Raw genomic sequence first — 57,671 nt, 5'->3', positions numbered from 1 at the left:
GACACCTGCTAGCTCATCATCTCCGCGGATGCGTCGCACACCATCAACTGTATTACCAACGAATACTGCGTCTTGTAGTATTGAAGAGACCGCTTTAAAGGTGGAGTTTGTAGCGGAGGATGTGAGAGAAATTGATCTATCTGCGCAATCAAATGTAGTTGTGCCTATATCTCGTCAACTTAATCTTTTACAATTAAGTGAAAATACATGTAGATGGCCAGTTGGAGATCCTTTGTCATCGGATTTTCATTTTTGTGGGGCCGATTCTGGCGAAAATGGTCCTTATTGTGCTTTTCATGCAAAGATAGCATTTCAGCCAATTTCTGAAAGACGGCGGATAAGAGTATAGTATTTGCACTATTAAGTTTCATCTTTAAGAGATAATCTACTAAGAGAAAGATTTTAGAAGATGAGACTTTTAATGAATGAAGAAATTTTTTCGTCAAGGAATATTCGCATTTTGTTTTTTGCGTTCGTGAATGAAATTCTGCCTCTTATAAAGACAGCATCATTTGTTTATTTACGCGCTTGTTTTAAAGAGATGTCTTTCTTTTCTCAGACAGTTTTATTATGCATTCCCTCTTGTCACGACATGTAAGTAAGCATTTTTGAGAATTGCTCATTGGGGGATTGAAAGAAGAAAATTGAATTGAGTTCTCGTTCAATATGGAAAAAAGACAGATTATCTTTATGAATCAATATATTGCTGTCTGATAACTTTTCTGTCATTATAGCCTTTTCGATTTGTGGTAGGATTTTTTTCTGATAAATTTGCCATGTTAAAGGGCCAACATGTTTGGCAATAACAATGCTTTCTTTATTTAAAAGAAAGGTTTCTGGTGGTCCATAGACTCCCCAGTTAATGGCCGTGTGTCCTGAAACATCAAATCCAATAACTTTAAAAGGATTGCCAAAATTTCTCAGAAAACGTTGGGCGTTCTCTTTATTGTCCTTATAATTAATGCCAATAAGATCAAAACGTTGATCTTGTGCAATTTTCATAAGAAGTGAGTGCTCTTTGCGACAGGATGAACACCAAGATCCCCAAAAATTGACCAATGTTACACGGCCTTTAAATTGCTCTGTATTGAGAAGATGTTTTTCGTTTTCAAGGAGGGGAAGACTGGTTTGGGGGGCGGGTTTTCCAGCCAGTGTATTTGAGAGGAGAGAAACACCATAGTGATGGTTGTACTTCATAAAGTGGAAGAAAAGCACAATGAGAAAAAAAATTATGAATGATCCAAAAAGACCAAATAAAATGGATAATGATATGCTTTTTCTAGGTTTTTGAGGAATGGTTTTCATGGTATTGTTTTTTCTCAAAGAGCTCTTTTTTATTCAGTTGTTGTAGGGTTTTTTTTTGGTCTATAGCCTTGTAAAGAATGTGCCCAATAAGACAAAGCAGTAGAATTGCAGAAAGCATATAGCTGAGAACAACAATTTGCTCGTGGTGAAGGCTACCAAGGAAAAAATCAATTTTCTGAGAGAGATTTCCTAAGAGTCCATTGTGAATATTATTTAGGGCGAGCATGATGAAGAGTCCTGATGTTGTCCGCGACGGGCTTTTTTGATCTGAAGTATTTTGATATGACGACGATTGATTTCGTTGCGTATAGCCATCAAATAGAACAGAATAAACATAAAGCCGAAACAAGATATCATTGTTATCAGGGGCCATAACATAGCACGCTCGATTGTTGGACCTCCTGAACGCAAAAGCGATGCGGGTTGATGGAGTGTGTTCCACCAATTAACGGAAAATTTGATAATGGGGATATTCACAAGTCCAACGAGTGTAAGAATTGCTGTAGCGCGTGTAGCTTTTTCTTGGTTATCAAAAGCGCGAGCAAGCATGACAATAGCAAGGTAGATAAAAAGCAGAATTAAAACCGATGTTAATCGTGCATCCCACACCCACCATGTTCCCCATGTTGGGCGCCCCCAAAGCGCACCTGTCACAAGGGATAGGGCTGTAAAAATTGCTCCAATAGGTGGACCACATTTGAGTGCTACATCAGCAAGATGAAACCTCCAAATCAAACTCCCCAAAGCTGCAGCACTTATTATGAGATAACAAAATGTAGAGAGCCACGCGAATGGTACATGAATATACATAATCTTGACTGTAATCCCCTGCTGATAATCATCAGGTGAATGTATAATCAGAATAAGTCCTAAGATAAGAAGACACAATGTCATACCGGTTAACCAAGGTAAGATGGCACTGCTTATTTTCATAAAACGGACTAAACTTGTAGGAAGTGCCCCTATTTTAGGTGTGTGAGATGTTTCATTCATGAGTTTTATAATAGGCAGAGTTTTGCTATGCGGCAATCACCTTTTACTATTCTGATAAAATCTTGAGTGTTATCGCTGCAACAAAAGAGCTAAAAAGACTCAAAAGAAGTGAAAAAGCGATAAGAAGAGTCAAGGAAGTGAAAAAAGAGACATTTTGGTTTGTTGGAGCTGTAGCAGCCGAAACACCAAAAATCATGATTGGAATGATCCACGGTAAGATGATAATAAAAATAAGAAGAGTGCTATGTAACAATGACGTTGCAAGGGCAGCACCTATAGCACCAATAAAGATAATGGCAGGTGTTCCGCATAAGAGGGTGAGTATTGTTGTAAAAGTTATCGTGGCATCTAAATGGAGCATGAATGCTAAAACAGGAGTAGCAAAAATAAGGGGGAGCATTGTTCCTACCCAATGGGCAAGGCATTTGGTGAATACGATCAGTGTGAAGCTTTGTCTTTGTCCAGCAAGGATGAATTGGTCAAGATTTCCATCATCGTGATCGGTTTGAAAAAGTTTGTTCAAATTGAGGAGTCCTGCGAAAAGGGCTCCAAACCATAATATACCTGGGCCTATTTGTGTGAGAACTTTAGGATCTGGTCCAATGGCGAAGGGTGTGATTATAATAATAGCGATGAAAAACAAGAGTCCTGTTAACGAAGAGGCTTGTGGTGTTAAAGCTAATTTAAGATCACGCCAGAACAGTGCTTTCATGCGTTTTTTCCTGTGGTGGTGAGAATTTTTTCAGAGCGATTTTATAGTTTTCTGAAATACCGAGAGGATTATGGGTTGCAGCAATAATCATACCGCCTTGATTGAGATGCTGCTGAAAAATATTGGTGAGCAGAGTTTGAGAATGGTGATCAACACCCAATAATGGTTCATCTAGAATCCAAATAGGACGATAAGAAAGCAAAAGGCGTGCAATAGCTACACGCCTTTTTTGTCCCGTTGACAGAACGTTAAAGGGTAAATGTTCAAGATCAGAAAGATTAATGTCAGAAAGGGCTTCATGTGGATAGCGTAAATGTTGCCCATAAAATGTTGCCCAAAATTGCAAATTATCGATGACGGATAAGAAAGGTTTCATAGCATTTTGAGGACCAAGATAATGACATGCAGTTGCTACAGGATATGTTTGTTCGTGGTCTTTAAGTATTACATGGCCTTTAGCAGCTTCAAGAAGACCAGCGATGATTCGTAGTAAGGTAGATTTTCCAATTCCGTTTGGACCTGTGATTGTCATAAGTTGGTGCGGAAATAAACAAAAAGAAAGTTCTTGGAATAGAACTTCTTCATTTCTACAAGCGGCTAAATTTTCACCCGATAACACCATGTAATTGCCTGTTTTGATTTTCTTTCTATAATCTTTATTGCATTATAGGATAAAAAACATGTTTTTTATGTAATTGTATCTAGAATAGTTCTAGAAATAATTCTATAAGCTATATGTTACATCAATATCTGGTGTAGAATGTTTTTTTGGCGCTGATTTCCGAATTTACCGATAAAATAGAAAGGTGAAGGGGGAAATGGATAGCGGAGGTGATTGCGTCTGCGCTCAGGCTACGGCATTGATTCGTAGTTTGTGTTGTTCATTCCGGGAAATTGGGTGGTTTGTAGTATGAGGGTGGACGGTCATGACTCAAATTGATAGCTTTAATTGTCGCAGAATTTTAGATGTTTGTGGACAGAAATATACTTATTACAGTTTGATTGAAGCGGAAAAGAATGGGCTCGAGGGTGTTGCTCGTTTACCGTTTTCAATGAAGGTTATTCTCGAAAATTTATTACGATTTGAAGATGGGCGTACGGTTAAGAAAGAGGATATCTTAAACGTTGCTAAGTGGTTAAATGACAAAGGCAGTGCTGGTGCAGAAATTGCTTACCGTCCTGCACGCGTTCTTATGCAGGACTTTACAGGTGTCCCCGCAGTTGTTGACCTTTCTGCAATGCGTGATGCTATGGTTAAACTCGGAGGGAATGCTGAAAAAATCAATCCTCTCATCCCTGTTGATCTTGTCATTGATCACTCAATTATCGTTGATTATTTTGGCAATCCTATGGCTTTTAAAGACAATGTTGAGTGTGAATATGAACGCAATGGTGAACGTTATCGTTTTCTGAAATGGGGACAGCAAGCGTTTCAAAATTTTCGTGTAGTTCCCCCAGGAACGGGAATTTGTCACCAAGTTAATCTGGAATATTTAGCACAATGCGTGTGGATGAAGAATGATGAGAGAGATCAGACAGTTTATCCTGATACTTGTGTGGGAACTGATTCACATACGACTATGGTGAATGGTTTAGGTGTTTTGGGTTGGGGAGTTGGTGGTATTGAAGCAGAAGCAGCCATGTTAGGTCAGCCCGTTTCTATGTTGTTACCTGAAGTTATTGGTTTTCGTTTAACAGGAAAACTTAAAGAAGGTGTGACGGCTACGGATTTAGTATTGACGGTGACACAAATTCTACGCAAGAAGGGCGTTGTTGGTAAATTTGTTGAGTTTTTTGGTCCTGGTCTGGAACATATGACACTTGCTGATCGAGCAACAATTGCGAATATGGCTCCTGAATATGGAGCAACCTGTGGTTTTTTTCCAATTGATAAGGAAACAGTACGTTATCTCAATATGACAGGGCGCGATGAAAATCGGATCGCTTTAGTAGAAGCTTATTCCAAAGCACAAGGGATGTGGCATGATGAAGCAGTAGCCAATCCCATTTTTACTGATACAATTGAATTAGATATGGAGAGTGTTGTACCTTCTATGGCTGGTCCTAAACGTCCTGAGGGGCGTATTGCCTTGGAAAGTGTGGGACAGGGTTTTGAGGGGGCATTATTCAGCGATTATAAGAAGGTTGTTGAACAAGATCAACGATATCAGGTTGAGGGTGAGGAATATGATCTTGGCCATGGAGATGTGGTAATTGCCGCAATTACCTCTTGCACGAATACATCCAATCCAAGTGTTCTTATTGCTGCGGGTCTTTTAGCACGTAACGCTGTGGCGAAAGGTCTCAAGAGCAAACCATGGGTTAAGACTTCTCTTGCTCCCGGCTCACAAGTCGTTGAAGCTTATCTTCTCAATTCAGGTCTCCAAAAAGATTTAAATGCTTTGGGTTTTAACTTAGTGGGATTTGGGTGCACGACATGTATTGGGAATTCTGGTCCTTTGTATCCAGCTATTTCTAAAACGATTAATAAGAATGGTTTAATTGCAGCTGCGGTTCTTTCAGGAAATCGTAATTTTGAAGGACGTGTATCACCTGATGTGCAAGCCAATTATTTAGCTTCACCACCGTTAGTTGTTGCGCATGCTTTAGCAGGGACAGTGCGTAAAGATTTAACGAAGGAACCTCTTGGAGAAGGTTCAGATGGTCAACCGGTTTATTTGAAAGACATTTGGCCTACTTCGCAAGAAATACAAGAATTTATAGAAAAGAATGTTACGCGTAAGATTTTTGCCGAAAAATATGCGGATGTGTTTAAGGGCGATGAAAATTGGCAAAAAGTTCAGGTTCCAACGGGAGCCACTTATGCTTGGGATGAGCAATCGACATATGTGCGTAACCCACCATATTTTTATAATATGCGGAAGACTCCTGATATCTTACCAGACATTAAAGATGCACGGATTTTAGGTTTGTTTGGTGATAAAATTACGACAGATCATATTTCTCCTGCTGGTTCCATTAAGATTGATTCTCCTGCAGGAAAATATTTGACAGATCACGGAGTGAAAGTGGCTGATTTTAATCAGTATGGGACGCGTCGTGGGAATCATGAAGTCATGATGCGTGGTACCTTTGCCAATATTCGTATTCGTAACTTCATGCTCGGAGAAAATGGTCGTGAAGGAGGCTATACAATTCATTACCCTTCAAGAGAAGAGCAAGCAATTTATGATGCAGCAATGGCGTATAAACGTGAAAGCGTTCCGCTCGTTGTTTTTGCCGGTATTGAATATGGCAATGGATCATCTCGTGATTGGGCAGCGAAGGGGACAAATCTTCTTGGTGTAAAAGCAGTGATTGCTCAATCTTTTGAGCGGATTCATCGTTCTAATCTTGTTGGGATGGGAATTGTTCCCTTTGTGTTTGAAGCAGGTACAAGCTGGCAATCTTTGGGTTTAAAGGGAGATGAAAAGGTAACGATTGAAGGGGTTCATAATTTGAAACCTCGACAAAAGACTGTGGCTACAATAACTTTTTCTGATGGAACGGTAAAAATTGTACCATTATTATGCCGCGTTGATACTGAAGATGAGTTGGATTATTTACATCATGGCGGAATTTTGCAATATGTTTTGCGTAATCTAGCAGTTTGAACCGTATTCGTTTATTGAGAAGTGTTCTTAAACATTAAGATGGATGTCAAAGAGTTTGGCTTTGTTTTTTTATGCCACTCTTTGAAAATTTGATTGACGTTGGTTTGAGGATTGCGTTATAAGCCGTGCAGTTATCAGCAGGTTATATTGCTGAGATTGGATTTTTTTGAATTGGTAGAGATGTCGTTGAGACTTTTCCTATCTTATGCGTTGAAAGAGAGAGATATTTATGGCGAATACACCTTCCGCTCGAAAAGCGGTGCGCAAAGTTGCAGCACGCACACAGGTTAATAAGGCCCGCCGTTCACGCGTTCGTACTTTTATGCGTAAGTTTGATGATGCTTTGGCTGGAGGCGATAAGGCATCTGCAGAAAGAGCGTTTAAGGATTTTGAACCTGAAATTATGCGTGCAGTTTCCAAAGGGGTTTTTCATAAAAATGCTGCTGCACGAAAAGTGTCACGTTTAGCAAAGCGTTTGAAGGCTCTTAGCGTTTAAGCTTTTCCCATTTTATTAGAAATGAAACCAGCTCCATTTTGGTGCTGGTTTTTTTTGTTTTCTGAAAACCTTATCTTTTAAGGAAAAGACTCAACAGCGATTCTTCTCCTTAAAAAGAAGGGAATGTTTATAGACTTTATATGGTTATCCACAAGCTTTGTGGATTTTTACAGAGTCTTTTTTGTCAAGTATTTTTATTTTTTTTTTTTAATCTGAAAAGATTCTTTAATTATCGGTAAATTAAAAGAAAAAAAATGAATTGAATCAATTATTTTCCCCGTCTCCCGTTTATATAAGCAGGTTTATGGTGGCTTTTTAGGGGCTTTTGATTTCATTTTGACCTCTTGCATTTTACCTCTGCTGTTTTGTATGGTTCTTGTGGAGACTAAAAAAACATACAGGGGTTACATCAGTTTATTATCCTAATGTTGTGTTGAGTGTAAGATGCTGTGATTTAGGTTATTGTAGACTTTCATGTTGGATAGTTTTCTGACGTGTTTGTTAGTTTTCTTGATGGGTATGTTTGCTATTTAAGAGGAGTGGGTCATATCGTGAGGACAAGTAAATCTTAATTGGTCATCTTTTTTGGTGGAGTTGTAATAAAGCTGTCCTAGGGGAGGATAAGTAATCTTATTTGGGGTCGGGCGTTTTGCTTTCGCTAAGTTGATTTTTAGCTGTTTGGTAGGACAAATTTTTATTTTTATCAGGATGAAAGATGGTGGATAAATTGAACTCTAAAGCTAGTTCCTTTAAAAGGGTTTCGGTGAATATCCTGTCGGCAGAGAAAATAATAAAGAGTGAGATGACGGATAGTGGTGGGGGAGTTAATAGAAATACTTCTGTAGAGTATCCTCTGATTTCAGAGGAAGAAGGTGCGGCGGCTTTCGCGCGTGTGATGGCGCAATTAAAGGCGCAAGTTGGTATGGAAGCTTATACGAGTTGGTTTGGGCGTGTGAAGCTTGCTGAATATAGTCGTAATCTTGTGAAACTTTCCGTTCCTACAGCGTTTTTGCGTTCATGGATTAATAATCACTATGGTTCTCTTTTGACCAATTTATGGAAGCAAGAGAATTCGGCGATCCTTCGCGTCGAAATTATCGTACGGGGTATGAAACGTGTTTCAACAGGTGTTGTCTGTAGAACAAGTGCAGCTCCTGTTGTTCTGGAAGAGCAGGCAACAGCGTCTTTCGTTGAGGGTTATACGGAGCATTCAGTAAAGAATGCTCAAGCAGGTGTTTTAGGTTCACCACTTGATTCTCGTTATACTTTTGAGAGTTTTGTGGAGGGTTCTTCTAATCGTGTTGCTTTAGCTGCTGCACGTTCGATTGCAGAAGGGCATAAAAGTGCCCTAAGATTTAATCCTCTTTTTATTCACGCATCGGTTGGTTTAGGGAAAACGCATTTGCTTCAAGCTATTGCATCAGCAGCGTTGAAGCGTTTAACGTCTGCGCGGGTTATTTATTTGACCGCTGAATATTTTATGTGGCGTTTTGCGACGGCTATTCGTGATAATGATGCTCTTTCATTTAAAGAGCAGCTTCGTGATATTGATCTTCTTATTATTGATGATATGCAATTTTTGCAGGGAAAGTCGATTCAGCATGAATTTTGTCATTTGCTGAATATGTTGCTTGATAGTGCAAAACAAGTTGTTGTGGCTGCGGATCGTCCACCAGCAGAATTAGAATCACTTGATCTTCGGGTTCGTTCTCGTCTTCAGGGAGGGGTTGCCCTTGAAATTGAAGCACCTGATTATGAAATGCGTTTAAAAATGTTGCACCAGCGGTTACAATTGGCGCGACAAGATGATAATACGATCTCAATTCCTGATGATATTCTAGAGTATATAGCGAGAACAGTTTCAGGATCAGGACGTGATATTGAAGGAGCATTTAATCAGTTATTGTTCCGTCAGTCTTTCGAATCTGATTTATCTTTAGAACGGATTGATGAATTATTGGGCCACTTGACACGTTCCGGTGAACCTAAGCGTATTCGGATTGAAGAAATTCAACGTACAGTTGCACGGCATTATAATGTTTCTAAACAGGATTTGTTATCTAATCGTCGGACACGTACCGTTGTGAAACCACGACAAGTTGCGATGTATTTAGCAAAAATGTTAACGCCTCGCTCCTTACCAGAAATTGGACGTCGTTTTGGTGGGCGTGATCATACAACAGTTTTACATGCTGTACGTAAAATTGAAGATTTGGTTTGTGGTGATCAGACATTGGCCAAAGAGCTTGAATTGCTTAAGCGGTTGATTGGAGAGCAAGCTGCGTAACAGCCTTTCCTCTTTTGAGAGAAGGAGTGGAGAGGATTTATAAGGAATACTATTTTTTGCTTATATAGTCGTTACTTGCTATTTGAAGAGAGGTTGAATAGAATCAGGCATGTGATTCTTAAGGGGATAGATTATTTTTAATCTAGAGAGTTTCTATAGTTTTTGTAAATTGTAACGGAGATTTTATGCGTATTACAGTTGATCGCAGTCAATTTCTCAAATCTCTAGGTCGTATTCACCGTGTGGTGGAGCGTCGTAATACTGTTCCTATTCTATCGAATGTATTGATTGATGCAGACAATGGTACTGTGCAATTAAAAGCAACAGATCTTGATTTAGAGATTACAGAATCTTTTGTAGTCAATGTTGAAGAGGCTGGGGCAATAACTGTTCCAGCACATTTGCTGTATGATATCGTTCGAAAATTTTCTGACAGTAGTGAAATTATTTTATCCGTTGATGAGAATCAAGCAAGTACGATGTCCGTTGTTTCGGGTCGTGCACATTTTCAGCTTCAGTGCCTTCCAAAGATAGATTTTCCAGAATCACTTCCTGGTCAGTTTGGTTATCGTTTTTCTCTACCAGCATCAGGCTTAAAACATTTACTGGATTGTACACAATTTGCTATTTCTACTGAAGAAACTCGTTATTATCTTAATGGCATTTATTTTCATATTGTGAATGATGGTGTCTTGAAGCTACGTTTAGTTGCGACTGATGGGCATCGTTTGGCACAAGTTGATATGGAAGCGCCTTCGAGTATTGATGGTATGCCGGGTGTCATTATTCCTCGTAAAACTGTGGGAGAGTTGCAAAAGCTGCTTTCGGAAGAGATTGATGGTGAGGTGTGTATAGAGCTCTCAGAGACAAAGATTCGTTTTTCTGTAGGTTCTGTAGTTTTGACATCAAAGTTAATTGATGGAACATTTCCGGATTATCAACGTGTTATTCCTCTTGGAAATGATAAGGAATTGATTGTTAACAGGCAGGATTTTTCTTCTGCAGTTGATCGTGTTTCGACAATTTCAAGTGATCGTGGGCGTGCAGTAAAATTAACAATTGAGCACGGGCAGTTGAGGCTTGTTGTTAATAATCCTGATTCGGGAAGTGCAGAAGATCAGTTGGCAGCAACTTATACATCTGATCCTCTTGAGATAGGGTTTAATTCACGTTATCTTTTGGACATTGCTGGACAATTTTCGAGTGATGAGATGGTTTTTATGTTGGCCGATGCTGTAGCTCCAGCTCTGATTCGTGATAAGGATGATGAAGCTGCGCTTTACGTGCTGATGCCTATTCGTGTTTAGGGACGATTGTTTTGCAATGCATAGCTGGTCATGTGCACAAAGTGGCAGTGAGACAGCTAAAGCTTGTGCGTTATCGTAATTATCCTTCTTTTAATATTCATTTTTCAGGTCAACATGTAGTTTTTACTGGTCATAATGGTGCTGGTAAGACAAACCTTTTAGAAGCGTTATCTTTTCTCACTCCTGGTCGTGGTTTGCGGCGTGCAGCTTATTCTGATGTGAGCTTTGCAGACAGTGGAGGTGAAGGGTTCGTTGTCTTTGCCCGTCTTGAATGTGCTCTTTATGGCGAAGTGAATATTGGTACAGCTTTGGAAGTTGATGGCAACGGTCGAAAAGTTCATATTAATGGTGTGAATGAGACAAGTGATTGCCTAGCAGATTATTGTCATATTAGCATTTTGACTCCTTCTATGGATGGGCTTTTTACAGGTCCTTCGCTTGAGCGCCGTCGTTTTTTAGATCGTATGGTTTTGGCTATTGATCCTTTACATAGTCGCCGTATAACAGATTATGATAAAGCTATGCGCGCACGTAATCGTTTGTTTTTGGATGGAAATGAAGATTGTCTTTGGTTTGATGCTCTAGAAAAGCAAATGGCCGAGCTGGCAACAGCTATTGCTGCGGCGCGTATTGATGTTATTCGGCTTTTAAATGATATGTTTGCACAAATGCCATCTCAGATACCTTTTCCACGGGCTTTTTTGCAAATTGATGGTTTTTTAGAAATGGCTCTTAGTAAGATATCAGCGGTTGAGGTTGAAGAACAATTTTATGAAGGGCTGCGGCATAATCGTGCAAGAGATCGTGCTGCTGGGCGAACATTGGAAGGACCGCATCGCACAGATTTGCAGGTTTTTTATGCTGATAAAAATATGGCTGCAACATCTTGTTCAACAGGTGAACAAAAAGCTCTTCTGACGGGTTTAGTTTTGTCTCATGCGCGTTTAACAGGCATGATGTCAGATAAGGCTCCCATTCTTCTTCTTGATGAAATGGCTGCACATCTTGATCCGCATCGGCGTGCTGCTTTATTTGATATTCTTGATGACTTAGGTGGGCAAACATTTATGACAGGAACAGATCCCATTTTATTTGATGCCTTAAAAGGACGAGCAGAGTTTTTTGAGATTAAGGATGGAGCTTTATTGCAGTAGAGAGCCTGCTAAAATTTTTATAAAATGATAATCAAAAAGAAGAGGCTTACGATGTCCACAATTATAACAGTTTTAAATGGTCCTAATTTAAATTTTCTGGGTCAACGAGAGCCAGAAATTTACGGAACTGAGACTCTAGAAGATATTGAAAAATTTTGCAGGGAATGGGCAACAAATGCCGGTATAATAGTGCATTTTCACCAAAGTAACTGTGAAGGTCAATTGGTAGAATGGATACAGACAGCAATTGGAGTGAGTGCTGGATTGATCATCAATCCAGCAGCTTACAGTCATACATCTGTTGCACTTCTTGATGCATTAAAAATGTTTTCAGGGCCAAAAGTAGAAGTTCATTTGTCTAACATTTATCAGCGTGAAGCTTTTCGCCACCATTCTTATAGCGCTACAGGTGTGGATGCGGTTATTGCTGGTTGTGGGAGTGAGGGATATTGGTTTGCGCTTGAATATCTTGCTAAGAGGCTTAAATTTGGTGTTAAAGGATCAAAAGTTGTATAATCCTGTATAATATTGATGGGGGCATTTGAATTTACTTGATAATTCTTTTTAAATAAGTAAGCATGTTATTGAGGTTTCATCATTTTTTGATGACAACTTCTAATATGTATGTGATGGGGCAGGTGAGATGAGAAACTTTGTTAAACAAATAAAGATGCTCGTAATTTTAGGGATGGCGTTTCTTTTATCTAGTTGTAAATTTGATGTTATTCACCCAGCAGGGTATGTTGCACGGCAACAGCTTATTTTGATCGTTATTTGTGTTGCTGTTATGCTTTGCGTTGTAATCCCAGTGATGGTGAGTGTTGTGTTTTTGGCCATTAAATATCGGGCGTCGAATACTGCAGAAGAATATTTACCTGATTGGGGGCATTCAAATAAAATTGAAGCATTTATGTGGGGTGTTCCAATTATTATTGTAACGGTTTTAGGTGCGTTGACAGCCTATTACACCTATAAGCTTGAACCAGAAAATCCGCTTCCAGTGGAAGTCGTTGGTGAAGGGAAACCGTTGCAAGTAGACGTTGTTGCTCTTGATTGGAAATGGCTTTTTATTTACCCTGAATATAATATTGCATCGATCAATGAGATTTATGCACCTAAAGGGCGTCAAGTTTTATTGCAATTGACGTCAGAAAGTTCTGTAAATGCTTTTTGGGTACCCAAATTGGGTACAGTTCTTTATGCTATGCCGCAGATGAATTCCAAATTGCATTTGATCGCGGATGAGCAAGGGGTGTTTAAAGGAACCTCAGCAAATTACAGTGGTGATGGTTTTGCAAATATGCGCTTTAAATGGCATTCTGTATCTCCGCAAGATTTTGAGAATTGGGTTGCTAAAGCTCGTTCTGGTGGCCAAGTTCTTGATCGCGCATCTTATCGTCAGCTTTCTATTGCGCCGCGTATGGGTGATGTTGCTGCTAAGGAAAAGGATGCTGAAGTACGTTATTTTTCTCCCGTTGAGAGTCGGCTTTATTACCGGATTGTCAATCGATGTGTTGATGAAAATACCGTATGTAATGAAGACTTAATGAAGCGTGCTGCGGCTCAGTCGCTTTGGGGTGCCCTTTGTTCTGTTTTTGATCCTGATGTTATTTAGGGCATCAATCGAGAAAGGACCTTTTTAAAAGAAGGTTTCTTTTAACTGAAATTCATTTGATATGGGTTGAGAAATGTTTGGAAGACTTACAGATCCTACGGCTGGTGCTTTTCATGCACTTGCACATGAGCCAATCGTTTTATACACATGTATTGCGATTGTTTTGGGAGGTTTAATTGCTGTTATTGCTTTAACAGTACTTGGATGGTGGGGAGTTTTATGGCGAAATTGGATTACAACGGTTGATCATAAACGTATCGGCATTATGTACATTGTTCTCGGTATTATCATGCTTGTTCGTGGTTTTGCTGATGCAATTATGATGCGCACACATCAGGCTATGGCGCTTGGCAGTGAAACGGCAGGGTATTTGCCGCCTGAGCATTTTGATCAGATTTTTTCGGCGCATGGCACCATTATGATTTTCTTCATGGCCACACCGATCTTATTTGGTCTTTTTAATTACCTCATACCACTACAAATTGGTGCTCGTGATGTTGCCTTCCCTTTTGCAAATAATTTAGGGTTTTGGATTACAGCTGCAGGGGCAATACTGATTAACATATCGCTAGGTGTTGGTAATTTTGGTCGTGGTGGTTGGTTGATGTATCCTCCTTTTTCTGAGTTGCAAGGGAGTCCAGATACAGGGGTAGATTATTATTTATGGTCGCTTCAGCTTTCTGGTATCGCGACGACAATGGGAGCAATCAATTTCGTTGCGACCATTATTAAAATGCGTGCTCCTGGAATGACAATGATGAAAATGCCAGTTTTTTGTTGGAGCGCTTTCGTTAGTAATGTCCTTATTTTGGTGATTTATCCTGTTTTAACTGTAGCATTCGCCCTCTTGGCATGTGATCGTTATTTGGGCATGAATTTCTTTACTAATGTTGGGGGTGGAAATCCGATGGTATGGATTAACTATGTCTGGATTTTTGGTCATCCTGAAGTCTATGTTTTGGTTGTTCCTGCTTTTGGGATTGTTTCTGAGGTTGTGTCGACTTTTTCTTCAAAACGCCTTTTTGGTTATACTTCAATGGTATGGGCAATGTTGGTTATTTTAATTCTTTCGCTTGTTGTTTGGGGACACCATTTCTTTACAATGGGTGGAGGTGAAGCTGTAAATACTTTCTTTGGTATTGCAACAATGATCATTGCGGTTCCCACAGGTGTGAAAGTCTTTAATTGGCTACTGACTATGTATAAAGGGCGCATTCGTTTCGAGCCTCCAATGCTTTGGTGTATGGGAATGATCTTTACATTTGTTGGTGGTGGGTTAACCGGTGTTTTATTATCTATTGTGCCTGCTGATTGGCAGTTTCACAATTCGTTGTTTTTGGTAGCGCATTTCCATCATACAATTATTGGTGGTGTTGTTTTTGCTTATCTCGCTGGGCTTGCTTTTTGGTTTCCAAAAGTTTTTGGTTATAAACCCAATCGATTTCTAGGTATTGCATCTTTCTGGTGCTGGTTTGTTGGTTTCTACCTCGCTTTTTTCCCAGTTTATGCGCTTGGTTTAATGGGTGCGACGCGTCGTCTCCAGCATTACATGGAACCTAGTTGGCAGCCAATGTTTATCATTGCTGCATTGGGAGCTTTTATTATTTTGCTTGGTATCCTTTGTTTTGTTCTACAAGTTGTTTTAGCAATTAGGTATGGTATCAAACATAAAGGGCGCTTGCCAGTAACATTAAATGATTCTTGGGGTGATGGACGGACGCTTGAATGGTCTGTTTCTTCTCCTCCTCCTGCTTATAATTTTGCAATTATTCCAGAAGTGCAGCATGACGATGCTTATTGGCATATGAAGAAGAATGGTTATCAGCGTCCAACGAGTGGTTTTTCAAAAATTCATATGCCTTCAAATACATCGGCAGGGATTATTGCAGGATTCTTTTCGTTAGTTATTGGTTTTGCGCTTGTTTGGCATATTTGGTGGCTCGTTGCGATTGGGTTGATTGGTTTTATTGCAACGATTGTGCGTCATTCATTAACAGGTGACCACCATGGTTACTATATTCCAGCTGAAGAAGTGCAAAAAACTGAGGATGTTTTTACAGCTGTTCTTAAAAAACAAGGAGCAACAGTATGAATGCGATAACAATGAATAATGCTCACGTTGATGAACATCATCACGATAGTAGCTCGATAATGACATTTGGTTTTTGGGTCTACATTCTTTCGGATTTGATTCTGTTCTCAACACTTTTTTCAAGTTTTGCTGTTTTTTCTGCTTCTTATGGTGGAGGAAAAGCAGGCAATGAATTTATTGATTTAAAATTTGTTTTAGTTGAGACTGCTATCTTATTGCTATCATCAATTACTTATGGGTTTGCAATGGTACAAGCACATAAAAGTAATCTTAGTGGTGTGCGGTTATGGATGGCTGTTACCTTTGTCCTTGGATGTTGTTTTATCGGAATGGAAGTTTATGAGTTTCATGAGCTTCTGGGCGAGGTGTTTTATTACGATCCTAATGCTTATGCTGGTATTGATCCTGCAACAGGTTTACAGCTTTTTGGACGAGAAGTCCTATCTGCTTATTGGTCAGCATTTTTTGCTTTAGTGGGCACTCATGGTCTTCACGTAAGTGTTGGTCTTCTCTGGATGATAGTAATGTTTTTTCATCTTCGTCGTAGTGGTTTGGATCAGGATAATAAAACACGTTTGACATGCCTTTCAATTTTCTGGCATTTGCTTGATATCGTATGGGTTGGTGTTTTCACGATGGTTTATCTATTAGGAGCATTATAATGAGCAGGCATAACGAAGCACATGGTCCCAGTACGGGTTCTTATTTAATTGGTTTTATACTGGCTGTATTTTTCACGATGGGGTCTTTTATTCCTGTGATGTATGGAATGATGGACAGTTGGGCAATTAGCACAAAGGTTGCATATCTTATTGGGATGGCGATTATTCAGATTATAGTGCAAATTGTTTTTTTCTTGCACCTGAATTCTGGTCCAGATGCCAAATGGAATTTAAGCGCATTATGGTTTGCAGCTATTTGCGTTTTTGTTATTATTGGGGGTACGTGGTGGGCTATTTCTCATTTGAATTATAATATGATGGGTGGTTCAGGACGTATTATTGAGCCAGAGGTTTTAGGGAGTTCTGTAACAACTCCTGAACAATTCTCGGAGACACAAAAACCAGTAGAACAGTTACCAGCGCAGGCTCCTGTAGAGCAAGCACCAGGTGCAGAAATGCCTATGGGACAGCTGCCAACGCAAGCTCCTGTACAAAAGGCACCGGATGCAAAAATGCCTGTAGAGCAGGCACCAGGTGTGGAAATGCCTGTGGGGCAGTCAACGCAGGCTCCTGTAGAGCAAGCACCAGGTGCAGAAATGCCTATGGGACAGTTGCCAACGCAAGCTCCTGTAGAAAAGGCACCGGACGCAAAAATGCCTGTAGAGCAGGCACCAGGTGTGGAAATGCCTATGGGACAGCTACCAGCGCAAGCTCCCGTAGAAAAAGCACCGGATGCAGAAATGCCTGTAGAGCAAGCGCCAGATACACAAAATTCTGTAAAGTAGTGACTAAGAATCAAATTATCTATAAAGCCAATGCCAAGTGCATTGGCTTTTTTTGTAGGCACTAGTTGCGAAAATATTGCGGGACATAAGGTAGATATGAAGATAGGGTACCAGCCGGGTAATTGTTTAGGGGATCATTACAATTTGGATTATACTTTTATTCTAAAACAAAAAAATCCATGGCTAGTCTAGCGTAATCTTAATTTTATTTGAGACAAAGAGCTATTTATAGAATGTAGCAGAAATGATGTTTATACAATTCAGTATAGAACATGAGAAATTTTAAAAGATTTTATGTTGTGTGAGGTAAAGTTATGAAAAAAGAGTGTTTTCAAATTCAGTGAATTTATATTAAAAATGCTCTTTTGAATATATTATAGCGTATGATGAGAACTGAAAATTTGGAAAATAATCAGAAATTTTAATGAAAGCCGATTCGATAACAATTATTGGTGCTGGCTCTTTTGGCACTGCATTAGCCGTTGCTCTTGCCCGTAACGAGCATCGTGTTTTACTTTGGGGATATAATCCTCAACATATCAGAAAATTACAAAAACATCGCTGTAATCAAATATTTTTACCCGATATTCGGTTTCCAGAAAATCTATTGCTTGAAACTTCTCTTGAAACTGCAATAACAGCAAGCTCCAATATATTGATTGTTGTCCCAAGCCATGTATTTCGTGAGGTATTGTGCAATATTAAGCCTTATTTGGATCAGAATTCACGTGTTATTTGGGCAACAAAAGGCTTAGAACATGGTACGGGACGCCTCTTACAAGAAGTTGCTCGTGAGGTTTTAGGTGATAAAATTCCTTTAGCTGTCTTGTCTGGACCAACTTTTGCTAAAGAACTTGCTATTGGCATGCCGACAGCAATTACGGTAGCAGCTTCTGATGCTGAATTTAGTGAAGAGCTACAGCAACTTTTCCATTGTAGCAAAAATTTTAGAATTTATAAAAATCCAGATATGATCGGTGTTCAATTAGGTGGAGCAGTCAAAAATGTCATTGCTATCGGTGCAGGAATATCAGATGGCATGGGATTTGGAGCAAACGCTCGAATAGCTCTTATCACACGAGGCTTAACTGAAATCAGTCGTTTAGGCGTTGCAATGGGTGCAGATCTTTCCACATTCATGGGTATGACAGGTTTAGGTGATCTGATTTTGACATGTACTGATAACCAGTCGCGCAATCGCCGTTTCGGAATACTGCTTGGCCAAGGAATGGAGAGAGAAAAAGCCGAAAAACAGGTTGGTCAAGTTGTTGAAGGTTATTTAAATACGAAAGAAGTGCGTACATTAGCACAACGTATTGGGGTAGAAATGCCAATTACAGAGCAGCTTTATCAAGTCCTATTTTGTGATAAAAGCGTAGCGGACGCAGCTAATACATTATTAAGCCGGTCACTCAAAAGTGAGAGGGATGACACAGTACGCTTTAAATGATTCAAATAGATGAGAGATATGATATAGTTACCAACAAGAACCGGATAACCGATTGCGCTGATCAACTAACAAAGCAGAAATCCTTTAATGGATTGCAGGTTTATATGAGTCAGTTTTGTGCCTAATATAACTGGAGTTGTTGCCTAAGTCATATCTTCTAAAAATAAGAAATCTCTTCTCATCACCCATAGCATTTATGTCAGAAAAAGCAGGCAATATATTTTAAATACGCTACACACATGAATTAATTTTTGCACTTTTTAAAGTATTATGAAAAGTCATTCTCCTTGCGTTTCTTCACTCTGTTTTAGCTCTTCAAGTGTTGGCATAGACATAATGTTATAGCCTGAATCAACATAATGAATTTCACCAGTAACGCCTGATGATAAGTCAGAAAGTAGGTAAAGAGCAGATTTTCCGATTTCATGAATGTTTACAGTGCGGCGCAATGGCGCATTACGGCGTTGATATGAGAAGATGGCGCGCGCAGATGCAATACCATTACCTGCTAATGTCCTAACAGGTCCCGCTGAAATTGCATTGACACGGATATTTTGAGGGCCAAAATCTGCTGCTAAATAGCGTACCATAGCTTCTAAAGCAGCTTTGGCCACACCCATGATATTGTAATTAGGGACAACTTGCTGTGAAGCTCCATAAGTGAGCGTTAAAAGTGCACCTCCATTTGGCATAAGCTTACCAGCACGCTGGGCAATTTCAGTAAAGGAGTAAGCTGAAATAACCATAGTGCGTTTAAAATTTTCACGTGTTGTAACATCAACGTAACGTCCTTTGAGCTGAGTTTTATCTGAAAAACCAATAGCATGAACAATAAAATCAATCGTTTTCCATTCTTTTTCAAGATATTCAAAGACACGATCAAGATTTTCAATTTTTTCAACATCGCATTCAAGTAATAATTTGCAACCGAGTTTTTCCGCTAGTGGTTGAACTCGTTTTCCGAAAGCGTCTCCTTGATAGGTAAATGCTAATTCAGCTCCTTCTTTTGCAAGTTGACAGGCGATGCCCCAAGCAATTGAGTGATCATTTGCAACCCCCATAATAAGGCCACGTTTGCCCTCCATCAAACCTTTCATACTATTCTCCATAAAACTATGCTTTTTTTCAATCCGCTAAGAACTCTTAATTTACACATAGCGTTGGAAAACGAGCGTTGCATTGGTACCACCAAAGCCAAATGTATTTGATAATACAGTATTAAGTTGTTGATGATCACGACGTTCACGAACTATTGGCATATTGATAAAAGCTGGATCAAGTTCTTCAATATGGGCGCTTTCGCAAATAAAATTGTGATTCATCATTAACAGTGTATAGATTGCCTCTTGAACACCTGCAGCTCCTAAGGAATGACCAGTCAGGGATTTTGTGGCGGAAATTGGTGGACACTGATCGCCTTCTCCAAAGATACGACGGATTGCTTCTATTTCGGGGGGATCACCAACAGGCGTTGCTGTTGCATGGGGGTTGATATAATCAATTTTATTATTGACCGTTGCAAGTGCCATACGCATGCATCGTTCTGCTCCTTCACCAGATGGAGCAACCATGTCATGTCCATCAGATGTAGCGCCATATCCGACAATTTCTCCATAGATTTTTGCACCACGTGCTTTGGCAAGTTCTAGCTCTTCAAGAACCAAAACACCTGCTCCACCAGCAATAACAAATCCATCACGATTGACATCATAGGCACGTGAAGCTTTTTCTGGTACGTCATTATATTTGCTAGACATGGCGCCCATAGCGTCGAACAAAACAGATAATGTCCAGTCCAAATCTTCGCAACCACCAGCAAAGATACGATCCTGCTTGCCGTATTGTATCAACTCGTAAGCATTGCCGATACAATGATTAGAAGTAGCACAGGCCGAAGAGATCGAATAGTTCACACCTTTAATTTTAAAAAAAGTTGCAAGCGTTGCAGATGCTGTAGAACTCATTGCTTTAGGCACAACAAAAGGGCCAACGCGCTTTGGTCCTTTTTGGTGTGTAATGTCAGCGGCTTCAACAATTGATTGAGTTGAAGGGCCTCCCGAGCCCATAATGATACCTGTACGTTCATTTGATACTTCATGAAGCTCTAACCCCGCATCAACAATTGCTTGATCCATGGCGATGTGATTCCAAGCAGTTCCCCGTCCATGAAAACGCAAAGCACGTCGGTCCACCAATTCTTCTATATCAATATCAGGTTTTCCATAAACTCTACTACGAAAGCCTAATTCGGCATATTGGGGGGCATAGGAAATCCCAGATTTTGCTTCATACAAACTGGTTAAAACATCTCCAGGGTTATTTCCAATCGCGGAGACAATTCCCATTCCGGTTACAACAACTCGACGCATTCATACCTCCTTGTTTATGCCCCTTTTAATGCAAATAATTTCAGTCTTCTTTAAATAAAGCAACACGTAAATCACTCGCTTTATAGATGGATTCACCATCTGCTTTTACCCATCCATCTGCTATTCCTAAGACCAAATTTCCACGCCGGATACGTTTAAAATCTATTCCATATTCAAGCAGTTTGGTTTGCGGAGTTACCATGCCTGATAATTTTACTTCACCGGTTGAGATAGCCCTTCCTTTTCCTGGTTCGCCTAACCAACCGAGAAAAAAACCTGTTAATTGCCACATAGCATCTAAACCGAGACATCCTGGCATGACCGGATCACCTATAAAGTGACAGTCAAAGAACCATAGGTCTGAAGTAATGTCAAATTCGGCACGAACCATTCCTTTGTTGTATTCACCGCCAGTTTCACTAATTTGAGTGATTCGATGAATCATCAACATAGGGGGTGCAGGTAACTGCGCGTTACCCTTACCAAACATTTCGCCGCGAGCGCAGCTTAGAAGCTCTTCATAAGTGTAGCGAGACTTTTGTTCAGCCATTGTTACTCCATTTATTTGCATATATTTTTACTTCTGCGCTTTTCCCAAACTTACTTTTAGAGCAAATTTTAAGGAGAGGGAAATGATTTTATATCATTTTTAATGACAAAGGCCCTTTTTTATGTATCCTACATGGTGGGTTATTTAAAAAATGGAATATAAATATACGTATTGTTTCTATTTTTGGCATTTTAACCTTCTTTAAACGAAAATGCATTGTGGTTTTAATATGTCAATGAATGTCGACAATTTAGGTTTAAATGAAGAACAACAATCTGAAAAAGACTGTGGAAAGGTTTTGCATTCTTATTCCATCTCTATGTTAGAAAAACATTTGCGTCAAAATGGTTTGCGGCCAACACGCCAGCGGTTAGAACTTGCTCATATGATTTTTTCTCAAGGGAATCGTCATATTGCTGCTGAAGAGCTCTATGAAGAGGCGATTGCGTTGGGTGTGCCTGTGTCTTTAGCAACAGTTTATAATACGCTTCATCAATTTACGGAAGCAGGATTATTACGGATTATTGCTGTGGAAGGTTCGAAAACTTGGTTTGATACCAATACATCTGACCACTATCATTTTTATATAGAAGGTGAAAACCGTATTCTTGATATTCCTTGTGACTTGGAAGAAACTCCTATCATTGGGAATTTGCCTCAGGCGCCAGAAGGTATGGAAATTTCGCATGTTGATTTGATAATTCGGTTAAAGCCGAAAAGTTGATCTGATTATTAAGACAGAGAAAATTCAACAATTGGCAAACTTTAAGTATGTTTTTGTGAAAGTTCACCAACCTTTAATTTTTTCATCAGGGTAGATCCCCCATAACTGAGTTTGATGAAGCCATCCTCGAATATTATGAATGCTTAATTCACACCAATGTCCATCGCATTGACGAATATTTCCAACGACGTTAGGTTCTATCTCTGCCACAAGTTCTGCATTGTCTGCGGGGCTTTTGCGAAGCATGAGTCTTTTTGTTTTATCTTTTTGCCATGGAACAGTTATAACGGTCCGTTTTCCTGATAAAAGAGATTGATATACCCACCCCTCATCACCTTCGGCATCACGGATTTTACGCCATTGATCATATTCTTGGATGATTTCAATAGGCAATCCCTGTTTTTTATAGGTAAAAAGGATAGAATAATTGCTTCCTGGTCCGATGCGCACATTTACACGGGTGGGTTTAATCGAAGCAAAGCGCGGAAGTGGTAAACCACTTGGTCCTAAATTTTGCCCTGAATTTTGCCCTGAATTTTGATTGAGTGTTTGTGCGTGCAAAAAACGAGATGAACTCAATACAAAGATTCCTGCTATGAGGATGAATGCTGTGCGTATTGAAAACTGAAACCAACTAGAATTTTGCACACTTAAACCTTTTATCTCTTCGTTTCTATATATTGGCAATCTAAGATCTGGAAGATAGGATTGAGAGTTGGATTAAAGATATGGCATACAGCTAGTTAAAGAGATCTAAACAATGAGGAAATTGTTTACAAAAATAGTGAAATAAGTGGAACAAACGTTTAAATTTTCTAATGCTTATTTTGTTTATTAAAGTGTGTCTGTAAATCAATATTCAATTCTCATCCAGTTTTTGTAGATTTAAGATAAATATCGAGTGTTGTGACGGTTGAATATCTTAAAACAGTGTCAGTTTTCTATAACAGATAAGATTATAAAAATAGTGCATCTATCTGTGTGGTTTAATTCTGAAAAGGGATACCACTCTATGCGTATTATAATCAAAAAACGTTCAATAACAGGATAGGTTTATGATTTGAAAAGTAGTTTTAGAATAAAATGATATGTAGAGTTCATGAATTGTTTTAATACAAGATAAGCAACATTGAGGGGAGGACAAGCTATGAGAAGTTGGCTTGCGATTTTGTGGATTGTAAAGATAGCGTTTTTCAGTGTTAACAGATCTTACAAATTTTGTGGTTTGGTTATAGGAGTATACTAAACGACAATCTACTTTTAATTGGTAACGCTGTAGTGTGGTAGAAAAATAGAGAGAGCCGGGGTGAGCATACATCAATTTCAAGTCTTAGGAAGTGCTAGAAACTATTGTTTTACAGGGCATAGAGGATATATTCACGCATTAAAATACAGAGTTGTTTATGCTTGATTTCAGTTTTTGTACCAACGAAGAAGAGAAGTATAAAATTGAACAGGAGATTAAGAGCAGCGCTTACCCGTAGAATCTGTGAAGTGAATCTATAAGTAGTGAGAAAGTAGAATTTATCTCAGTAGAAACCAATCTGATTATAAACTGATAAAAACTCAGAATATTCATTCTTTAAGATGAAAAGAAAATAAAAAACTCAAAAATTAGAGAGTTTCAGCACCTCATTGAATTAAGTGAGAAGGATAAGGTTGCTTGAAACTGCATATTTTTATTCTTTATGCAGGCCATGACACACTGTGATAGCAATTTGTATTTTTCTGTTTAACTTAATTCAAGGAATGTAAGAGACTACAAGAAAATGCTCACTTAAGAGCCTCTTAAAGCTAATCACCACATTTTAAGAACGGATACAGCAGATAGAGAGATACACAAATTACAAGTGAAAAAACACTTATAACACGCACTATACCCTTGAAATTACACTGTATCATTATCGCTACGATTTTAAGAGCACATCAATAAAAGTGCACTATCTCACAGCAGAAGATCGGCCGTTCGTAACAAGACCTTCTCTTTGCGCGCGCTTACGAGCAAGCTTACGTGTACGACGAACAGCTTCAGCCTTTTCACGAGCACGCTTTTCAGATGGCTTCTCATAATATCCACGCATCTTCATTTCCCGAAAAATGCCTTCACGCTGCATCTTTTTCTTTAACGCACGTAGCGCTTGATCAACATTGTTATCACGAACGAGTACTTGCACGATTTATCCTGCTTTGTTTCAAGTTTCACAAATAATAGGTAAAAACCTAACCCTCTTTAAACATATATAAAAGGGCATACACTACGAGACACATATCACATAAATAAGGTATTTGTCTATATTACTTTTTAAAATTCTATTCGTTCCTTATAAAATGTTTTTTATAAGGAACGATTGAGTTTATGGCTCTGCGTTTACGAAAGTCCCTGTATCTGATCATTTCTGTCAAGATGGATTTTTTCAGCAGCGGGATAATGTGGTAAGCCAGGCATGGTCATGATATCTCCGCAAATAACGACAATAAAGCCTGCACCCGCCAAGAGGCGAACTTCTCGTACAGGAACTTCAAAATCAACAGGGGCGCCGTATTGGGTAGGGTCAGAAGAAAAAGAATAGGGTGTTTTTGCCATACAAATAGGGTATGTACCAAAACCCTCTTTTTCCCAACATTCAAGTTGCTTGAGAATAGGGACGGGGATGATGGCTCCACGCCCACCATATAAGTTTGTTATAATACAATTAATTTTCTGAACGAGTGGAAGGTCATCTTGATACAGGACTTTAAAATGAGTATTTTTTTCTTCAATCAAAGTAACAAGTTCCTGTGCAAGTTCTAGGGCGCCTTTTCCGCCCTGTTTCCAATGTGTGCAGACAACAGCTTTATGCCCGGTTGTTGCAACGATCTTTTGTAATGTATTTATTTCAGCATCGCTATCGCTCTCAAAATGATTAAGAGCAACAACACAAGGAATTCCGTAGTGTTGCATATTTTTGATATGCCGTAAAAGATTATCGGTTCCCTTTTGTAAAGCAGGGATATTCTCTTCTGAAAGATGATTTTTCTCCACACCACCATTCATTTTTAATGCGCGGATTGTTGCGACAATCACTGTAGCATCGGGAATAATACCTGCTTGTCTACATTTAATATTGAAGAATTTTTCTGCTCCGAGATCGGCTCCAAATCCTGCTTCGGTGACAACATAATCCGCGAGTTTTAAAGCGGTTTTTGTTGCTATGACTGAATTACAGCCATGAGCAATGTTGGCAAAAGGTCCTCCGTGAACAAGAACAGGGTTATTTTCAAGGGTTTGTACAAGATTAGGCTGCATGGCATCTTTGAGAAGAACTGTCATTGCACCTTCTGCATTGAGATCAGCAACTGTCACGGGTGTTTTATCATAACGATAAGCAACAATAATTTTTTTGAGTCTTTGTGAAAGATCTTCCAAATTTTCAGCAAGACAAAAAACAGCCATAATTTCGGATGCAACAGTAATATCAAAACCTGTTTGACGTGGAAAACCATTAGTTATTCCACCCAATGAAACAACAATATCGCGCAATGCACGGTCATTCATATCAAGGACTCGCTTCCAAACAATGCGGCGTGGATCAATGTTCAGACTGTTGCCCCAGTAGATATGATTATCTATCATTGCGGAAAGAAGATTATGGGCAGCTGTAATGGCATGAAAATCGCCGGTAAAATGCAAATTAAGGTCATCCATTGGTATGACTTGAGCATAACCACCTCCAGCAGCGCCACCTTTTACACCAAAACACGGACCTAAAGATGGTTCTCTCAAGGCGGCTATGGTTTTTTTTCCAATGAGATTGAGAGCATCATTGAGTCCAACCGTTGTCGTTGTTTTTCCTTCTCCAGCAGGTGTTGGATTGATAGCTGTGACGAGGATAAGTTTACCATCCGGATTTTTATTGAGCGATTTTATGTATGCAGAGGAAATTTTAGCTTTATCATGTCCATAAGGAATGAGATTTTCATGCGCAATACCAATTTTTTGTGCAATTTCAGTGATGGGCTGCTTTTGAGCAGTGCGGGCAATTTCAATATCTGTTTTAGGCATGGAAAAATTCTTTAGATTTGGCTTTTATTGACATTGAGAGCGGATACTATAATCGGATAAGGGAATGGATAGCACACAGAGATTAAGATAAACATAACAAAGGTCGATGATATAGATAGTATACTGCACAAGAGAGTAAACCAAAAGGAAACAGAAATAAAAAAATCGCTACGTTTTTAATTGTGATAAGTTTTTAGAAGAAATGCGGTTTTCAGAAACAGTTCATGTTCTTCAGAATGTTTATATCTTATTAAAAAAGAATGCTATCGCCCTGAAACTTGTGAAGGAGAATTTTGTTAAAATGGCAAAAATTCTTTAGAAAAAACAAAATATTTTATTTTGAATTTTAAGAGATAAAAGAGATTTTCAAAAATTTCTATTTTCGCATAGCAGAAGATATTAGATGATGCATGTGTCTAAAGACACTCAGCAAGAAATCCCGATTCGTACTCAAAAGAGTAGGGGCATGCTATCTAATAAGGCTATAAGCGCATGACGAAAGGAATCATAAAGGGGGGGCATTTACTAACCCAAATAATGCGCTAAAGAGGAACGAAAATCTTATATAATGGCGCACCCGAAGAGATTCGAACTCCTGACCCCCAGATTCGTAGTCTGGTGCTCTATCCAGCTGAGCTACGGGTGCATATATTTTCAAGTTTACATCATTGAAACAAGCGTTTCCTAATCGTTTCATTGAAGAATTGCAAGTGAAACTTGGTAAAAATAAAAATTTTGTTTTTTCTTTCTTTAATACATTTTCAAAAGACGACAATATTTTCGGTGTAAGTTGGATTTTTGCATGGTGTCTTTAATCTATTGTTTGAAAAGTAAATGTAATATGAACGATAGTTAACTTGACGCTTTAAGTTGTGCAAGATAATCAAGTACAGATGAGATATGTTTTTTTCGGTGGGGGGTAAGATACACTGCCTGCAGTTCGGTTTTTGTGTGAAGCTTGGATGTTACTGTTGAAAACTGTTTCGAACAAATTTTCATATTAAATAGCGAAGCAAGGATAGATGTATGGGGTTGTTAAAAAAGATCTTTCCACTAGTGTTTTTCATTGTTGTTCTGATGGTTGCTTATTGGGAGGGGAAACAAAGCTCAGAACGGCTTATTCCTATAAAAAATAAGGCGTCAATTGCATCGGATAAAATGTTAAAGGCGCCAATGGGAAGTCCTCTGACACATGTTGTTGTTGATGTTGTTAAAGTTCAAGATTTTTATGAACAGTTGAATGCGCTTGGGAGTGGACGAGCATTTTCTACAGTGGAGTTAACTCCTTGGTCGTCAGGTGTTGTTGATAAGTTTTTTGTGTCAGCTGGTACAAAAGTGCGAGAGGGTGATGCGTTTGCAAAGCTTGATTCTAAAAAGGAAGAAATAGCGACTGCAAAAGCAAAAGTACAACGTGATAATAGTGCATTAACGCTTTCGCGTATTCTTAAATTACGTGCCAGCAATACGGCAACAGAGGTTCAGGAAATTACTGCACGCTTAGAGTTAGATAACGCAAATTTGGTTTTACGTGATTCTGATTTAGCGCTTGATCGGCGAACAATTCGTGCACCTATTAGTGGTGTTGTTGGTATTCTACCTATTGATGTAGGCAATGCTGTTACTCCCAATACTATAATAGGTCGTATTGAGAATAGAGAACGTATTTTAGTCGATATATGGGTTCCTGAGCGGTACACATCGTATATTCATAAAGGGGATGAGGTAACAGCAACATTAACCGCACAGCCAGATAAAGCTTTTGTTGGTCATATTTATGCGATTGATAATGTTGTTGATCCAGAAAGCCGTACACTTCATGTTCAGGTCGAAATCAAGAATGAAAAAGATACACTTATGTCTGGTATGTCTTTTTCTATTGCGTTGCAATTTTATGGTGGCTCTTTTCCTGTTGTTAACCCTCTTGCCATTCAATGGAACAGTAAGGGGTCATTCGTTTGGCGTGTGAGAGAGGGAAAAGTGGAGCCTATTCCAGTATCGATTATGCAGCATAAAGCAGATCAAGTATTTGTGAAAGCTCCCCTCAACAATGGTGATCAAGTTGTGATTCAGGGAGTACAGACGCTTCATCCAGGAAGCAGGATTACTCTTGATAATCCAAAGTCCGATCAACAGCAATTATCAGCACTTCATGGGCAGAGTGTACAATGAGACAGGAATTTAGTGCGAAACAGCCCATAGCACAGGCTGAACAAGGCGGTTTGATTGCATTATTTATTCGCAGACCGGTTTTCACCTTTGTTTTGAATGCTATGATTGTCATTGCAGGGATTGCTGCATGGTTGAATGTGGATGTACGTGAACTTCCCGATGTTGATACTCCCGTGACGACGATTATGACAACTTTTTCTGGAGCATCAGCAGAAACAATTGATCGTGAGGTTACAAGAATTATAGAAGATGCTGTTTCTCGTGTTTCAGGTGTTAAAACAATTTCCTCAAGTTCTTCTTTTGGCCGTTCCCGTGTTGAGATTAATTTTAATGTCGGTGTTGATTTGAATGTTGCAGCATCTGATATTCGCGATGCACTCTCTCGCATTGCGTATTCTTTACCCAAAAATGCTGACACACCTTTGATTATTAAGGCAGATTCGAATGCTGCTGCAATGATGTATTTGGTTGTAACTTCACCAACAATGAGTATTGATGATTTAACAGCAGTTGTAAACGATCAAATCGTTGATGCACTTTCTGCCGTTGATGGTGTTGGTGATGTGCAGGTTGATAGCGCACGCACGAAGATTTTTCAGATTGATATCGATCAAGCAAAGCTTGCGAGCTATGGATTGACCGTAGCAGATATTTCACGTGTTCTTGCTGATATGACAACGGATGTACCGGTGGGGTCATTACGCAATTCTAAGCAAACTTTAATTGTACGTGCTACTGCGCGTTTAACAACACCGGAAGCTTTTGAACAAGTTGTCTTAAAACCGCGTGTGCATCTTGGTGATGTTGCGCATGTTACTTTATCACCTGATGTAGAAACGGTTATTCTTCGTGTCAACGGAAAAACAGGAATTGGATTAGGGATTGTGCGTAAAGCACAGTCCAATACCCTTAATATTTCTCAAGGTGTTCGAGCAGTTCTCAAGCATCTCAAAAATGTTGTTCCTTCTTCTGTACATATGGACGTTATCAGTGATGATGCACTCTTTATTAAGAGCGCACTTCATGAAGTTGAGGTTGCATTGGTCATTGCTGTTCTCAGCGTTATTTTGGTTATTTTTCTCTTTCTAAGAGATATTCGTGTAACGCTTATTCCCGCCTTATCTATTCCTGTTGCTTTGATTGGTACAATTTCGGCCATTTATCTCGTAGGGTTTTCTTTAAATATTCTCACATTTTTAGGACTTGTTTTGGCAACAGGACTTGTGGTCGATGACGCAATTGTTGTCTTGGAGAATATTGTTCGGTGGCGCAATATGGGGTTTGGTCCTCGGGCGGCTGCGGTACTAGGGACACGGGAAGTGTTTTTTGCTGTTTTAGCAACAACATTGACTTTAGTCGCCGTATTTGTGCCTATTTCTTTTCTTCCTGGTCAAGTAGGAGGACTTTTTAGAGAATTTGGTTTTGTGTTGGCAATTTCTATTCTACTTTCTTCGATTGTTGCTTTAACACTTTGCCCTATGTTGGCTTCACGTCTTCTTAAAGAACATGTTGAAAATAAGAAGGAAGAAGCACATCATCTTGCTTTTTTGTATAAATTAGGTTCTTTTTTTAGCAAAGGATATACCTATAGTCTGCATAAATGTTTGGGAAGACCTTGGAGAGTTGTTTTTGCTTCGCTTATTTTTGCGGGTCTTTGTGTTGGAGGCTATACGAAATTACAACAGGAATTAACACCGGCAGAAGATAGGGCTTTGATCTTTTTGGTCATTAATGGACCACAAGGTATTTCAACACAATATCTCAATGAACAGGTAGAGCAGATTGAAACAAGTTTACAACCGTTACGTGATGCTGGAGAGATTGCTAACAGTTATTCTATCGCTGGTATTGGTGGTTCATCAAATACTGCTTTTTTAATTTTGTTGCTTTCCTCTTGGGACAAGCGTTTGCGCTCTCAACAAGAGATCGTAGAAGATGTTAATGCAAAGGTTAAACAGTTTCCTGCAGTTTTTGTGTTTGCTGCACAGGGAAATTCTTTAGGTGTTAGAGGAACTGGTCAAGGGTTACAATTTGCTATTCTTGGCAATGATTATACAAAATTACAGCCAATTGCGGATAAGCTTGTGAATGCTTTGCAAGCTGATACACATTTTATTCGTCCAAGGCTTACTGTTGATGCAACGCAAGCACAATTTTTTATTGAAATCAATCGAGACAAAGCCTCTGAATTAGGGATTGATATCACCAATTTGGGGAATACACTACAAGCAATGCTGGATGGGAAAAAAATTGGTTCCGTTTATGTAGATGACCATTCTTATGATGTAAAACTCACTTCGCGTAAGAATCCACTTAATAATCCTCGTGATTTAGAAAATATTTTTTTAAAAACCAAAGGTGATAAATATGTTCCTTTATCGGTTGTTGCGCGCTTGCATGAAAAAGCCATTGCACCTCAATTAAAACGAGAGAAACGCATGAGTGCCGTTATTTTAAGCGCAAATCTTGCACCAGGTGTTGTTTTAGGGGATGCTTATCAGACAGTACAAAAAATTGCAGCTCCTTTGTTGGTAGAGGGAAATTATATTGTTCCGTTGGGGGAAGCCGCTACACTTGATGAAACATCTTCCAATTTTATGATTGTTTTTGGAATTGCCTTTGTCATTATTTTATTGGTTTTGGCTGCACAGTTTGAAAGTTTTGTTTCAGGATTTATTATTATGGCTACTGTACCATTAGGGATTGGTTGTGCTGTAATTGCTATGCTTTTAAGTGGTGTTAGTCTTAATATCTACAGTCAAATTGGTTTAATTTTGTTAGTTGGGGTTATGGCCAAAAATGGGATTCTGATTGTTGAGTTTGCAGATCAATTGCGTGATCAAGGGAAAAGCGTGCGTGAAGCTGTAGAAGAAGCGGCAAATATTCGTCTTCGTCCAGTTTGTATGACGATGATTTGTGCTATTTTAGGGGGTATTCCTTTGGTTTTGGCTAAAGGTGCTGGTGCAGAGGCACGTGTATCTTTAGGTTGGGTTATTGTTGGTGGTTTGGGTTTAGCAACTGTTTTTACACTTTATGTTACACCGGTTGTTTATCTTTTTCTCGGACGTTTTGTAAAGCCAAAAGCAGAAGAAGCTGTACGCTTAACAAAAGAACTCAGCCAAGTTGAATGATGTACTTTGTCAGAAAGATTTGGAAGTTTCTTACTTTCGTTTTAAAAATGCCGTTTTCAGGTTCTACCTTTCCACTTTTGTATTCCTTTATTTTGTATGTGAACAGTAAAAATGCCGAACAATAAAAAAGGAAGCTCTCTATTTTATGACTGTTTGTGCGTAAATTTCATTGTTAATAACTGTGCGAGATAAGTTCATGGAAGATAGCTTGTTGCTTCGAAATGAAAAAGCTTTTGAGGAAGCTTTAAAAGCTTTACGAAAGCACGCTACAACAGAGAGGGTCCATGATATTCGCCAGCATTTCAAAGAGGATGAAAAGCGTTTTGCCCATTTTTCTTTAAGGCTTGATGATCTTCTTTTTGATTTTTCAAAATGTGGTGTAACATTTAAAACGTTGCAACTTCTGGATAATTTGGCTTTTGCGTCAGGTGTATTAGGCCGGCGTGAGGCAATGTTTTCAGGTCAGTCCATTAATACAACTGAAAAGCGCTCAGTTCTTCATATTGCATTACGTTTGCCTGCTGACGAAGTTTTTATGCTAGATGGACATGATGTTATTCGGGACATTCAGGCAGTTCTTCATGATATGGAAAGATTTTCTGAAAAGGTGCGTGATGGTAGTTATAAGGGAAGCAATGGTGAGAGGATAACCGATATTGTGAATATTGGTATTGGTGGGTCTGATCTTGGACCTGCAATGGTTACACATGCTTTAAAACCTTATCATGATGGTCCGAATTGTCATTTTGTTTCTAATGCTGACAGTGCACATATTTTTGATACTCTCTCTGGTTTGAATCCTGCAACAACGCTGTTTGTCGTTGCCTCTAAAACTTTTACGACCACGGAAACGATGATGAATGCGCAAGTTGCGCGTCAATGGGTTTGTGCGCATTTAGGGGAAGAGGCTGTTTGCACGCATTTTGTTGCTGTTTCCAGTGCGCTTGATAAAGTAGCAGAATTTGGCATAAATTTTTCAAGAGTTTTTGGATTTTGGAATTGGGTTGGAGGACGTTATTCGATTTGGTCTTCTATTGGTCTTGTTGTTATGTTGGCAATAGGGGGCCAGAATTTTCGTCAGTTTCTTAAGGGTGCTCAACAGATGGACCGACATTTTAAAGCAGCACCTTTACATAAAAATATTCCTATTCGATTTGCGCTTTTAGGGTTCTGGCATCGCGTCATTTGTGGTTATCTATCACGTGCTGTTATTCCTTATGAACAGCGTTTGGTGCGTTTTCCAGCTTATCTGCAACAACTTGATATGGAGTCAAATGGTAAGCAGGTTTCTTTGGATGGAAAACCAATGACTTTTCCAAGCGGTCCAGTTGTTTGGGGAGATGCTGGAACGAATGGGCAGCATGCTTTTTTCCAGCTTTTGCACCAAGGAACAGATGTTATTCCCGTGGAATTTATTTTATTTGCAAGAGGGCATGAACATAATTTACGTCATATGCATGATATGTTGGTGGCAAATTGCTTAGCGCAATCAAAGGCTTTAATGAAGGGACGTCGTGTCGAAGATGCTTGGCGCATTCTTGTAAAAAATGGAATGGATGAGCGTGAAGCAGATTATTTAGCACTTCATAAAAGTTTTGAAGGAAACCGTCCCAGTATAATGTTCGTTCAGGATTTATTGACTCCCTTTTCACTTGGTCGCCTTATCGCACTTTATGAACATCGTGTTTTTGTTGAAGGTGTTTTGATGAATATTAATTCATTTGATCAATGGGGCGTTGAGCTTGGCAAAGAATTAGCGAATGAATTGTTACCGATACTTCGTGGAGAAAAGAAAGCGGATAACCGCGATAGTTCGACATTAGGGTTGTTAGCATATATGAGAGCCAAGCGTGTAGAATAACTGTTTTAACAAATATCATTGAGCAACGAATACTCTGGCGGAGAGAGAGGGATTTGAACCCCCGATAGAGTTGCCCCTATGCCGCATTTCGAGTGCGGTGCTTTCAACCACTCAGCCATCTCTCCATATAAAGTGAGTGTGATGGAATTCCACACTATTTGAGTGTATGGCGGGTAGATAACCTTCAATTGCTTTTAGTACAACCCTTTTTTGCTTTTTTATAGGGATTTATTGACAAAGAATAGAAATTCCGTCATATACGCGAGATACAAACGCAGAGGATTCTGCGTGTATTTTTGTAGAGGAGGATATTTTATCCTTCTTGTAAGATCTATTACGACTGATAAAAAGCAGCCTATTTTCCCTTATTAACAAGGCAAAAATCAAAGAAGAGCTGGAATGAACGGAAGGATAAAAAATGTTCGCAGTCATGAAAACCGGTGGTAAGCAATACCGCGTTGTTGCTAACCAAGTGGTAAAAGTTGAAAAAATTATTGGCAATGCGGGTGATGTTGTTGAATTCAATGACATATTGATGGTTGAGCAAGAGGGTAATACGGTTGTTGGTGCACCTGTTGTTGCTGGTGCTTTGGTTACTGCTGAAATTGTAGAGCAAGTACGTGGGCGTAAGGTTATTGCATTTAAGAAGCGTCGTCGTCAAAATTCGAAACGCACGCGTGGACATCGTCAAGAACTGACAACTCTTCGTATTTTAGAAATTTTAATGGGTGGTTCAAAGCCTCAAAAAGCAGTTGCAAAACCAAGTAAAGAGGAAGCCACTGCATTAAAAAAGGCAACGAAGGAAACAAAAGCTCCTGCTGCTGCCAAGAAAGCAGCTAAGAAGCCTGCTGAAAAGAAGATCACACCGCAGAAGAAAGCGGCTGTAGCATCAGAGAGTAAAAAAGATTAAAGGAGAACGTCCATGGCACATAAAAAAGCTGGTGGTTCCTCGCGGAATGGTCGCGATTCAGAATCAAAACGACTTGGCGTTAAAAAATTTGGTGGTGAAGCTGTCATTCCTGGGAATATTATTGTTCGCCAACGTGGTACGCGTTGGCATCCTGGTGACAATGTTGGTATTGGAAAAGACCATACTCTTTTTGCACTATCAAATGGAACGGTTTCTTTTCGTAAGAAAGCAAGTAATCGTTCTTATGTTTCGGTTATTCCCGTGACAGAGGCGACAAAGTAGGTTGTAATAAGCTTAGAACTTCATTGGAGTTCGGTTTGAATTTTAGCACAAAAAAGGAAGGATAGGGTACTATCCTTCCTTTTTTTGCTTTATGCTATAATGTAGAGTGGAAGAGGAGCAAAAAAACTAAATAACAGAATTTAGGAAAATGTTTTTCTTAAATCACTGAAAGATTGCTGTTATGTTTTGCTTGTACTGAAAGCATTAATATGAGGAGGGAGCTTGCCAATAATTATTGTATGATAATGATGCAGAAGGTTTTTTGCGCACGAAAAAGCGTCAAACAATTTGTTTTAAAAAGACAATTTATTTTCATAGAATTTTAAGAGAAATTTGAGGGGGGATAGTGGAGTTATTAATGTTCTTTAAATGGTTATGGAGAGATGATCTGTTAAAAAAGGCAGGAATATGTAAGAGGGGTTATAAAAGTATTGATCTCAGCCACTTTGCAAGTGGTGAGTGATAAGAGAGTTTCAATATCGAGAGTAAAATGATGCTGTTCAGGGGACTTATTTTGAAGAAATAAAAATGACAGACGTACAATCAACGATATCAAGAGTATTTTTGACCTATCTATTATTGAGAGTAAAATAAGCCTTGTCGGATAAGAGCGAGATTTGTTTAAGTTAAAAACGCTTTTCTTTTACAGTTTTATGAATCTTGTTTTCCGGAATAAATATTTAGAAATTAAAGTCATATATGGGGATTTGTTTGATTTTATTTTTCGAGAATAATATTGTTTTTAGGTGTATATATTGAGTGGGTAAGTGGACAGAGAATTTTTTGTGGTTGTGATATTTATTTGAGAAAGAAAATTCTATAATGTAGTCGAAGTTATATCTTGAGGATTCTATGTTGTGAGGTATTTAATTATATGGAATCTTAAGGGAAAGGCTACATTTGGCAATCTGTGATTATGTAATGCGTTAGAGAGGGAAGGACAGGTTCTTCAGTTTTTGGGGAATTAAAAATTAGCAGAAGTTGCGGTGATGGGGGAGTTCTGTTTTCTTATATGAGGAGTCATGACAGTTTATGCCAGATAACTTGGGAAAATGAGAGCATTCTTTTTAAGAGCTTTTCGATTTGTTGAGGGTGCAAGGATTGGGGCATTGATCTTTGTAAAATAAAAAGTGTGGTTCGATTTATTTATGATAACTTTTCGTAACTTGATAGACGATGATATCCGATCGTTTGATGGATCGCGTTGGGGGATATGTCTCAGTTCATTATATTCCATATAATAAAAAGGGAAGTCGCGATGTTATTTATACGTTGTATGTTGGAAAATGTGGCTTTGAAATAAAATTTAATCAGAAATATTCATGCTCAAACGTGAGGGAGCTTAAATTCATCATGAGATGTAAAGAAGTAGAAGCAATGAATACAGAATTTAACGAGAGTGAAATCTTGTCTATAAGATCTGTACAACTTGCAGCTGCTTTTGATCATAAAAATGATGTAATTCGTGCTGCTGGTGAATTGCTTGTGCAGGTTGGTGCAGTTGACAAAAGCTATCTAGCAAGCATGCTTCAACGTGAAGCAATCACGAATACTTGGCTTGGTAATGGTATAGCCATTCCCCATGGAATGGTTGAAAACCATAATTTGATTATCAGAGATGCTGTTGCTGTTATACAGATTCCTGCAGGTGTTGAATGGCGGGATGGGAAGAAAGCGCGTTTGGTTATTGCCATTGCGGCTTATCCAGATCGTTATAGAGAGATTTGCAGACAATTGGCGCCTCTTTTATATGATAAAGAACGTCTTGAAGCACTTTCAACGACTACGGATAAACAACAGATTGTTACAACTTTATTTGGTCAGGATATGAAGATTGGAAAGACTTCTATTGGTGATCTTTCGGTTTGCCAAGAATGGACTTTAGATTATCCAAGTGGTCTTCATGCGCGCCCAGCTTCTCTTTGGGTTGATTTTGCAAAAAAGGCTCCGAGCTCTATCAGAATCCGCCATGGTGGGTATGCTGTTGAAATGAAAAATTTGGTTGGTTTATTGCAGTTAGGAGCAAAAAACGGTGATGTTCTTATTTTTTCGACGGATGCTGTAGAAGGTGTGCAGCTTCTTAAAGATGCAATTTCTGTTGCGAAGAAAGTGAGCATAAGTGAAAAGTGTATGATGCGAGAAATAGAGTCTCAAATTCAGACTTTTCATGGTTGGTATCCGCGTTCTGGGCAAAAAGGTATTTCTGGTGTTGGTGCAAGTTCAGGGTTAGCTCTGGGGAAGATTTTTGTTTTAAAGCAAAATAATATTTCCATAACTGACCAACCAGTTGATTTTGCAATTGGGACGGCATGTCTTGAAAATGCTCTTACAAAAACAAAGCATAAAATGGCATCAGTTATTTCTGATATCACAGCGCGTATGGGAGCAGATTCTGCTGCGATTTTTTCTGCACAAATGGTTTTGCTTGAAGACGAAAATCTGATAGCTCAAGCTTATCGTTTTATAGCAGAAGGTCATGGTGTAGCTTGGTCTTGGGATAGAGCGATTCAGCAATTTGTGGATATGTTTTCTCAGGTGGATAATCCTTTGTTAGCGGCGCGTGCTGTTAACTTAGTTGATGTTGGTCGTCGTGTTTTAGGCGAAATAAATCCATCATACAGATCATTCTTTTTAAATGATCTCCCGCGCGGTATTATTCTTATTACAGATGATCTATCTCCTTCTGATATAGCTCAGCTTGATTGTACAAAGGTGCAAGGGTTAGCAACGGCATGGGGAGGTCCACTGTCTCATACGGCAATTTTAGCACGCACTCTTGGTATTCCAATGGTTGTTGCTACGGGGGCTGATGTTTTGGCAGTTGAGGGTGATGTTCAAGCTATTATTGATGGTGATAATGGGTTCATTTATCTTGATCCTGCTCCTGAAGATGTTGAAGATGCTGAAAAGCAGATGAGCATTGTTGCGCAAAAGCATGAGAGTGAGATACGCGTATGTAAATTACCAGTACAAACGACAGATGGTCAAAAGATTCGTATCATGGCCAATGTTAGCTACACAAATCAGGTTTCTGTTGCGTTAGATTTGGGTGCTGAAGGTGTTGGCCTTATGCGTACAGAATTTTTATTTTTAGAGAGCCCATGTGTTCCAGATGAAGAAGCACAATTTGATGTGTACCGAGCGATGATTGCAGCGGTGGGGGATAAGCCATTGATTATTCGTGCACTCGATATTGGTGGAGATAAACAGGTTACACATTTACATTTATCTAGAGAGGATAATCCTTTTTTAGGAATTCGGGGAACGCGTCTTTTATTGCGTCGACGTGATCTTTTAATTCCTCAGTTGCGTGCTTTGTATCGAGTGGCAAAAGAGGGTGGAGATTTATGGCTTCTGTTTCCGATGGTAATGTCCGTTTCAGAGGTTTTTGCTATAAAAAAGATTACAGAAGAAATACGCAACGATATTGGTGCGCCAAAGTTAAAGATTGGTATTATGATCGAAGTTCCGGCAGCAGCCATTATGGCAGATGTTTTGAGTGCCTATGTTGATTTTTTCTCCATTGGAACGAATGATTTAACGCAGTATACAATGGCGGTTGATCGACAAAATCCTTATCTTGTGTCTGAAGCTGATAGTCTTGATCCAGCGGTTTTGCGTATGATACATCAGACTGTACAAGGTGCAGAAAAACATAATTGTTGGGTTAGTGTTTGTGGTGATATGGCTGGAGATCCTTTTGCAGCGATGATTTTGACTGGATTGGGTATTAATGAACTTTCTATGATATCTTGTGATATTTCTTCAGTAAAAGCATGTTTGCAGACCCATAGTTTTGAAGACATGAAAATTTTAGCAAGAAAGGCATTACAATGTGAAACTGCGCGGGATGTACGCGCCCTTAGCAATTATATACAATGATGCAGAAAATTTAAGGGAACGAAGAATTAATTAATCTTGCAATTTGGTAAAGCAAAATCACATCATGAATCATTTTTGTTAGAATAAATTTTATTATTCTCATGAAGCACGTTTTTATGTTGGTGACGATTCATGAGGGCGCTTATTTTGCGGATTTCTGGATATAGGTAGTGATAATAGGGATAGTATTGTCTATCCACGGAAAAAGTTGCTTGTTGAAAAAGAGAAAATGTATTTATACTTCAATAAGGTTCTCGCCTTATTTTAATAAATAAAGTTATTTTTTAAATTTTGAGTATGAGTTTAAGCTTGCACGTTATTTCTTTCTGGGTATAGTGCGAACCTCTGGAGAGGTGGCCGAGTGGTTGAAGGCGCACGCCTGGAACGCGTGTATATGGGAAACCATATCGAGGGTTCGAATCCCTCTCTCTCCGCCATTTTCAATAAAATCAAGAGATTATACAAAAGTTCGGGGGTTTTGTGTTCTTTGTTTCTTTTAACTTGTTTTCTTGTCTACCCTGAACTTTTTTGAAGCTTTTTTATTGCTTCCATTGCGAGTCGTTTTCTATCTGCCGTTTTGGTATAGAGTGAAGCCATTTTACCCGTGGTCCACCCAAAGTGTAAATTGACTGAGGTTTTTGTATCTCTTGCGCATTATTGAGAGCAAAAAACTTCCCCTTTAATTGCGCAAGGTTCATGGACATCGTCTAATAATTCTTCCGCTTGCGTAAACGTTTTCTGTAATAATCCTCAACACTTCCTGTAAGGCGGATCAAGGTAAAATAAGCGGACAATAAAGATCGATGCAACGAGGTGTCAGTTTTAAAGCTGAGGGAAAAACTATTCAAATCTGCATCTTAATATGCGTAAATTTTTCGCACCACGCTTATTTTGTGCAATGAAAGGCAGTAGAGGAAACCATAGATATCGGATTATCTTACATACATATAGAGTTCACTTTGATATAAAATCTCCAAATTTCCTTGTACTTCATATTGTTTTATCAATGCAACCAATTGCTGCAAATATTCTTCTTGGTGGCTAGCAATAGCGCGTTGTGCTTGCGTTGAGGAGCGGCTCATACCAATAAAGGCTTCGGATGGGATCGTCATTGTCCAATTGTGCGTATGTAAAACAATCTTTTCTGGATTGACTCTAAAGCCATCGCTCATTTCCTGTAAAAAATCAAAATTACGATAATAACGGGAATAGTGAGGGCTCATTTCTTCTAATAATGTCTCATAAGCAGCTAGAAATTTACTCTGTTTAAAATTGCGATTGTTTTGAATGACTGCCATGACACCCTTGGCTCGGAGTTGGTTTGAGACAGTGCAAAGCAATCGAGGGCGATCCATCCATTGAAACGCCTGCGCCACAATGACAAGATCAAGCTTGCCGATTTTGGGCAATAGGCTTTCAGCTTGGCCTTTATACCACTGTACAGTAGGAAATTTTTTTCGTCCCTGCTTAATCATATCTGACGATATATCGATAGCATGATATTGGTGTTCGTTCCCCAGAAGTTTGACAATTCCTTCTAATGCGATGCCGGTTCCAGCTCCTACATCCACGATGGATAAATGTTTTTTGTCCTTAAAAGGCAGTAGCATGGTTTTCAATAAGGTGAGGGGATAGCGCGGACGATAGCGATCATAATCACCAGCCAATCCATCAAATTTTTCACTTTGTGGTTGAATGTTTTGTATCATAGGCTCCCCCTGACAATTGCTGGCATATATAATTGAGAAGCCCACCTTTATCCAGTGTGTTAAGCATAAGTTCCTAAGGAGAGTTAAATGAGAACAGCCCTTTTTACTTTCTCATTTTTCTTCTATAAGATCGATGATTTACACTGAATATGTTGCTTTTTAAAAGGGTAGAAGAGCGAATGCCAAGGCTGGTATTTGTGAAGAGGGGAAAGCAATCAGACAATTTCTCACTATAGAAGGATTGTATTGCGTTATTTGTGTTCTTCAAAATCCATATGCGTAACAGTCTCTTCTTCATTTTCATTGGAAAGAGGCATTCTACGACGGCGCAGGGTTTCTACAATTTCCTTTTTAAAAACCATATCTGCTTCGCTTAAGCGACAAATACTTAATTCTAATTCAAGAGATAAAGCCAAATCCACACATGATTTAAGCTGTTCTCCAATGTCAAAACCACGTTGATAATCGTCATAAAGACCAACAAGCGTATCGGATAATTCTTTATCGCGTAAAGAGGTCATGTTTATGTCTCCACATCACGGTTTTTCAGTGCAGTTTTAATATATTTAAGCGTCATTTCATTATGATTGCCAAAAACTTTCATGCATATCACTATCATAGTTTTGTCAATTTTGCGCAAAACATCAACTTTTAAGTCACTATCGGTCAGAATTTTTTTGTTCCAAGAATTTTAGTTTCTCAATTGTGCATGCATATTGCAATATCTTTATTATAGGACTTATGGTATTTAAAATACATGATTGGCAAGCGGTTTTTCATTTACGTAGAAGATGTATCATTTTGATGAAAATGCTTTGAGATTTCATCATTGCTAATGAAATTCAAACCAGAGTTATTGATATCCATAAAGTGGTATCATTGATGAATTGCTTTATCGGTTAGATTTTGAATTTCATCAACAATGAGATGTCTTTCATTATGTAATTTTAAAACTCTGTCCAAATGTTTTTGACATTGGATAACGGTATTTGGTAAGATTTTGTGAGTTTTGCCACGGATCATGTTTTGTAGCGTAAACTCGAAATAATGCTATGGCGCTACTATCTTTGTGTGGTTGTCATAATTTTCGCTCCTACTTAAATGGATGCGGCAACATCCATTTTGTGGGGTTATGTGTGTGATAGCCGCTCCTCTAACGGGCGGTAATTAAGAGACATAAATCAATATAATTATTTAGTCAACAATTATATTGATTTTGGAGTAGTTTTTTTGGCACGTCCAGAAACAGAACCTAAAACTGATTTAGCAAAACGTTTTCGTGAAGTGCGTCGCACCCTTGGTTTCAAGGAACGTAAACAATTTGCTGAACATCTTGGTATAACTGCTGGTTCCATAGGAACGTATGAAACTGGTATAAGTGAGCCTACTGCTTCTGCTCTCTCCAAATATCAAGAAATCTGTGGTGTTTCATTAGATTGGCTCATTACTGGCAATGGTGAAATGTTTACAGATATGGCAAAGGCGAAAGCGGTGGGTTTTAAACCGCAAGCTATTCCTGCTGGGCTGATGAAAAAGCTTGGCCGTTTAGCTTATACAACCTATCATGATGCAAAGATACAAGTTCCTCCTGAAGATGTAGCGGAATTAGCGGCAGAGCTTTATGGAAAATTACAAGATCTTGTTCAGGATATCAATGATAAGGAAGAAGTTGAAGCAACTTTTCCGCTTTTGAAGTTGCATTTAAAACGTCAAATCGAAGCTGAGAAAACACAACCAGAAACTACAAAAGATTAACAGTTCTCTGACATGATTTTTTTTGTTTTTATGCTATAAAAATCCGATTTTAAAAAGAGCACTACCTCTACACGTCTTTTAGCTTTTGAAAACACTATCCACATTTTATCTGCTAAAGAAGATTGAACACTACAAATTTCTATGTAGTGTTCATGTGTTTCATGGAACTATATCGCAGGATTATCTTTATATTTTACAATTTATAGCGGTGTATTTGTGCAAATCCATGAAAAATTATTTTCTTCTACTCTTGCCATTTTGTTGATGCGCTTTATCTGAAAATGAAAGACTGTTTTATAAGAAGCGAATTATACTGTTCGTGATGGAGGTTATAGCATAGTTTGCAAGTAAATTACCTATTTTTTATTTAAATCCCTTTATTGATGGGGGTGTTTTAACATCCAATGTCTTTTCAGAATTTTTGGGACGATGCTGAGAGAATTCTGAGCGTTGAGAGGGTGGGTTTTGTCTTTTTTAAAATTTTTCTAGTGCGCAAACGTGATTTTGCGAAGTGTTTTTTGTTGCCTGTTGTGGCGAAGCTGAACTTTGTTTTGGCTTTCAGTATGCTCTATATTGAGGGATTTATCATGAAAAAATATTCAACACCAAATTTGGTTAAGGCGGTTTCGTTGGGGACTGTTATTGCGACACTTTTGTCTAGTGTGTCTCCTGTTTTTGCTGCGGGTGTTTCTACGACAGGAGGCCTTATTCGAAACTCGAGTGGTGCAGATGTTCCTTATCCTTATGGGAGTCATGGTAGTATTGTCTTCGCTGGTGATAATGATTACTGTGGTGTGGATAATGTTGTTGGACGTGGAGGAAAACAACAGGATGGGGTGACTAATCGCATAACGGCAAAGGAGCAATATAATAGATTTGTCGACAATAAAGAATTTGGAAATCGCAATCCTTATGGTACGACCACTGAGAAGGTTACTTGGGCTAATAATAGTACTACAACCCCCAGCGGTGGTTATATGGGAGCGCTGACGAGTGGTTTTCAGAATGCAATGCCTGAGGCGTATGGTATTTATTCTTTTGCTACCGGTTGTGGATCTGCTGCGACGGGTAATTATTCAACGGTATTTGGTGCAGGCGCGACAGCAAAAGCGGGTGGAGCGCAAGCCTTTGGTGTTTCTGCGCTTGCAAGTGGTATAGCAAGTGTTGCTATGGGTGTTGATTCAGAGGCATCAGGGAAGTCTGCAGTTGCTATGGGTGGACTTGCAAAAGCCTCTGGTAAAAATAGCATTTCTATAGGTGAGGATTCTCAAGCGACGATGGACGATGCGATTGCGATTGGTTCCAATACAGAAGGGAGTGGTATAAATAGTGTTGCTATTGGTAATATAGCATCTGCATCTGGTTACAATAGTGTTGCAATAGGGCTCAAAACCAAGGCAAGTAAGGAGTATACGGTTGCTATAGGATCGAAAGCTGAAGCGCAAGCTCTTGGTTCTATTGCAATAGGTGGTGGGGAACCTGCAGAAAACGGGCAAGACAGAGAAGTAATAGCGAAAGGTAAAAATTCAATTGCTATAGGTTCCCATACTTTTGCTGAGACAGATCATTCAGTTGCGGTTGGTATAAATGCACAGGTACGTGTTACAGACGGTGTTGCTGTGGGTGGAGGATCTGTTTCTCGTGTTGAGCGTGGTGTTTTGGGTTATGATCCTGTAACAAATGCTACAACAAAAAAGGATACTCTTGCATGGAAAAGCACTGGAGGTGATTTTAGTGTCGGTAATACTAACCAGAAGTTAACGCGACAGATTACAAATGTTGCAGCGGGAAGTGAAGATACCGATGCTGTCAATGTGGCGCAGTTAAAAGCTCTGAGAAATGTCATAGCAGGAGAAGGAGCAGGAGGAAGCTGGAATCTTTCTGTTAACGATAGAGATTCTGCAGCTGTTAATGGAGACAATACAGTAGATTTTTCAGTGACAAAAAACGGCGTGGGAGAAGACAACTTAAAGATAAAGGTAGAGAGGGAAGGGGAAAATAATAATAAGCATAACGTCAAATTTACTTTAAGTGATGAACTTAATTTGACGAGCGTTACTACAGGTAAAAGCTCTTTAAGTGATAGTGGCTTAGAGATTACAGGTGGTCCAAGCGTAAAGAGTGATGGTATTTCTGCTGGCAATAAAAAGATTACAGGAGTAATGGCAGGAACTGAGAATGGTGATGCAGTTAATTTTGGACAGCTGAAAGAAATAAAAGATCAAATAGCAGGAGGTTGGAAACTTTCTGTTAATAATGAAAATCCTACGGATGTTAAAGCAGGCAATACTGTAGATTTTTCAGTGCAAAATAACAATGAAGCTGGACAAGACAACTTAAAGATTACCAAAGGCGATGATAACAAGATCAAATTTGCTTTGAGTGATGCTCTTAAGTTAACAAGCGTCACTACGGGACAAAGCACTATGAGTAGTGATGGTTTCGTAATTACTGGTGGACCAAGCATGGGTATGGGGGGTATTAAGGCTGGCAGTAAAAAGATTAAAGAAGTAGCAGAAGGAACTGATGATACCGATGCAGTTAATTTTGGACAGCTAAAAAAAATAGAAGATAAAATAGCAGGAAATAACCTTGTTCAATGGGTTGAAAAGGGGAATCTTATCACCATTGGTAAGGAAAAAGGTGGTAATGTAATTAATATTACAAACCAATCGGGTGATACTCGTACAATTTCCGGCGTTTCGGACGGTGATATTGATGAATCTTCAACTGAAGCAGTGAATGGTAGCCAGATTAATAAAATATCCCAAGATGTGGCAAAATTTTTTGGTGGTGAAGCCTCGTTCAATGATGGCACCTTTCGTGGACCAACATATAATTTATCTCTTATTGTTGAAGATGGTCAGGTGGCAGAGACTAAATTTTATGACGTTGGTTCCGCTTTGAAAGGACTTAATGCAAATGTCAAAAGTGTGAATACTCACTTAAGTAATGTGGTTAATGATTTTAGTAATGTGTTTAATGATTTTTCTAAAGATGCTCTGTTATGGAGCAACAAAGAACAGGCATTTGTTGCGCAACATCAAGAAGGAGAGGCATTAAGAGATAGTAAAATTACTTACCTTTTGGATGGTGACATTACTGAAGATTCAACAGATGCGATAAATGGTAGCCAAATTAATAAAATATCCAAAGGTGTTGCAAAAATTTTTGGTGGAAAAACGGAATTCAAGAACGGTGTTTTTACAAATCCAGAATATAAGTTAACAACTATTGATGAAGATGGTACAGTAGCTCTGATTAAATATCATGATGTTGGTACAGCTTTGGATGTAGTGAATAAAAATGTCTTTGCAGTTGATCATAGAATAACCGTTGGATTTCTTGATATTGCTGAGTATTTTGGTGGTGGCGCTAAGTATGAGAAAGGCAAATGGCAAGCTCCTACTTTCACAATTTCTCAAATTGACAACGACGGATCGTCCTCTGAGAAATCCTATGATAATGTTGCAGATGCATTTGAAGGTGTGAATACCACTTTCACCAAGATCCACAATCAAATTTCTAATATAACAGAAAATAGTCTTGTTCAATGGGATGAAGACCAGAAGCGTATCACTATTGGTAAGGAAAAAGGTGGCAGTCTAATCAATATTGCGAATAATGAAAACAGGGTTCGTATTATTTCTGGTGTTTCAGGTGGAAAGATTACTGCTGATTCAACGGAGGCAGTGAATGGAGCGCAGCTCTATGAAACTAATCAAAAGATTAGTGAGCTAGATAATGATTTTGCTGATATAAGTACAAATATATCGAATTATTTTGGTGGTGGTGCAGATATATTTGACGGTACAGCACCAACCTATACGATTCAAAACAATAACTATAGTGATGTGGGTTCTGCTTTTAGTGCTGTCAATACTTCTATCACAGAGATTTCTAATCAGATTACCAATGCGGCAAAAAATAGCCTTGTCAAGCAAGAAGGAGAGAATTCTCTTATCACCGTTGGTAAAGCAACAGGTGGTACTAAAATTAGTATTGCAAACAAATCGGGTGAAGCTCGTACAATTTCCAGTGTAAAAGCAGCAGAGCAAGATGATGAGGCCGTTAATAAAAAGCAGCTTGATAATCGTATTGCAGATATTAATAACAACATTAACAATATCAAGAATGTAAGTGATTTTGCAGTTCTCTATGATAAAAATAGTGATAATTCTGTCAATTATAACAGTGTGACTTTGGGTGGTAATAAAAGCAAAGAACAAGTCGCTTTGCGCAATGTCAAAGATGGTGTGATTTCTGAGCAATCTCATGATGCGATCAATGGAAGCCAGATTAACAAAATATCTCAAGATATAGCACAATACTTTGGTGGAGGTGCTAAATTTAAAGATGGTGCTTTTGTCAGACCCAAATATAATTTATCTATTGTTTTTGAAGATGGTAAGGTAGGAAAGATTAACTACTATGATGTTGGCTCAGCTTTGAAAGGGCTTGATACAAATTTCAATAGTGTGAATACGCGCATAACAAATGTAGCCAATGACTTTAGTCAGAAAATTAATAATTTTTCTAAAGATGCTTTACTTTGGAGCGAAGAGGATAAAGCTTTTGTTGCACGTCATGAAAAAGACGGAAAGAAGACAAACAGCAAGTTGAAATTCCTTTTGGATGGAGAGATTGCTGCTAACTCAACGGATGCTATCACAGGTAATCAACTCTATCTCATGAGCACCCAGTTGGCTAATTATTTCGGCGGTGGTGCGGGCTATAAGGATGGAAAATGGAACGCTCCTAATTTCACGATTTCTCAATTTAATGCTGATGGTAGCGTTGGTGAAAAGAAAAGCTACAATAATGTTGCTGATGCACTTGGTGGTGTTAATAACGGTATGATCAACATAAACAATCGTATTGAGGATGTCATCAACAAAGTAGATTCTGATGCTTTAAAGTGGAATAGTGATCAACAAGCCTATGACGCTAGTCATACCGGTCAGCCAAGTAAAATTATCAATGTAGCTGATGGTAAGATTGAAAAAGATTCGAAAGATGCGGTCAATGGTGGACAACTTTGGCAGACCAATGAACGTGTCGCAGGTGTTGAAAAAGATATAAAGCATATCACAAACAGAGTTGACAATATTTCCACTACGGTTACCGATCTTGGTAAAGACGTTTATAATATTGAAAACAAAGTTGATAATATTGAGAATACGGTTGGTGAACTTGCAGACGGAGTTGTTCTCTATGACAAAGATAACAATGGTAAGAAAACCAATAAAATCACTTTAGCTGGTGGTGATGCCAGTGAACCTGTTCTGATTGATAATGTAGCTGATGGTAAGATTGAGAAAGGCTCGAAAGAAGCTGTAAATGGTGGACAATTGCGTGATTATACTGAGCAGCAAATGAAAATCATTCTTGATGAATCGAAGCACTATACGGATCAACGGGTGAATAATATCGTTGTCGATGCAATTGATGATGCCGTAAATCAGGCGAACCACTACACTAATATAAAGTTTGAGGCTTTAAATTACAACATTGAAAACGTGCGTAAAGAGGCAAGACGAGCAGCAGCTATTGGGTTGGCAGTGTCTAACTTACGCTACAACGATACACCTGGAAAATTAAGTGTCGCATTTGGTAGTGGTTTATGGCGTAGTCAATCTGCTTTTGCTTTTGGTGCTGGTTATACATCTGAAAAAGGAAATATTCGTTCTAATTTATCGGTTACAAGTTCAGGTGGGCATTGGGGTATTGGTGCAGGACTTAACATGACACTGAATTGATGCGAAAATAGTTTTCTTGAATACGCTTTTGCCCCTGCTTTGATGAAGCAGGGGCATTTTAGTAAAAAAACTTTGAATAAATCTTGCTTGAGAAAAATAAGCGTTCTCCTAAAATCAAGAGACGCAAAAATTATACCAATTTCAAAGAGGATAAAGCAAAAAAATAGGCGCTCTTTTTAAGAGAAAATCCAACGTTATTCTCGTAATAAGATATGTTTTTTTGATGTTCCTCAGCTTGACTTTCACAAGCTGCCCTCTACTTCCCCTTTAAAGGTGCTGTCGCAATAACAGCTTATATCTTGTTTTATTTACAGTGCAAAAGCACGGAGACGCAAAAAATAAGAAGGCCTTACAACACGAGTAGGCGTCTTTTTTGTGTCTTAAATATGTTATTATCGGGAGGGGAATTATGAAAAAATATTCAACACCAAATTTGATTAAAGCTGTTTCATTGGGAACTGTTATAGCCACACTCTTGTCGAGTGTTTCTCCTGTCGTTGCTGCAAATCTTGCGATAACAGGACAATCTGTTCAGAGCACAAATGGAACCGACGTATCTTACCCAAAGGGAAGCCATGGCAGTATTGTGTTAGCTGGCGATAATGATTACTGTGGTGTGTTTAATGTTATTGGCCGTGGTGGCATGAATCAAGGTACTAATAAGCAAATTACTGAAAAGGAAGCATATGAAATAATTTCTCTGAACAAAGAGGTTTCTGGCAAGAGTCCTTTTAATTGGGCAACAGGTCAGATTGTTTGGGCTGGTGATGGTACAACCAATAGCGGGGGGTATATGGGAGGAGCAACGGGTGGTCTTACAAATGTTATGCCTGAAGCTTTTGGCGTTTATTCTTTTGCGACGGGGTGTGGATCTTCCGCATCGGGGCATTATTCAACAGCATTTGGTGCGGGGGCTACTGCAAAGCTTGGGGCGGCACAAGCCTTTGGCGTTTTTGCGCTTGCGGGAGGACAAGCAAGTCTTGCCATAGGGGTTGTGTCAGAAGCATCAGGAAGAGGTGCGATTGCTATTGGTGGGTTTGCAAAAGCAACAGACATTGATGGTATGGCATTTGGTACCCAATCACTTGCAAGTGCATCAGATGCAATTGCTGTGGGTTATGATGCTCAAGCTCAAAAAGAGAAGTCCATTGCTATTGGTCCAAATGCAAGAGCGATTGTAGAAGGTGGTGTTGCTATTGGAAGCGGATCTGTAGCTAATACGTCTGCTGGTGTTATTGGTTACGATCCTTTAGAGCATGGCCCATCAAAGAATGAGAAATGGAAGAGTACGCTAGCTGCGGTAAGTGTTGGTAATCCTAAAAATAGTCAAACGCGTCAGATTACAGGGGTAGCAGCTGGTACTGCAGACACTGATGCCGCAAATGTTGCACAGGTAAAAGCATTAGAATCGTACGTAGATCAAGGTTGGAATCTGTCTGTTGGAGGGGAAAATTCCACAACGATTGGTATAAAAGATACCGTAGATTTATCGGCTGCAAGTGACAATCTTACAGTTACAAAAGATGTTAAAGGCAATAATGTAAAGTTTGATCTGGCCAAGAATATTACAGTGACGAGTGTCACTGCAGGAAAAAGCATTTTGAGTGATGATGGCTTTCTATTTACTAATGGAGGGCCAGCAATAACTTCTCAGGGTATTCATGCTGGCAATCAAACGATTACAGATGTTGCAGCGGGGACAGCAGATACCGATGCAGTGAATGTTGCACAGCTAAACGCTGTGAAAGAGGCAGCGAAAACAAGTTGGCAGCTTTCTATCAATAGTGGAGATGCTATGGCTATTGGCCCAAATGGCATGGTAAATTTACAAGCAGCCGGCAGTGAAAATAAACAGAATATCAAGATTGTAAGGGATAACGATCACAATGTAACATTTGGTCTGGCAGATGATATTCATGTGACAAGTGTCACTGCTGGAAAAAGCGTTATGAATGATCAAGGTTTTCATTTTGAGAAAGGAGGTCCAGAGGTAACACCTGATGGTATTGATGCTGGCAATAAAAGGATTACAGGACTTGAAAAAGGAAATAGAGATACTGATGCAGTGAATGTTGCACAGCTGAAAGAAATAGAAAACCAAGTAGCAGAAAATAGTCTTGTTAAATGGGATGACGCGCAGAAGCGGATCACTATTGGTGCTGAAAAGGATGGTATTGAAATCAATATTGCAAATAATGAAGGTAAGGTGCGCCTTATTTCTGGCGTTGAGATTGGGGAAATTAGTTCTACTTCAACAGATGCAATAAATGGTCACCAGCTTTTTCAAATTGCTAAAAATGTATCGGATTTTTTTGGTGATGATGCAGATGTGATTAATGGTATTGGACCAACTTATACCATTCAAGGTTCTAAATATACTACTGTTGTATCTGCATTTGAGGGTATTAATAATTCTATCACGAAGATTTCTAATCAGATTACCAATGCGGCAAAAAATAGCCTTGTGAAGCAGGAAGAAAATGAAGGCACTATCACTATTGGTAAGGCAACAGGTGGGGATCTAATCAATATTGCCAATAAGAATAGTGAAGATCGTAGAATTTCCGGTGTGAAAGCAGCAGAGGAAGATAATGACGCTGTTAATAAAAAACAACTTGAGGATAGTATAGCAGATATTACCGATAGTTTTAAGAATAATAGCCTTGTTAAGCAAGAAGCAGAGACAAATCGTATCACTATCGGTAAGGAAATAGAAGGCACAGAGATTCATATTGCAAATAAATCAGGTGAGGCTCGTACAATTTCTGGCGTGAAAGCAGCAGTTAATGCTGATGAAGCTGTTAATAAACAACAACTCGATGGTGAAATTGCAGATATTACAGACAGGATTAAGGTCATTAAAGAAGCAAATAGTTTTGCTGTCCTTTATGATAAAAAGAGTGATAATTCTGTTAATTATAATAGTATCACTTTAGGGGGTGAGGAGACCAAAGAACCAGTTGCGCTCCATAACGTGAAAAATGGCGATATTAATGAAGATTCAACTGATGCTATAAATGGTGGGCAGCTTTGGAAGACGAATGATCGTGTTGCAGGTGTTGAAAAGGAAATTGCCCATATTGATAATAAGGTTACTAATATATCAGCTACGGTTACTGATCTTGGTAAGGAAGTTTTCGATATTCAGCAAGCAAGTGCTTTTGCAGTTCTCTATGATAAAAACGACGATGATTCTGTTAATTATAATAGTATCACTTTAGGGGGTGATAAGACTACGGAACCAGTGGCTCTTCTTAATGTCAAAGATGGCAGAATTGCTGAGGATTCGCATGATGCCATCAATGGTAGCCAAATTAATAAAATATCCGGAGATATTGCAAAATCTTTTGGTGGGAATGCTGCATTTCAGGACGGTAAATTTGTCGGACCACAATATAATTTATCCACTGTTTCTGCTGATGGTAAGGTAACGCAGAAAACCTTTGAAGATGTAGGTTCTGCTTTGACAGGTCTTGATGCAAATGTCAAAAATGTGAACAGTCATTTAGACAATGTGGTTAATGAGTTTACTCAGAAAATTGATGGTGTCTCTAAAGACTCTTTATTGTGGAGTGATGATGAGCAGGCATTTGTTGCTCTTCATGGACCAGGAGAAGAAAAGACAAACAGCAAAATTAAGTTTCTTGCGGATGGGGAGATTTCTAGCGATTCAACCGATGCTATTACCGGCAAACAACTCTACTCTGTGAACAATAAGCTTGCTACTTATTTGGGGGGAGGTACTCAGTATGAGAATGAAGAATGGACAGATCCTACATTCACGGTTTCTGAATTGAATGCTGATGGTGCTATTGTTGAGGAGGAATATGATAATGTTGCTGATGCTTTCACTGGTGTGAGTAATTCTATCACGAAGATTTCTAATCATATTACCAATGCGGCAAAAAATAGCCTTGTCAAGCAAGAAGGAGAGAGTTCTCTTATCACGATTGGTAAAGAAACAGCTGGCACTGAAATCAGTATTGTCAATAAGAATGGTGATGTTCGTACAATTTCTGGCGTGAAAAACGGCACACTTTCTGAAGATTCAACCGATGCTGTAAATGGTTCACAGCTTTTCAAGATTGCTGAAAATATATCGAACTATTTTGGTGGCAGTACAGATGTAGCGGCTGGTATAGAACCAACCTTCGTTATTAAAGATACAAAATATAATAATGTAACGGATGCTTTCACTGGCGTGAATATTTCTATTGCAAACCTTGATGGTAAGATTTCCGAAATGAAAAAGGGCAATCTTGTGCAACAAGAGGGAGGAGCTTCAGGGATTATCACGATAGGTGCAAAAACAGCTGGGACTGAGATCAATATTGCAGGTGTTGGTGGTGTAGCACGCACTATTTCTGGTGTGAAAAAAGCAGAAAAAGGCGATGAAGCTGTTAACAAAGATCAACTTGATAAAAGCATAGAGAAGATTTCTCAAGATATTAATCTCGCAAGTGCGGCAGCGGTTCTCTATGATAAAAGTGAAGATGGTGTTGTTGATTATAATCGTGTAACCTTAGGGGGTAAGAACAGCACTGGACCGGTAGCTCTTCTTAATGTCAAAGATGGTAGAATTGCTGATGGTTCAACAGATGCCATTACGGGTAATCAACTCTATCGCATGAGTAACCAGCTTGCAGCCTATTTTGGTGGTGGTGCTGGCTATAATGATGGGGAATGGACGGCTCCTAATTTCAAAGTTGCACAACTCAATGCTGATGGTACAACTGTTGAGAAAAGCTACAATAATGTTGCCGATGCACTTGGTGGTGTTAATAGCAATATGGTAAGCATAAATGATCGTATTGATCATGTTATCGACAAGGTAGATTCCGATGCTTTAAAGTGGAATGATTTGCAGCAAGCTTATGATGCTAAACATGATGGTAAGCCAAGTAAAATTATCAATGTAGCTGACGGTAAAATCGAACAAGGTTCAAAAGATGCGGTCAATGGCGGACAACTTTGGAAGACCAATGAACGTGTTGCAGGCGTTGAAAAAGATATTCAGCATATCACAAACAAGGTTGATAATATTTCCGCTACGGTTACGAATATTGGTGAAACGGTTATTAATATTGAAGACAGAGTTGATAATATTGAGAACACGGTTAATAATCTTTCCGATGGGGCTGTTAACTATGACAAAACTGCAGACGGAAAGAAAACCAATAAGATCACTCTAAAAGGTGGTGATGCCAGTGAACCTGTTCTGATTGATAATCTCGCTGATGGTCGTATTGAGAAAGGCTCGAAAGAGGCAATTAATGGTGGGCAACTGCATGATTATACTGAGCAGCAGATGAAGATTGTTCTTGATGAATCAAAGCATTACACAGATCAACGGGTGAATAATATCGTTATTGATGCTATTGATAATGCCGTTGACCAAGCTAACCAATATACAGATATGAAGTTTAATATTTTAAGTTATGACATTAAGAGCGTCCGCAAAGAGGCAAGGCAAGCAGCAGCTGTTGGTTTAGCCGTATCCAACCTACGTTACTTCGACGATCCAGGATCTTTGAGTGTCTCATTTGGTAGCGGTGCATGGCGTGGACAATCTGCCTTTGCTCTTGGTGCTGGTTATACATCTGAAAATGGAAAAATCCGCTCTAATATATCTGCAACAAGTGCTGGTGGTCATTGGGGCGTAGGTGGTGCAATAACTCTGAAAATAAAATAAAAAAAAACAGGAATTTAACAGAATTTTCGCCCTTGTCTGATGAGGCAAGGGCGAAAATTTTATAGATGATAATGATACTTAAAGTCAAAATTTTCTAAAAGAATATTCCATAATTTTACTCATAAAAAGCACACTTTAAGATCTGTTGGAGTATGCTTTTTATGAACAGGGTTAGGGAAGTTCATTTCCTAGCTATTTTTCTATTATTCCGTAGCTAGTATCGCTTTATAAGATTCATTGTAAAGGCGGAGCTAATACTTCCCAAGAAATCACGCAATCATTTTGGGTCATTTGATTCTTTTGAATGAGAAGCTAAATTAAAGCAATATTAACCATTTTTACAAAAAGATACAATTAACTTTACAAAATAAGAAAGCGACTAATACACGCGTTTTTCGCTTTAAAACCTTCTAGAAAACAAGTCCTTTTTCAAATTCAGTATCTTTTACCTCTCAAATACACAAAATGAATCTTCTAAACTTTACAAATTATAAACCTTATATCTGATAAGAGCGTTCAAATATATTTTGCCAGTCTCATACTCTTTAGGTGCGGATGATACATCTAAAAGAGCATTTTTCTTGGTAGAATTTAATTTATGGAAGTTAGGAGATTTGGGGATTTATGTGCATGGATTTCATATAGCATTGAGATGATACTAAAAAGGCAAAGGTTTTAAAAAAATCTTACACAGCATCACTATTGTTAAACAATATTTAAGTTACACATAAACAAGTACGATACTTAACGAGGATGAAAATTCTGAGATTTCAGAACAATATTATGTGATTTTGTTGAAAAAATAACACACGAGAATCCATAATGATAGAATTTATACAACAAGCCCATTTTTTTCTTGCTATTTCATTTGAGACTTCATAACTGTACAAATAGTATATTATTAAGACTCATTTTGTTTAAAAGAAACGCCTCTTGATGGGGTGAGCGATATCAAAAGGGGGGCAAGCGTAATGAATTTAAAGAGAAAAAATAACACCAAACTTCGATGCAGCTTTAATATTCATTTTAGTAGAAAGAAATTATAGCTAAAGAAATCAAATTCTACTTAGATTTCAGAGTATTTCACTTTAATATCACAAAAAAAATACTCTCTTTTAACAAAAAAGTAATCCATTAACGCATAAAAATCACTCTTTATATTTGTTAAAAGCTTAATCATTCTAAAATGAAATGCCTTAAATCTTTAAACGAAACATAGCAATAAAACATACAACAAACGCCCATTAGACTCTAAACGGATCATTTGCAATATTTATTAAATCAATTTTCCTACTTAGATCCTCTTAAATACACACCACGAGACTCAAAATGACACCTCACCAGAAGAATAATAGCCTAAAATCTCATACTCCCTTAAAAGGTAACGTAGAAATGTGTCTTTTTTGTGTCTTATTTTTTTCATTGGAGAATTTATTATGAAAAAATTATATGCCATACAAACAACAGTGAGAAATTTAAAAAATTCTCATTTTTCTTTCGTTAAGATGCTGTTGTTGGCTATAATGGTTGCATTCTTATCGAATATTTCTCCTGTAAATGCTGGAGATGTAAAACCCAAGAGTGTTAAGGGAAATGAGAAAGCCAAATCTTCTGAAGTTTCTTCGCCTGCACCTGTAAATGAAGGAGCAGCAACATCTGGTTTAGCAGATGCTGGTGTAATGAATGTGGATGTGACAGCGAGCGCTGAAGGTTTGCAGGCAAATAATCAGGCAAATAATGTGAGTGAGGACTCTCGATTTGGGGGGAGGATTGCCCCTGTAGCTGATCTAGCACTCATATCTTATAATAATCCAACCTCATTGAGGGCTCGTTTGGCAGCAAGTGATGGAGGCCAACAGTTTGCTCAGAGTGATGAGAATCCAAGTATTATTAATGTATCTGATCTCTTACGGAGTGCTTCAACGAATGGCATGCAACGTGGTGTAGATACAAAGAATGTCACTTTTGGTAATAATATGCGGATACCAGGCGATAGCGATAAAGATGTTATTATTGGAAACAACGTGACGTGGCAGAAACAATCTGGGTTGCAGCCGGCAACAAGTGTTGTTATTGGTGATTCTGTAAATCTTGCTAGTGGTAGCGATGTCATTGCTATTGGTTATCAAGTGTCAGTAAAAGCTGGTGACTCAGTTGCCATTGGTTATAAGGCTGAGGTGGATGAACAGCAAACTGTTGCTATAGGTCATTTGTCGCACGCTATAGGCCTAAAAAGTATCGCAATTGGTGGTGAAGGTAGAACGAACTTTGATCCAATTCCCCCTGAGGGCCGTACAGAGTCAGCAGGCGATTACTCAATTGCTGTTGGACATCGTGCTAAGACATCGCAGATGGATGGCATTGCTATAGGACACATGGCTCGCGCTAAAGGTATAAGTAGTGTCGCAATCGGTTCTGAATATAATGAAAAGAGCGGGAAGGACGATTATACAACTGCGGGTAGTAAACATTCATTGGCATTAGGAGCTATTGCTAAAGCTATGGGTGTGGAAGCGAATGCTATTGGTTATAAGGCAGAGGCTTCAGGTGTGCGTTCTATTGCTTTTGGCCCGTTGGCTAATGCATTGGAGAACGATTCTATTGCGATAGGTAGCAAGGCACAGGCTGCCAATGTGGGCACTATTGCAATAGGTTCTTCTTACGATGAGAGGCAAGTGTTAGCAAAAGGTAAATTTTCTTCTGCTGTAGGTTATGGTGCTCAGACTTTAGGAGATAGTGCATCTGCTTTTGGTGTCGCTTCAGGTGCAAATGGTTCAAATGCTGTTGGTGTAGGTTCTTTTTCATTTGCGGATGCAAAAGATAGTATAGCCGTGGGCAACATGGCTCACGCTACAGGTATAAGCAGTGTCGCAATAGGTGGTGAATATAATAAAGAGAGCGATCATGGAGAGAATGATTATACAACCGCAGGGGATAAGTATACAACAGCTGTCGGTGCTGTTTCTAAAGCTCTAGCGTATGGCTCGACTGCTCTTGGTCACCGTGCATATGCAACTGGTCTTGAAGCTATTTCTGTAGGCTTCTATTCACAAGCAAATGGGGGTGGGAGTATCGCTATAGGTGCCGATTCTAACGCGAAGACTAAAGATAGTATTGCACTAGGAAGCGATTCTATAGCGAGCAGGGATGCTGGTGTTTTGGGGTATGCTCCTAGTCTGAAGGGACCTACAACAAACACCAAAGCGCAATGGAAAAGTACGCATGGTATAGTGAGCGTTGGTGATGATGCTAAGAATATAACGCGCCAAATTACAGGCGTAGCAGCTGGTACTGAAGATACTGATGCAGTAAATATTGCACAATTAAAAGACTTAGAAGACGTTGTAAGAAAAAACGGTTGGAAATTATCTGTTGATAATGCAAATAGCACAACTGTGCCTATGAATAGTGGTGTAGATTTTTCCGCTGAAAGTAAAAATCTTAAGATTACAAAGGGCGATAAAGACAATAAAGTAAAATTCGATTTAGCCAAGGACGTGACACTGAGTAGTGCAAAAATGGGGGGTGGTACCACCTTAGATGCAACAGGCTTAGTGATTGTCAATGGTCCTAAAATAACTACCACTGGTATTTCTGCTGGAAATAAAGAGATAAAAGACGTTAAATCTGGGGACCTCTCTGCAACTTCAAACCAAGCAGTCAATGGATCACAACTTTTTACGACTAATAATAATGTTACTACTGTTAGCAATGATTTGAAAACAGTTGCTCAGCATGCGGCACAATATTTTGGTGGCGGAGCTGGATATACGAATGGGAAGTGGACTGATCCCACTTTCAAGATCAATACGTTCAAGAACGATGGCAGTACAGTTGAGTCAACCTATCATACTGTTGCTGAGGCTTTAGCTGATGTTGGCAGTTCTTTTACGAATATTAAGAATGAGATTAACGCTGAAAAAAGTAATGAGCTTGTTAAGTGGGACGAAGATACAAAAACTATTACTATAGGTAAAGAAAAAGATGATGCTAAAATTAGCCTTGTCGATAAGGATAGTAAGAGTCGCATACTTTCTGGCCTCAAGGCGGCAGAACAAAACGATGAAGCCGTTAATAAAGCACAACTTGATGAAAACGTACATAAGCTTACTAAAGATATTAATGACGTGCGTTCTGTAGCAGTTTTCTACGACACAGAAGAAGATACAGAAGAAGTCAGTACCCTTACCAGATCAGCTCGTAAAGAAGTTAAGAAGAAGAGTGTGACTTTTGGAAATCCAGAGGAAGGCACAGTTTCTTTGCGTAATGTTGGTAATGGGAATGTTGCTGAAAATTCAACTGAAGCAGTGAATGGTTCGCAGCTGTTTACCACCAATCAAAATGTGACAACTGTAGCCACAAAT

The 57,671-nt window shown here is 38.9% G+C and carries 35 protein-coding genes, 3 tRNA genes and 2 pseudogenes (1 of these 40 running past the window's edge); 24 read left to right on the top strand and 16 right to left on the bottom strand.

The window, feature by feature from the left end; all coding sequences use genetic code 11:
- Positions 1-349, top strand: partial view of a GcrA family cell cycle regulator gene (locus ME1_RS01195; protein WP_004862257.1) — the 3' portion only. 179 nt of this gene lie to the left of the window's left edge; 349 of the gene's 528 nt are visible here — the last part of the coding sequence; its start codon lies beyond the left edge, outside the window; the stop codon is at positions 347-349.
- Between the two features lie 236 nt (positions 350-585).
- On the opposite strand, the gene ME1_RS01190 is transcribed toward ME1_RS01195, so the two are convergent.
- The 5 genes from ME1_RS01190 to ccmA are packed head-to-tail and all read right to left on the bottom strand — an operon-like array spanning position 586 to position 3,632.
- On the bottom strand, positions 586-1,305 hold the full coding sequence (locus ME1_RS01190) for a DsbE family thiol:disulfide interchange protein (protein WP_004862256.1): 720 nt from the start codon (positions 1,303-1,305) through the stop codon (positions 586-588).
- Entirely contained in the window at positions 1,280-1,531 is a 252-nt protein-coding gene (locus ME1_RS08215; RefSeq protein WP_004862254.1) for a heme exporter protein CcmD, read from the bottom strand. Before ME1_RS08215 ends, ME1_RS01190 begins: the two co-directional genes overlap by 26 nt.
- Complete coding sequence (locus tag ME1_RS01180) at positions 1,519-2,298, bottom strand: heme ABC transporter permease (RefSeq protein ID WP_004862252.1); 780 nt, start codon at positions 2,296-2,298, stop codon at positions 1,519-1,521. Before ME1_RS01180 ends, ME1_RS08215 begins: the two co-directional genes overlap by 13 nt.
- A gap of 46 nt (positions 2,299-2,344) precedes the next feature.
- Entirely contained in the window at positions 2,345-3,010 is a 666-nt protein-coding gene (ccmB, locus tag ME1_RS01175) for a heme exporter protein CcmB (protein ID WP_004862250.1), read from the bottom strand.
- Positions 2,988-3,632, bottom strand: a complete 645-nt coding sequence (gene ccmA / locus ME1_RS01170; protein WP_004862248.1) for a heme ABC exporter ATP-binding protein CcmA — start codon at positions 3,630-3,632, stop codon at positions 2,988-2,990. The genes ccmB and ccmA overlap by 23 nt, the downstream gene beginning before the upstream one ends.
- A gap of 304 nt (positions 3,633-3,936) precedes the next feature.
- Here ccmA and acnA point away from each other — a divergent pair, with 304 nt between their 5' ends.
- The 11 genes from acnA to gpsA all read left to right on the top strand — a co-directional run bounded on the left by acnA (position 3,937) and on the right by gpsA (position 18,472).
- Positions 3,937-6,624 (top strand): aconitate hydratase AcnA, encoded by a 2,688-nt coding sequence (acnA, locus tag ME1_RS01165; RefSeq protein WP_004862246.1) that lies wholly within the window; start codon positions 3,937-3,939, stop codon positions 6,622-6,624.
- Positions 6,625-6,853: 229 nt separating this feature from the next.
- Entirely contained in the window at positions 6,854-7,120 is a 267-nt protein-coding gene (gene rpsT / locus ME1_RS01160; protein WP_004862245.1) for a 30S ribosomal protein S20, read from the top strand.
- Positions 7,121-7,835: 715 nt separating this feature from the next.
- Complete coding sequence (dnaA, locus tag ME1_RS01155; protein ID WP_004862243.1) at positions 7,836-9,407, top strand: chromosomal replication initiator protein DnaA; 1,572 nt, start codon at positions 7,836-7,838, stop codon at positions 9,405-9,407.
- A 185-nt stretch (positions 9,408-9,592) separates the two neighbouring features.
- Positions 9,593-10,714, top strand: a complete 1,122-nt coding sequence (gene dnaN, locus ME1_RS01150) for a DNA polymerase III subunit beta (RefSeq protein ID WP_004862241.1) — start codon at positions 9,593-9,595, stop codon at positions 10,712-10,714.
- Positions 10,715-10,734: 20 nt separating this feature from the next.
- Complete coding sequence (gene recF / locus ME1_RS01145; RefSeq protein WP_035009121.1) at positions 10,735-11,868, top strand: DNA replication/repair protein RecF; 1,134 nt, start codon at positions 10,735-10,737, stop codon at positions 11,866-11,868.
- A gap of 51 nt (positions 11,869-11,919) precedes the next feature.
- Positions 11,920-12,384 carry a type II 3-dehydroquinate dehydratase gene (gene aroQ, locus ME1_RS01140; protein ID WP_004862237.1) on the top strand — a complete coding sequence of 155 codons (465 nt, stop codon included), beginning with the start codon at positions 11,920-11,922 and terminating at the stop codon, positions 12,382-12,384.
- Between the two features lie 127 nt (positions 12,385-12,511).
- On the top strand, positions 12,512-13,483 hold the full coding sequence (cyoA, locus tag ME1_RS01135; RefSeq protein ID WP_004862235.1) for a ubiquinol oxidase subunit II: 972 nt from the start codon (positions 12,512-12,514) through the stop codon (positions 13,481-13,483).
- Positions 13,484-13,556: 73 nt separating this feature from the next.
- On the top strand, positions 13,557-15,575 hold the full coding sequence (cyoB, locus tag ME1_RS01130) for a cytochrome o ubiquinol oxidase subunit I (RefSeq protein WP_004862234.1): 2,019 nt from the start codon (positions 13,557-13,559) through the stop codon (positions 15,573-15,575).
- Complete coding sequence (locus tag ME1_RS01125) at positions 15,572-16,237, top strand: cytochrome (ubi)quinol oxidase subunit III (protein ID WP_004862232.1); 666 nt, start codon at positions 15,572-15,574, stop codon at positions 16,235-16,237. Before cyoB ends, ME1_RS01125 begins: the two co-directional genes overlap by 4 nt.
- Positions 16,237-17,022, top strand: a complete 786-nt coding sequence (gene cyoD / locus ME1_RS01120) for a cytochrome o ubiquinol oxidase subunit IV (protein ID WP_004862230.1) — start codon at positions 16,237-16,239, stop codon at positions 17,020-17,022. The genes ME1_RS01125 and cyoD overlap by 1 nt, the downstream gene beginning before the upstream one ends.
- Positions 17,023-17,446: 424 nt before the next feature.
- On the top strand, positions 17,447-18,472 hold the full coding sequence (gene gpsA, locus ME1_RS01115; RefSeq protein WP_004862229.1) for an NAD(P)H-dependent glycerol-3-phosphate dehydrogenase: 1,026 nt from the start codon (positions 17,447-17,449) through the stop codon (positions 18,470-18,472).
- 278 nt (positions 18,473-18,750) lie between these two features.
- Here the strand turns inward: gpsA and fabI are convergent, their stop codons facing one another.
- The 3 genes from fabI to fabA are packed head-to-tail and all read right to left on the bottom strand — an operon-like array spanning position 18,751 to position 21,391.
- Positions 18,751-19,569, bottom strand: a complete 819-nt coding sequence (gene fabI, locus ME1_RS01110) for an enoyl-ACP reductase FabI (RefSeq protein WP_004862227.1) — start codon at positions 19,567-19,569, stop codon at positions 18,751-18,753.
- Positions 19,570-19,620: 51 nt separating this feature from the next.
- A complete protein-coding gene (gene fabB / locus ME1_RS01105; RefSeq protein WP_004862225.1) occupies positions 19,621-20,841 on the bottom strand; it encodes a beta-ketoacyl-ACP synthase I in 1,221 nt (406 codons plus the stop codon).
- A 40-nt stretch (positions 20,842-20,881) separates the two neighbouring features.
- Positions 20,882-21,391 (bottom strand): 3-hydroxyacyl-[acyl-carrier-protein] dehydratase FabA, encoded by a 510-nt coding sequence (gene fabA / locus ME1_RS01100; protein WP_004862224.1) that lies wholly within the window; start codon positions 21,389-21,391, stop codon positions 20,882-20,884.
- A gap of 229 nt (positions 21,392-21,620) precedes the next feature.
- Here fabA and irrA point away from each other — a divergent pair, with 229 nt between their 5' ends.
- Positions 21,621-22,115 carry an iron response transcriptional regulator IrrA gene (irrA, locus tag ME1_RS01095; protein ID WP_035008997.1) on the top strand — a complete coding sequence of 165 codons (495 nt, stop codon included), beginning with the start codon at positions 21,621-21,623 and terminating at the stop codon, positions 22,113-22,115.
- A 63-nt stretch (positions 22,116-22,178) separates the two neighbouring features.
- Here irrA and ME1_RS01090 read toward each other — a convergent pair whose 3' ends face one another.
- The 4 genes from ME1_RS01090 to ME1_RS01075 all read right to left on the bottom strand — a co-directional run bounded on the left by ME1_RS01090 (position 22,179) and on the right by ME1_RS01075 (position 26,803).
- A complete protein-coding gene (locus ME1_RS01090; protein WP_004862220.1) occupies positions 22,179-22,763 on the bottom strand; it encodes an SH3 domain-containing protein in 585 nt (194 codons plus the stop codon).
- A gap of 1,292 nt (positions 22,764-24,055) precedes the next feature.
- Positions 24,056-24,289 (bottom strand): 30S ribosomal protein S21, encoded by a 234-nt coding sequence (gene rpsU / locus ME1_RS01085; protein ID WP_004862218.1) that lies wholly within the window; start codon positions 24,287-24,289, stop codon positions 24,056-24,058.
- 194 nt (positions 24,290-24,483) lie between these two features.
- Positions 24,484-26,157 (bottom strand): formate--tetrahydrofolate ligase, encoded by a 1,674-nt coding sequence (locus tag ME1_RS01080; RefSeq protein ID WP_004862217.1) that lies wholly within the window; start codon positions 26,155-26,157, stop codon positions 24,484-24,486.
- A gap of 569 nt (positions 26,158-26,726) precedes the next feature.
- Positions 26,727-26,803 (bottom strand) — tRNA-Arg (locus ME1_RS01075).
- A gap of 380 nt (positions 26,804-27,183) precedes the next feature.
- Here ME1_RS01075 and ME1_RS01070 point away from each other — a divergent pair.
- From ME1_RS01070 to pgi, 3 genes are all read left to right on the top strand, one after another.
- On the top strand, positions 27,184-28,326 hold the full coding sequence (locus ME1_RS01070) for an efflux RND transporter periplasmic adaptor subunit (protein WP_004862216.1): 1,143 nt from the start codon (positions 27,184-27,186) through the stop codon (positions 28,324-28,326).
- Positions 28,323-31,457: an efflux RND transporter permease subunit gene (locus ME1_RS01065; RefSeq protein WP_004862213.1), complete on the top strand. Its 3,135-nt coding sequence runs from the start codon at positions 28,323-28,325 to the stop codon at positions 31,455-31,457. Before ME1_RS01070 ends, ME1_RS01065 begins: the two co-directional genes overlap by 4 nt.
- Positions 31,458-31,653: 196 nt before the next feature.
- A complete protein-coding gene (gene pgi / locus ME1_RS01060; RefSeq protein ID WP_004862212.1) occupies positions 31,654-33,318 on the top strand; it encodes a glucose-6-phosphate isomerase in 1,665 nt (554 codons plus the stop codon).
- A gap of 35 nt (positions 33,319-33,353) precedes the next feature.
- Here pgi and ME1_RS01055 read toward each other — a convergent pair.
- Positions 33,354-33,443, bottom strand: a tRNA-Ser gene (locus ME1_RS01055).
- 293 nt (positions 33,444-33,736) lie between these two features.
- Here ME1_RS01055 and rplU point away from each other — a divergent pair.
- The 4 genes from rplU (at position 33,737) to ME1_RS01035 (ending at position 38,829) form a co-directional block, all read left to right on the top strand.
- Positions 33,737-34,228, top strand: a complete 492-nt coding sequence (gene rplU / locus ME1_RS01050) for a 50S ribosomal protein L21 (RefSeq protein ID WP_004862210.1) — start codon at positions 33,737-33,739, stop codon at positions 34,226-34,228.
- Between the two features lie 12 nt (positions 34,229-34,240).
- Entirely contained in the window at positions 34,241-34,510 is a 270-nt protein-coding gene (gene rpmA / locus ME1_RS01045; protein ID WP_004862208.1) for a 50S ribosomal protein L27, read from the top strand.
- Between the two features lie 1,377 nt (positions 34,511-35,887).
- Positions 35,888-38,392 (top strand): phosphoenolpyruvate--protein phosphotransferase, encoded by a 2,505-nt coding sequence (gene ptsP / locus ME1_RS01040; RefSeq protein WP_035011601.1) that lies wholly within the window; start codon positions 35,888-35,890, stop codon positions 38,390-38,392.
- Between the two features lie 347 nt (positions 38,393-38,739).
- Positions 38,740-38,829: transfer RNA gene (locus ME1_RS01035), tRNA-Ser, on the top strand.
- A 76-nt stretch (positions 38,830-38,905) separates the two neighbouring features.
- Here ME1_RS01035 and ME1_RS08370 read toward each other — a convergent pair.
- The 3 genes and pseudogenes from ME1_RS08370 to ME1_RS01025 all read right to left on the bottom strand — a co-directional run.
- Positions 38,906-39,013, bottom strand: a pseudogene (locus ME1_RS08370) (tyrosine-type recombinase/integrase); the annotation flags it as partial.
- A gap of 311 nt (positions 39,014-39,324) precedes the next feature.
- Positions 39,325-40,101: a class I SAM-dependent methyltransferase gene (locus ME1_RS01030; RefSeq protein ID WP_004862205.1), complete on the bottom strand. Its 777-nt coding sequence runs from the start codon at positions 40,099-40,101 to the stop codon at positions 39,325-39,327.
- Positions 40,102-40,352: 251 nt separating this feature from the next.
- Positions 40,353-40,622 (bottom strand): hypothetical protein, encoded by a 270-nt coding sequence (locus ME1_RS01025; protein WP_004862204.1) that lies wholly within the window; start codon positions 40,620-40,622, stop codon positions 40,353-40,355.
- Positions 40,623-41,331: 709 nt separating this feature from the next.
- On the opposite strand from ME1_RS01025, the gene ME1_RS01020 reads away from it, so the two are divergent.
- The 4 genes and pseudogenes from ME1_RS01020 to ME1_RS08055 form a co-directional block, all read left to right on the top strand.
- Entirely contained in the window at positions 41,332-41,856 is a 525-nt protein-coding gene (locus ME1_RS01020; RefSeq protein WP_004862203.1) for a helix-turn-helix domain-containing protein, read from the top strand.
- A gap of 587 nt (positions 41,857-42,443) precedes the next feature.
- A complete protein-coding gene (locus tag ME1_RS01015) occupies positions 42,444-47,615 on the top strand; it encodes a Vomp family autotransporter (RefSeq protein ID WP_035011669.1) in 5,172 nt (1,723 codons plus the stop codon).
- Positions 47,616-48,024: 409 nt separating this feature from the next.
- Positions 48,025-53,307: a Vomp family autotransporter gene (locus ME1_RS01010; RefSeq protein ID WP_004862199.1), complete on the top strand. Its 5,283-nt coding sequence runs from the start codon at positions 48,025-48,027 to the stop codon at positions 53,305-53,307.
- Between the two features lie 1,436 nt (positions 53,308-54,743).
- Positions 54,744-57,671, top strand: a pseudogene (locus ME1_RS08055) (hypothetical protein); the annotation flags it as partial.

Source organism: Bartonella vinsonii subsp. arupensis OK-94-513, from assembly GCF_000278235.1.
In the GTDB taxonomy this organism is placed as follows: domain Bacteria; phylum Pseudomonadota; class Alphaproteobacteria; order Rhizobiales; family Rhizobiaceae; genus Bartonella; species Bartonella arupensis.
Note: the sequence above shows the minus strand (reverse complement) of the source record. Positions and strands in the feature narration are given on the sequence as shown.

Bases quoted from the DNA above. Each gene is read 5' to 3' on its own strand.
- ME1_RS08215 (WP_004862254.1), bottom strand. From the start codon at position 1,531: ATGCTCGCCCTAAATAATATTCACAATGGACTCTTAGGAAATCTCTCT.
- acnA (WP_004862246.1), top strand. From the start codon at position 3,937: ATGACTCAAATTGATAGCTTTAATTGTCGCAGAATTTTAGATGTTTGT.
- cyoD (WP_004862230.1), top strand. From the start codon at position 16,237: ATGAGCAGGCATAACGAAGCACATGGTCCCAGTACGGGTTCTTATTTA.
- ME1_RS01015 (WP_035011669.1), top strand. From the start codon at position 42,444: ATGAAAAAATATTCAACACCAAATTTGGTTAAGGCGGTTTCGTTGGGG.
- cyoB (WP_004862234.1), top strand. From the start codon at position 13,557: ATGTTTGGAAGACTTACAGATCCTACGGCTGGTGCTTTTCATGCACTT.
- irrA (WP_035008997.1), top strand. From the start codon at position 21,621: ATGTCAATGAATGTCGACAATTTAGGTTTAAATGAAGAACAACAATCT.
- ccmA (WP_004862248.1), bottom strand. From the start codon at position 3,632: ATGGTGTTATCGGGTGAAAATTTAGCCGCTTGTAGAAATGAAGAAGTT.
- ccmB (WP_004862250.1), bottom strand. From the start codon at position 3,010: ATGAAAGCACTGTTCTGGCGTGATCTTAAATTAGCTTTAACACCACAA.
- ptsP (WP_035011601.1), top strand. From the start codon at position 35,888: ATGAATACAGAATTTAACGAGAGTGAAATCTTGTCTATAAGATCTGTA.
- aroQ (WP_004862237.1), top strand. From the start codon at position 11,920: ATGTCCACAATTATAACAGTTTTAAATGGTCCTAATTTAAATTTTCTG.
- cyoA (WP_004862235.1), top strand. From the start codon at position 12,512: ATGAGAAACTTTGTTAAACAAATAAAGATGCTCGTAATTTTAGGGATG.
- rpsT (WP_004862245.1), top strand. From the start codon at position 6,854: ATGGCGAATACACCTTCCGCTCGAAAAGCGGTGCGCAAAGTTGCAGCA.
- ME1_RS01025 (WP_004862204.1), bottom strand. From the start codon at position 40,622: ATGACCTCTTTACGCGATAAAGAATTATCCGATACGCTTGTTGGTCTT.
- ME1_RS01030 (WP_004862205.1), bottom strand. From the start codon at position 40,101: ATGATACAAAACATTCAACCACAAAGTGAAAAATTTGATGGATTGGCT.
- ME1_RS01125 (WP_004862232.1), top strand. From the start codon at position 15,572: ATGAATGCGATAACAATGAATAATGCTCACGTTGATGAACATCATCAC.
- dnaA (WP_004862243.1), top strand. From the start codon at position 7,836: ATGGTGGATAAATTGAACTCTAAAGCTAGTTCCTTTAAAAGGGTTTCG.
- rplU (WP_004862210.1), top strand. From the start codon at position 33,737: ATGTTCGCAGTCATGAAAACCGGTGGTAAGCAATACCGCGTTGTTGCT.
- dnaN (WP_004862241.1), top strand. From the start codon at position 9,593: ATGCGTATTACAGTTGATCGCAGTCAATTTCTCAAATCTCTAGGTCGT.
- pgi (WP_004862212.1), top strand. From the start codon at position 31,654: ATGGAAGATAGCTTGTTGCTTCGAAATGAAAAAGCTTTTGAGGAAGCT.
- ME1_RS01180 (WP_004862252.1), bottom strand. From the start codon at position 2,298: ATGAATGAAACATCTCACACACCTAAAATAGGGGCACTTCCTACAAGT.
- fabA (WP_004862224.1), bottom strand. From the start codon at position 21,391: ATGGCTGAACAAAAGTCTCGCTACACTTATGAAGAGCTTCTAAGCTGC.
- ME1_RS01010 (WP_004862199.1), top strand. From the start codon at position 48,025: ATGAAAAAATATTCAACACCAAATTTGATTAAAGCTGTTTCATTGGGA.
- fabB (WP_004862225.1), bottom strand. From the start codon at position 20,841: ATGCGTCGAGTTGTTGTAACCGGAATGGGAATTGTCTCCGCGATTGGA.
- ME1_RS01065 (WP_004862213.1), top strand. From the start codon at position 28,323: ATGAGACAGGAATTTAGTGCGAAACAGCCCATAGCACAGGCTGAACAA.
- ME1_RS01070 (WP_004862216.1), top strand. From the start codon at position 27,184: ATGGGGTTGTTAAAAAAGATCTTTCCACTAGTGTTTTTCATTGTTGTT.
- rpmA (WP_004862208.1), top strand. From the start codon at position 34,241: ATGGCACATAAAAAAGCTGGTGGTTCCTCGCGGAATGGTCGCGATTCA.
- ME1_RS01190 (WP_004862256.1), bottom strand. From the start codon at position 1,305: ATGAAAACCATTCCTCAAAAACCTAGAAAAAGCATATCATTATCCATT.
- ME1_RS01080 (WP_004862217.1), bottom strand. From the start codon at position 26,157: ATGCCTAAAACAGATATTGAAATTGCCCGCACTGCTCAAAAGCAGCCC.
- fabI (WP_004862227.1), bottom strand. From the start codon at position 19,569: ATGAAAGGTTTGATGGAGGGCAAACGTGGCCTTATTATGGGGGTTGCA.
- gpsA (WP_004862229.1), top strand. From the start codon at position 17,447: ATGAAAGCCGATTCGATAACAATTATTGGTGCTGGCTCTTTTGGCACT.